The sequence below is a fragment of the Pseudoalteromonas sp. P1-25 genome (assembly GCF_001401805.1).
Lineage (GTDB): Bacteria > Pseudomonadota > Gammaproteobacteria > Enterobacterales > Alteromonadaceae > Pseudoalteromonas.
This window is the reverse complement of the sequence record NZ_LKDW01000014.1, coordinates 57,672-107,081: the sequence shown is the minus strand read 5'-3', so window position 1 is coordinate 107,081 and position 49,410 is coordinate 57,672. Positions and strand designations below refer to the sequence as shown.

At 40.5% G+C, this 49,410-nt stretch carries 45 protein-coding genes (1 of these 45 cut by a window edge); 24 read left to right on the top strand and 21 right to left on the bottom strand.

Annotation, left to right across the window (positions count from 1 at the left end; translation table 11 throughout):
• Window positions 1–282 precede the first annotated feature (282 nt).
• Complete coding sequence (locus AN393_RS10820; protein WP_055018044.1) at window positions 283–477, top strand: (2Fe-2S)-binding protein; 195 nt, start codon at window positions 283–285, stop codon at window positions 475–477.
• 71 nt (window positions 478–548) lie between these two features.
• Here AN393_RS10820 and bfr (AN393_RS10815) read toward each other — a convergent pair whose 3' ends face one another.
• Both bfr (AN393_RS10815) and bfr (AN393_RS10810) read right to left on the bottom strand, forming a co-directional pair.
• Window positions 549–1,013, bottom strand: coding sequence for a bacterioferritin (gene bfr, locus AN393_RS10815; protein ID WP_004588793.1), 465 nt, complete (start codon window positions 1,011–1,013; stop codon window positions 549–551).
• A gap of 12 nt (window positions 1,014–1,025) precedes the next feature.
• A complete protein-coding gene (gene bfr / locus AN393_RS10810) occupies window positions 1,026–1,499 on the bottom strand; it encodes a bacterioferritin (protein WP_055018043.1) in 474 nt (157 codons plus the stop codon).
• Between the two features lie 559 nt (window positions 1,500–2,058).
• On the opposite strand from bfr (AN393_RS10810), the gene AN393_RS10805 reads away from it, so the two are divergent.
• From AN393_RS10805 to AN393_RS10780, 6 genes are all read left to right on the top strand, one after another.
• Window positions 2,059–6,816: a PAS domain-containing protein gene (locus AN393_RS10805; protein WP_055018042.1), complete on the top strand. Its 4,758-nt coding sequence runs from the start codon at window positions 2,059–2,061 to the stop codon at window positions 6,814–6,816.
• 10 nt (window positions 6,817–6,826) lie between these two features.
• Window positions 6,827–7,312: a GNAT family N-acetyltransferase gene (locus AN393_RS10800; protein WP_029774246.1), complete on the top strand. Its 486-nt coding sequence runs from the start codon at window positions 6,827–6,829 to the stop codon at window positions 7,310–7,312.
• 130 nt (window positions 7,313–7,442) lie between these two features.
• The gene (locus AN393_RS10795) at window positions 7,443–8,798 is read left to right on the top strand and encodes a DNA-3-methyladenine glycosylase 2 family protein (RefSeq protein WP_055018041.1); all 1,356 of its coding nucleotides are present in this window, start codon (window positions 7,443–7,445) and stop codon (window positions 8,796–8,798) included.
• On the top strand, window positions 8,795–9,265 hold the full coding sequence (locus AN393_RS10790) for a methylated-DNA--[protein]-cysteine S-methyltransferase (RefSeq protein WP_055018040.1): 471 nt from the start codon (window positions 8,795–8,797) through the stop codon (window positions 9,263–9,265). Before AN393_RS10795 ends, AN393_RS10790 begins: the two co-directional genes overlap by 4 nt.
• A 74-nt stretch (window positions 9,266–9,339) precedes the next feature.
• Window positions 9,340–10,131 (top strand): hypothetical protein, encoded by a 792-nt coding sequence (locus AN393_RS10785; protein ID WP_055013841.1) that lies wholly within the window; start codon window positions 9,340–9,342, stop codon window positions 10,129–10,131.
• A 101-nt stretch (window positions 10,132–10,232) separates the two neighbouring features.
• Entirely contained in the window at window positions 10,233–10,817 is a 585-nt protein-coding gene (locus tag AN393_RS10780) for a thymidine kinase (RefSeq protein ID WP_055013840.1), read from the top strand.
• On the opposite strand, the gene ltaE is transcribed toward AN393_RS10780, so the two are convergent.
• Window positions 10,800–11,804, bottom strand: coding sequence for a low-specificity L-threonine aldolase (ltaE, locus tag AN393_RS10775; protein ID WP_055018039.1), 1,005 nt, complete (start codon window positions 11,802–11,804; stop codon window positions 10,800–10,802). The two genes, AN393_RS10780 and ltaE, sit on opposite strands and share 18 nt — an antisense overlap.
• 38 nt (window positions 11,805–11,842) lie before the next feature.
• Entirely contained in the window at window positions 11,843–12,775 is a 933-nt protein-coding gene (gene rlmF / locus AN393_RS10770) for a 23S rRNA (adenine(1618)-N(6))-methyltransferase RlmF (protein WP_055018038.1), read from the bottom strand.
• A gap of 128 nt (window positions 12,776–12,903) precedes the next feature.
• Between rlmF and AN393_RS10765 the strand changes: the two genes are divergently transcribed.
• Window positions 12,904–13,806: an alpha/beta fold hydrolase gene (locus AN393_RS10765; RefSeq protein WP_055018037.1), complete on the top strand. Its 903-nt coding sequence runs from the start codon at window positions 12,904–12,906 to the stop codon at window positions 13,804–13,806.
• A gap of 10 nt (window positions 13,807–13,816) precedes the next feature.
• Here the strand turns inward: AN393_RS10765 and AN393_RS10760 are convergent, their stop codons facing one another.
• The 3 genes from AN393_RS10760 to AN393_RS20065 form a co-directional block, all read right to left on the bottom strand.
• Window positions 13,817–15,244 carry a sulfotransferase gene (locus AN393_RS10760; protein WP_055018036.1) on the bottom strand — a complete coding sequence of 476 codons (1,428 nt, stop codon included), beginning with the start codon at window positions 15,242–15,244 and terminating at the stop codon, window positions 13,817–13,819.
• Window positions 15,245–15,331: 87 nt separating this feature from the next.
• Entirely contained in the window at window positions 15,332–17,911 is a 2,580-nt protein-coding gene (locus AN393_RS10755) for a TonB-dependent siderophore receptor (RefSeq protein WP_055013835.1), read from the bottom strand.
• Between the two features lie 343 nt (window positions 17,912–18,254).
• Window positions 18,255–18,404, bottom strand: coding sequence for an oxidoreductase-like domain-containing protein (locus AN393_RS20065; RefSeq protein WP_082422710.1), 150 nt, complete (start codon window positions 18,402–18,404; stop codon window positions 18,255–18,257).
• 104 nt (window positions 18,405–18,508) lie between these two features.
• Here AN393_RS20065 and AN393_RS10750 point away from each other — a divergent pair, with 104 nt between their 5' ends.
• Both AN393_RS10750 and AN393_RS10745 read left to right on the top strand, forming a co-directional pair.
• Window positions 18,509–18,931, top strand: coding sequence for a hypothetical protein (locus tag AN393_RS10750; RefSeq protein ID WP_055013859.1), 423 nt, complete (start codon window positions 18,509–18,511; stop codon window positions 18,929–18,931).
• An 81-nt stretch (window positions 18,932–19,012) separates the two neighbouring features.
• A complete protein-coding gene (locus AN393_RS10745; protein ID WP_055018035.1) occupies window positions 19,013–20,374 on the top strand; it encodes a M17 family metallopeptidase in 1,362 nt (453 codons plus the stop codon).
• Window positions 20,375–20,391: 17 nt separating this feature from the next.
• Here AN393_RS10745 and AN393_RS10740 read toward each other — a convergent pair whose 3' ends face one another.
• Complete coding sequence (locus tag AN393_RS10740) at window positions 20,392–20,778, bottom strand: VOC family protein (protein ID WP_055013833.1); 387 nt, start codon at window positions 20,776–20,778, stop codon at window positions 20,392–20,394.
• 80 nt (window positions 20,779–20,858) lie between these two features.
• On the bottom strand, window positions 20,859–21,938 hold the full coding sequence (locus AN393_RS10735) for a ketoacyl-ACP synthase III (protein WP_055018034.1): 1,080 nt from the start codon (window positions 21,936–21,938) through the stop codon (window positions 20,859–20,861).
• Window positions 21,939–22,156: 218 nt separating this feature from the next.
• Here AN393_RS10735 and AN393_RS10730 point away from each other — a divergent pair, with 218 nt between their 5' ends.
• From AN393_RS10730 to AN393_RS10710, 5 genes are all read left to right on the top strand, one after another.
• Entirely contained in the window at window positions 22,157–22,558 is a 402-nt protein-coding gene (locus AN393_RS10730) for a DUF4440 domain-containing protein (RefSeq protein ID WP_055013831.1), read from the top strand.
• Window positions 22,559–22,606: 48 nt separating this feature from the next.
• The gene (locus AN393_RS10725; RefSeq protein ID WP_200909036.1) at window positions 22,607–23,848 is read left to right on the top strand and encodes an ATP-binding protein; all 1,242 of its coding nucleotides are present in this window, start codon (window positions 22,607–22,609) and stop codon (window positions 23,846–23,848) included.
• A complete protein-coding gene (locus AN393_RS10720; RefSeq protein WP_055018032.1) occupies window positions 23,845–24,372 on the top strand; it encodes a response regulator transcription factor in 528 nt (175 codons plus the stop codon). Before AN393_RS10725 ends, AN393_RS10720 begins: the two co-directional genes overlap by 4 nt.
• Before the next feature lie 17 nt (window positions 24,373–24,389).
• A complete protein-coding gene (locus AN393_RS10715) occupies window positions 24,390–24,812 on the top strand; it encodes a thiol-disulfide oxidoreductase DCC family protein (RefSeq protein WP_055018031.1) in 423 nt (140 codons plus the stop codon).
• Window positions 24,813–24,902: 90 nt separating this feature from the next.
• The gene (locus tag AN393_RS10710; protein ID WP_004588770.1) at window positions 24,903–25,181 is read left to right on the top strand and encodes a peptidylprolyl isomerase; all 279 of its coding nucleotides are present in this window, start codon (window positions 24,903–24,905) and stop codon (window positions 25,179–25,181) included.
• 67 nt (window positions 25,182–25,248) lie between these two features.
• On the opposite strand, the gene AN393_RS20675 is transcribed toward AN393_RS10710, so the two are convergent.
• The 7 genes from AN393_RS20675 to AN393_RS10675 all read right to left on the bottom strand — a co-directional run bounded on the left by AN393_RS20675 (window position 25,249) and on the right by AN393_RS10675 (window position 30,567).
• Window positions 25,249–25,557 carry an energy transducer TonB gene (locus AN393_RS20675; RefSeq protein WP_268796321.1) on the bottom strand — a complete coding sequence of 103 codons (309 nt, stop codon included), beginning with the start codon at window positions 25,555–25,557 and terminating at the stop codon, window positions 25,249–25,251.
• Between the two features lie 142 nt (window positions 25,558–25,699).
• Window positions 25,700–26,431, bottom strand: a complete 732-nt coding sequence (locus tag AN393_RS10700; RefSeq protein WP_055018029.1) for a MauE/DoxX family redox-associated membrane protein — start codon at window positions 26,429–26,431, stop codon at window positions 25,700–25,702.
• A 334-nt stretch (window positions 26,432–26,765) separates the two neighbouring features.
• Window positions 26,766–27,425 carry a DsbA family oxidoreductase gene (locus AN393_RS10695; RefSeq protein WP_055018028.1) on the bottom strand — a complete coding sequence of 220 codons (660 nt, stop codon included), beginning with the start codon at window positions 27,423–27,425 and terminating at the stop codon, window positions 26,766–26,768.
• A gap of 109 nt (window positions 27,426–27,534) precedes the next feature.
• Window positions 27,535–28,755, bottom strand: a complete 1,221-nt coding sequence (locus tag AN393_RS10690; RefSeq protein WP_055018027.1) for a Xaa-Pro peptidase family protein — start codon at window positions 28,753–28,755, stop codon at window positions 27,535–27,537.
• 73 nt (window positions 28,756–28,828) lie between these two features.
• Entirely contained in the window at window positions 28,829–29,440 is a 612-nt protein-coding gene (locus AN393_RS10685; protein ID WP_055013823.1) for a flavin reductase family protein, read from the bottom strand.
• Window positions 29,441–29,449: 9 nt separating this feature from the next.
• Window positions 29,450–30,172: an SDR family NAD(P)-dependent oxidoreductase gene (locus tag AN393_RS10680; RefSeq protein WP_055018026.1), complete on the bottom strand. Its 723-nt coding sequence runs from the start codon at window positions 30,170–30,172 to the stop codon at window positions 29,450–29,452.
• Complete coding sequence (locus AN393_RS10675; RefSeq protein WP_055013821.1) at window positions 30,169–30,567, bottom strand: thiol-disulfide oxidoreductase DCC family protein; 399 nt, start codon at window positions 30,565–30,567, stop codon at window positions 30,169–30,171. The genes AN393_RS10680 and AN393_RS10675 overlap by 4 nt, the downstream gene beginning before the upstream one ends.
• Before the next feature lie 120 nt (window positions 30,568–30,687).
• Here AN393_RS10675 and ppc point away from each other — a divergent pair, with 120 nt between their 5' ends.
• Entirely contained in the window at window positions 30,688–33,333 is a 2,646-nt protein-coding gene (gene ppc / locus AN393_RS10670; protein ID WP_055018025.1) for a phosphoenolpyruvate carboxylase, read from the top strand.
• Window positions 33,334–33,669: 336 nt separating this feature from the next.
• A complete protein-coding gene (gene cdd, locus AN393_RS10665) occupies window positions 33,670–34,611 on the top strand; it encodes a cytidine deaminase (protein ID WP_055013819.1) in 942 nt (313 codons plus the stop codon).
• 64 nt (window positions 34,612–34,675) lie between these two features.
• Here the strand turns inward: cdd and udp are convergent, their stop codons facing one another.
• A complete protein-coding gene (udp, locus tag AN393_RS10660) occupies window positions 34,676–35,431 on the bottom strand; it encodes a uridine phosphorylase (RefSeq protein ID WP_055013818.1) in 756 nt (251 codons plus the stop codon).
• Between the two features lie 433 nt (window positions 35,432–35,864).
• Between udp and AN393_RS10655 the strand changes: the two genes are divergently transcribed.
• The 7 genes from AN393_RS10655 (at window position 35,865) to AN393_RS10625 (ending at window position 45,895) form a co-directional block, all read left to right on the top strand.
• Complete coding sequence (locus tag AN393_RS10655) at window positions 35,865–36,974, top strand: arginase family protein (protein WP_055013817.1); 1,110 nt, start codon at window positions 35,865–35,867, stop codon at window positions 36,972–36,974.
• A gap of 109 nt (window positions 36,975–37,083) precedes the next feature.
• Window positions 37,084–37,788, top strand: a complete 705-nt coding sequence (locus AN393_RS10650) for an ABC transporter substrate-binding protein (protein WP_055018024.1) — start codon at window positions 37,084–37,086, stop codon at window positions 37,786–37,788.
• Window positions 37,789–37,910: 122 nt separating this feature from the next.
• On the top strand, window positions 37,911–39,191 hold the full coding sequence (locus tag AN393_RS10645; RefSeq protein ID WP_055018023.1) for a hemolysin family protein: 1,281 nt from the start codon (window positions 37,911–37,913) through the stop codon (window positions 39,189–39,191).
• Window positions 39,192–39,464: 273 nt separating this feature from the next.
• Window positions 39,465–40,631, top strand: a complete 1,167-nt coding sequence (locus AN393_RS10640) for an efflux RND transporter periplasmic adaptor subunit (RefSeq protein WP_055013814.1) — start codon at window positions 39,465–39,467, stop codon at window positions 40,629–40,631.
• 15 nt (window positions 40,632–40,646) lie between these two features.
• Window positions 40,647–43,781 carry an efflux RND transporter permease subunit gene (locus tag AN393_RS10635; protein WP_055013813.1) on the top strand — a complete coding sequence of 1,045 codons (3,135 nt, stop codon included), beginning with the start codon at window positions 40,647–40,649 and terminating at the stop codon, window positions 43,779–43,781.
• The gene (locus AN393_RS10630) at window positions 43,778–45,193 is read left to right on the top strand and encodes an efflux transporter outer membrane subunit (RefSeq protein WP_055018022.1); all 1,416 of its coding nucleotides are present in this window, start codon (window positions 43,778–43,780) and stop codon (window positions 45,191–45,193) included. Before AN393_RS10635 ends, AN393_RS10630 begins: the two co-directional genes overlap by 4 nt.
• 75 nt (window positions 45,194–45,268) lie before the next feature.
• Window positions 45,269–45,895 (top strand): TetR/AcrR family transcriptional regulator, encoded by a 627-nt coding sequence (locus tag AN393_RS10625; protein ID WP_055018021.1) that lies wholly within the window; start codon window positions 45,269–45,271, stop codon window positions 45,893–45,895.
• Window positions 45,896–45,936: 41 nt separating this feature from the next.
• On the opposite strand, the gene AN393_RS10620 is transcribed toward AN393_RS10625, so the two are convergent.
• The 4 genes in view from AN393_RS10620 to AN393_RS10605 are tightly spaced (at most 56 nt apart) and all read right to left on the bottom strand, a layout consistent with a single transcriptional unit that may run on beyond the window.
• Entirely contained in the window at window positions 45,937–47,040 is a 1,104-nt protein-coding gene (locus tag AN393_RS10620) for a HupE/UreJ family protein (protein ID WP_055018020.1), read from the bottom strand.
• Window positions 47,037–48,065, bottom strand: a complete 1,029-nt coding sequence (locus tag AN393_RS10615; RefSeq protein ID WP_055018019.1) for a lipopolysaccharide assembly protein LapB — start codon at window positions 48,063–48,065, stop codon at window positions 47,037–47,039. The genes AN393_RS10620 and AN393_RS10615 overlap by 4 nt, the downstream gene beginning before the upstream one ends.
• A gap of 56 nt (window positions 48,066–48,121) precedes the next feature.
• Window positions 48,122–48,625, bottom strand: coding sequence for an Ig-like domain-containing protein (locus AN393_RS10610; protein ID WP_055013808.1), 504 nt, complete (start codon window positions 48,623–48,625; stop codon window positions 48,122–48,124).
• A 10-nt stretch (window positions 48,626–48,635) separates the two neighbouring features.
• Window positions 48,636–49,410, bottom strand: partial view of a DUF4331 domain-containing protein gene (locus AN393_RS10605; RefSeq protein ID WP_055018018.1) — the 3' end only. It continues 818 nt past the right edge of the window; 775 of the gene's 1,593 nt are visible here — the last part of the coding sequence; the start codon falls outside the window, past its right edge — the gene reads right to left on this strand; the stop codon is at window positions 48,636–48,638.

The following is a 49,410-nucleotide window of genomic DNA, read 5'->3' as shown; positions in this document are numbered from 1 at the left end:
CTTACTGTAATAGATGTTTTCAAGCGATTTCTCGTTGTTTAAGAAATTTACCTAATAAAAAACATAATTATTTTTAGAGTGTAATTTAGTTAATAAATCTCAATTTAAGTGCCATATTTCATTATAAATCAATAAGTTCTCAACGCGCCGTGAATTCTCGATTTAAGTGGCACTGATCAAAAAATTTTCGAAAAATAAGATTTTTACTGCGAAACAATTGATAACCATTATTGTTTAGATTAATATGCAGCTACTAAATGAAATTGAGAGTAGTTTTTATTCATGTATGTTTGTCTTTGTCACGGGGTGACTGATAAAAAAATTGAGCAAACAATTGACGATGGTGCAACTACCATGCGTGAATTAACTAAAGAGCTTAAAGTAGGCAGCCAATGCGGTAAGTGTTGTTGTTGTACTAAAAAGATCCTAAATCGCAAACTTATTGAGATTGCAGATAGTACCGATCAAGTCGCTTAATTCATTATTACAAAATTCTGATACAAAAAAAGCAGCTTATAAAGCTGCTTTTTTTATGGCCTAAACTTACCTTACAGTTGAGACTGTAAGTAATTTTCAAGCCCCGTGTTTTGAATAAGTAATTGCTGGGTTTCTAGCCAGTCAATTTGTTCTTCCTGCTCGTTCAAAATATTATCAAGCGCTTCACGGCTAATATAATCTTTTTTGTTTTCAGCTAACTTAATTGCACTGCGCAAGTCATCAATTGTATCTAGCTCAAAGCTCATATTTGCAGCAATCATTTCTTCGCTGTTTTCGCCAATGCGTAATCGGCCTAAGTCTTGTAGGTTAGGTAAGCCTTCTAAAAATAAAATACGCTCAATTAAACGGTCGGCATTTTTCATTTTTTGAATTGAAACTTTGTAGTCTGCTTTATCGAGCTGGCTAAAACCAAAATCTTTAAACATACGGGCATGCAAAAAGTATTGGTTAATACCCACAAGCTCATTAGCAAGTACTTTATTTAAAGCAGCTATAACGTCTTTATCGCCTTTCATACTTTATGCTCCTTACTCGCCCATTTGTGCTTGATGGTAGTTTTGTGTACCAATTTTATCAATTAGACCTAGTTGTTGCTCTAACCAATAAACATGGTCTTCTTCGGTATCAAATAATAGCTTTTCTAATACTTCGCGAGACTGATAATCCTGCTGTTCTTCACAAATAGCAATTACGTCTTTAACACATGCAACCACTTCAAGCTCAAGTGTTAAGTCGTTCTGCATCATGCTTTTTACATCGTTACCAATCAAAAGATCACGGCGTTTAGTCATATTAGGCACACCTTCTAAAAACAAGATGCGTTTTATAAGCCAATCGGCGTGATCTTTTTCTTCTTCCATTTCATGGTTAAGGCGTACATATAATTTATCTAAACCCCAGTCATCATACATGCGTGAATGAATAAAATACTGGTCAATTGCGGCTAACTCATTGGCTAGCAAAGTATTAAATGCATCGATTACTTTTTGATTACCTTTCATGATAAATCACCTTAACTGTTTTAATTGTGCACAGTGTAGTTGAAATTATGTGTTTTGCAAGTTTTTCTATAAAAATCATTGCTTTACAATTGGTTTTGATTCTTATTTAAGTTTGCGTTACTGCTTGGTTTATGAACAGTTTTGCATTTTTGTTTAACTATGAAATGTGATTTATTTGTAGTATTTTCACAAAAAATTTTCAAATGTGGCTTAGGGTTTATACGTGTAAACGCACAATTGTATATAAGCGCGAGCGGTGTTATACCAAAAAATTGAATAAATTTAAGCACATTTTAAGGTTCTAGATAAGTAAAAGTTCGTATAAATAGTGAGCTTTAGTTTTTAACAATAAAATATAAAAAAGAGAAAGGTTAAATTTGCCGTAATTTAAACGTTTAGTCTATTTGAGTAATTAATTTTTAATTGCAACTTACTGATGTTTAAACTGTAATTAAGTGGTGTATTTTTCCCACTTTGAGGGCTAAAACTTGCGTCTTTTAGGTTTTAGTGCATTAATGTAGGTAACAAATAATGCATTTACAGTTATTGGATATATAGCATGGTTGAAGGAAAAAAGTATGGGCTGCTAAATGGCACAGCTCAGTCTGTGCGTAGTAAGCTGATCATTACTTTTTTGTTTATGGCTATTGTTCCTCTTTGCTTACTGACCTGGTTCAGCTTACAGCATGTAAATAGTACCTTAAAAAAAAATGCAGATGCAGAGCTTCACGAATTAAGCTCTATTGCATCTGAGTTTACTAATTTATGGTTTGATGATCATCTTACTGATTTATATACCTTTAAATACCAGCTTGCTAATTACCCTCTTGAACAAAGCAAACTAATAAACCATTTTGTTACTCACTATGATTTTGTAAATAGTATTGAGGTTATAGCTGCATCTACATTCGGGCAGCCCATTATCTCGCCTTATGGGCAGATAGACAAAGGTGAACTGAGCCAGCTTATTAACTCTGTAAGTACCTCAGCGCAAGCCACTTTCGGCTCTGTTGAGTTTAAAGGTAAACAGTTTAATATTGTGGCTATACCTTGGCTTAGTGATGCGCAAAAACTAGGAGGGGTAATTTTAGCAGAAGTAAATATGCATGGTCTTTTAGAAGGCCTAAGCACCATTCATAGCACACATAATGATGTTAGTTTTTTTGTACTTCATAACAATAAAATAGAGCGTTCTTCAGTAACGAATGCAGAAGAGGCTCCCGTTCTTACGCAAACCACACTAACTAATAAACAAATGTTTGAGTACAGCAGTACTCAGGGTACCACTTATAATGCTCACGTTAGCGAGTTAGATTTTTTGGGCGTAGAAGGGTGGCAACTTTTAGCGGCAAAACCTTCACACATAATGCTCAAAGACTTTGGTTATTATAAACGTTTGGCAATTTTATCAAATGCAGTGTCTTTATTGCTTGTTTTATGTGCAGCTTGGTGGTTTAGTCGGCGCTTATCTAAACCTTTAATTCAGCTCACCTCAGTAATGACTAAAATTACCGATGGCGAGAAAGTAACTGTACCGACCTTAACTGATAGCCATGAGTTAAATAGGTTATCAGTCGATCTTCAAAAAATGGTGGCAGTGAAAGAAGAGCAGCAGAGTATACTGCAAAAGCAACGTTCAGCTTTGCAAACCGCGTTTAAACAATTAGATGAGCAAAAAAGTGCCCTTGATGAACATGCCATTGTTGCAGTAACCGATTTAGCGGGCACTATTACTTTTGTCAATAAGAAGTTTTGTGAAATAAGCGGCTATGAAGAACATGAGCTTATTGGCCAAAACCACCGCTTACTAAACTCAGGCAGGCACGACAAAGGTTTTTTTAAAAGCATGTATAAAACCCTTAAACGGGGTGAAGTATGGAACGGCCAAATATGTAATAAAGCAAAACATGGGGGGTTTTATTGGGTAGATACTACCATAGCGCCATTTTTTGATGAGCACGGTAAACCACAAAGCTACATTGCTATTCGCACCGATGTAACACCATTGAAACTACAAGAGCTTGAACTTGAACAGCATAAAACCCAGTTGCAGTTAGTTATAGATACCACCGCTGTAGGAATATGGGATTGGTTTATAGATACCAGCAAAGTGACGTTTAATAATCGCTGGGCAGAAATAATAGGCTATAAGCTCAGTGAGCTAGAGCCAACAACAATTGATACTTGGTATAAGTATGCACACCCTGATGATTTAGTTATTTCAGAGCAAAAATTAAAAGCGCATTTTAACGGTGATACAGACTACTATGTCAGCGAAGCGCGGATGAAACACAAAGATGGCCACTGGGTGTGGGTGCTTGATACTGCAAAAGTAGTCGACTGGAACTTAGATGGCTCGCCTCGGCGTATGATCGGAACACATTTAGACATTACCGAGCGTAAGCAGATTGAATCTGAACTACAGTACAGCCGCGACCGCTTTGCTTCGTTAGTAGATAATATTCCAGGCGTGATTTATCGGTGTAAGTTTGATAAAGCATGGACCATGTTATATATGAGCGATCAGGTAAAAGGTATAACAGGTTATACGCCAGATGCGTTTATAAATAATAAAATACTGAGCTTTGCTTCAATGATTCACAAAGACGACAAAGAGGTTGAGCTACAAGTAAGTACTTGTATTGCTCAAAAACTACCTTGGTCGATTGAATACAGAATAAAAAGAAGTGATGGCCATATTCGTTGGGTACACGAAAAAGGTCAGGCCATTTATGGTGATGACAACCAAGTACTGTATTTAGATGGTTTTATTTCAGATATTACTGAGCGCCACAATACTCAAGCAGAAATTACCCGCCAGCAAAATTTGCTTGAGGCAATGAGTAAACAAGGCCAAATTGGTGCATGGGAAATAAACCTTGAAAGCCAAACCATGTATTGGTCAGATGTAGTAAAAGTAATACACGAAGTACCAGAAGAGTTTGAGCCTAGCATCGAAACAGCTATAAATTTTTATAAGCCAGGAGAGCATCGAGAGAAAATCAGTACTTTATTTGAATGTGCAGTCACTTTAGGTGAAAGCTGGAGTGTTGAGCTGATCATTTTAACTTATACCGGTAAAGAGCGCTGGGTTAAGTCGATGGGGCAGGCGGAATTTAAAGACGGTAAATGTGTGCGTGTTTTTGGGTCATTCCAAAGTATTGATACACATAAACGCCTAGAGTTAGAAAGCGAAAAAGCAAACGCCTATAACAAAAATTTAGCGTCATTAACGGTTTCGCCTGAGGTACAAAATAGCGACGTTGCACAAGTCAAAAAGCTGGCGATAAAGTCGATGGTAGAGGTATTAAATGTTGAACGTGCCTCTATTTGGATACTTAACAAACAGTGCGACGAAATGGCATGCCATGGCTTATATACTCGGCAAAACGGATTTGTAGATTTTGACGGCGTGCTCAAAAAGGCTGATTTTCCAAGTTACTATGAGGCAATTTTTGATCAAAACCTAGTGGCAATTGACGATGTGTATTCGCACAAGGCAACGGTTGAATTTACCCAAAGCTATACTCAACCATTAAATATTGAGTCGATGCTGGATGCAGTTATTTCATCCGGAGATGGTAATTTAGGTATTTTATGTGCAGAGACCGTCGGAGAAAAGCACATTTGGACGCAAAGTGAGGAGACTTATTTGCGCTCTTTGGCTACGTTAGTGGGTAGCACATTGGTCTCGCAAAAGCGTAAAGAAACCGCTGAAAAGCTAAAAGTTGCTTTAGTACAAGCGCAAGAGGCTGCGGTGGCAAAAAGCCAATTTTTAGCCACAATGAGCCATGAAATACGCACACCGATGAATGGCGTATTAGGCATGTTAGAATTGGTTGAGTTAGAGTCATTAAGTAAACCGATAGAAAAAAAGGTCGCTATTGCTAAAAGTAGTGCTCATTCTTTACTTGGTGTTATTAACGATATACTCGACTTTTCAAAGGCGGAAGCAGGCAAAGTTGAGCTTGAGCATATACATTTTAATGCTCGCGACTTAATTGGCGAAATAGCTGAGGCGCAGGCCTTTACCGCACAAGAAAAAGGCATTGAGATTATTTTAGATTTAGTCGCGCTAGAGCCTTCACACTTAATGGGCGACCCTGGGCGCATACGCCAAGTGGTAACCAACTTAATTAGTAATGCGGTTAAATTTACCAGTCAGGGTGAGGTGGTGGTAAGTGCTTCTGTAGAAAAAACTGAGCAAGCTCTACTACTTAATATAAAAGTAAAAGACTCAGGAATTGGCATAACCGAGGCAAAACAACAGCAATTATTTACCCCTTTTTCGCAAGTGGATGCATCAACCACACGGGAGTACGGAGGCACGGGCTTAGGGCTTGCTATATGTAAACAGTTATGTGAGCTAATGAATGGCAAAATTTCACTGGTGAGCGCACCTGGCAAAGGCAGCGAATTTACTGCAACCATGCAAGTGGCTGAAGGGGAAGAAAAAGAACGCATTATCCCTAATATAAATATGAGTTCGTTAAATGTACTCGTAGTTGATGATAACGAGACTAACCGCTTAGTTATTTCTCAACAGTTAGGACATTGGGGGGCAAAAGTTACGCTTGCTAGTAGTGCTAAGCAGGCGCTTGAGCTATGTGCAAAGCGCATAGAAAACAAACAAACTATGTTTGATATTGCCGTGCTAGACATGCAAATGCCAGAAATGGATGGAATGGAGCTGTGTAAAGTACTTAAAGCACATGATGACTATAAAGCCATGCCACTGGTAATGATGACCAGTATTGCAGGTATGGAAGGCGCTCAGCGCTACTCAAAAATTGGTTTTCAAGCGTATTTTCCTAAACCAGTTACAACCGCCGATTTAATTTCTGCGTTATCGGTTATAACAAGTTCAGACAGCACCGACCCCCTTCCTCTGGTGACTCCAGGGTATATTTCGTCACTAAGAAAAGAAAAATCAGGCACACCTGCAAAAATTTTATTAGTTGAGGATAACCCCGTTAATCAACATGTTTCTACACTAATGCTTAAAAAGCTAAATTGCGAGGTGATACTAGCGCAAAACGGGCAAGAAGCCATAAACACCTTAAGCGAGCACAACGAGGGGTATTTTGACTTAGTATTAATGGATTGCCAAATGCCGGTAATGGATGGCTTTGACGCCACTGCTAATATACGAGACGGTATGGCAGGGGATGAGCACAAAGCAATAAAAATAATTGCCCTAACCGCTAATGCAATGAACTCAGATAAAGAACGTTGTATTAATGCCGGTATGGACGACTACTTAACTAAACCCATTCAGCTTGATATTTTAAAAGAAAAAATAGAGCAGTACTTTTAGGATTAATAACATGAGTAAGCAAATACAAATACGCGACGCTAAAAAAAGCGATGCGCCAACCATTTTACAGTTTATTACCGAACTGGCCATTTACGAAAAAGAACCTGATGCAGTAAAAACAGATGAGCAGGCAATTATAAAAACGCTGTTTAGTGAGGGGGCAACAGCACACAGTGTTATTTGCCTTGAAGATGATGAGCCTATTGGCTTTGCGGTGTATTTTTATAATTACTCTACGTGGTTGGGTAAAAATGGATTGTATTTAGAGGATTTATATGTAAGCCCTGATAGCCGTGGCAATGGCGCGGGCAAACTAATAATGAAGCACTTGGCTAATAAAGCCATAAAAAACGACTGTGGTCGCTTTGAGTGGGTAGTACTTGATTGGAACAAACCCGCTATCGATTTTTATAATAGCATTGGGGCAAAAGCCCAAAACGAATGGATAATCTATCGTCTCGCAGGCCAAGACTTGCTCGATTTTGCAGAGCAATAGTGATACTTACACGCTTAACTCACTAAGTGGGTTGGTATGATACTTTTAAAAGCAGATGAGTACCGAAAATGGCCAGTACTGGTTTAAAACATTGCTATGCTAAGGTACGTTTTATTGATTAAGACCCTTGATGAATAATCAGTATTGGCAAAAAGCGCGGCAAAGCCGTGATGCCCGATTTGACGGTTTATTTTACGTTGCCGTAAAAAGCACCGGCATTTATTGTCGGCCGATTTGTCCCGCACCTACTGCACATGAAAAAAACGTGTTGTACTATCAATACGCGCACAATGCCGCGCAAGCGGGCTTTAGGCCGTGTATACGCTGCCGGCCCGATAGTGCGCCAGGTAGCGCGGCTTGGCTGGGAGTAAAAACCACTGCACTAAGAGCTAAGCAATTAATTGACCTAGGTGAGAATGATAATTGCGAAATACTTGCTACTCGCTTGGGTATTACGAGCCGTTACTTGAGGCGTATATTTAACCAGCACTTTGGTGTGTCTATTACCCAATATCGTTTATTTAACCAATGTCAGTTTGCCAAAAAGCTTATTCAAGAAACCACATTACCAATAACCGATATTGCCTTTGCAGCTGGGTTTAAAAGTGTGCGCCGTTTTAATGATGCCTTTTTACAACAATTGCATTTAGCGCCATCAACGCTCAGAAAAACAAAAAAAGAGTCAAGCCCTGTGATTATATTAACGCTTCCCTTTAGGCCCCCCTACAATTGGCAAGCCTTACATAGCTTTTTATCAAAGCGACTAATATCGCCTATGGAGTGGATAACCCCGAATAGTTATGGGCGAACATTTAAGTTAAATGGGGCTGTAGGCCATTTTAACGCGCACTTTAAAGCGAAAAATAACCATTTTAAAGTTGAAATAGTGATAGACAATACCGAGCATTTACATAAAGTTATTAATAATATTCGTCGTGTGCTCGATGTAGATGCTGACATAAACCATATAGAAACTCACTTGAAGGGTAGTATAAATGGTGCATTTAATTTAAGTGAAGGATTAAGATTGCCTGGAATATGGTCGAGCTTTGAAGCGGGGATCCGCGCTGTGCTAGGTCAGCAAGTTAGTGTAGCAGCCGCACATACTTTAGTTACAAAGTTAGTCGCAGAACGTGGTGATCAACATGCTGATAAAATATATTTTCCACAGCCAGAAGACTTAGCTACCTGCGACTTTGAATTTTTTAAAATGCCGCAATCGCGCAAAAATGCATTAAAAAATTTATCTAAGTACTGCGCCGATAATCCTGAAAATAGCCTTTTAGATAATTGGCTTGAGATAAAAGGGATAGGCCCATGGACCGTTAACTACGCCAAACTGCGCGGGCAAAGTAACCCAGATATATTGTTAGCTGGCGATCTGGGCGTAAAAAAAGCGTTAGTAAATACGCAGCAATTTAACCCTGAACTGAGCGCCCCATTTCGCTCATACTTAACCTTTCAGCTATGGCAACAACTTTCATGATTATCCAAACCGCTATTTCGAGCCCAATTGACGACATTATCATTCAAGCAACCGAAAACGGCGTGAGCTATGTCGGTTTTTATCCAAAAACACACTACACACATACACCCATTGAGCAGGTGACGAATGAACCGGCTTTAATTTGCGCAAAGCAATTAAACGAATACTTTAATGGCAGGCGAATAACCTTTAATGTGCCATTAGATACGCATGGTACGCCTTTTCAAAACAGTGTGTGGCAAGCATTACTCAGTGTCCCTTTTGGTAAAACCAGTACTTATGGTGATATAGCCCGACTGTTAAACAATCCAAAGGCGGTAAGAGCTGTAGGGGCTGCAAACGGTAAAAACCCTATTAGTATTATTGTCCCGTGCCACCGGATCATAGGCGCAAACGCAAAGTTAACAGGCTACGCTGGTGGGCTTGCAAGAAAGCAATGGTTGTTAAAGCATGAAGGTTTAATATAGATTATAATCATTAACTTAGGCATTTATAAAACGACGCGCTACACTTTAGGTAACTCAGCTAAAATAAAAATATTATGAGAATATATAGACTTATCAGCTTGTTTTGTGCTTTTACATTTGCAGCCCCTGCGCTGGCTGACCCAACGAATTTAGTGTTTTGCTACGAAGACAAAGACGTAGCACCTATGTTTTTAGGGGTAGGGCAGGAAGTACCGATAGATAACCCTGGCGCTTCGATTGAAATTTTAAAGCAATTAGATGCCGGCATACCCAATGTGACTATTTCATTTGTTAGAAAACCATGGCGCAGGTGCCTAAACGATTTAGAACTTAACCGTGTTAATGCGGTTATTGCAAGTTATCGTGCTGGGCGTGAACGTTTTGCTGTGTACCCTACAAACGAAAAGGGCGTATTGCTAGAAAGATTTGCAGTGAGTCGATTTAGTAGCTGCTTAATAGGGCGAGCGCGTTTTCATAAACAATGGAAAACCCGCGAAGTATTCCAAAATAAAGCATTCACTATTGCCATTCCTAATGGCTATGGCTTGAACAGCGCGCTAAAAGAAGAGCCTTTTTACATTCATAATACGTTTTCTAAAGATAAAGCATTTGAATTACTTGATAAAGGCGTTGTGCAGGCAAGTGTTGACTTATGCCAAGTAGATGACTTAAAAGTGTCGAGCTATCAACATAAAGGGAGTGATGTAAAACCCCTTTACCCACCTTATGAAACAACGGACGGTTATTTAATTTTTTCAAAGCAGTTTTATCAGCAAAATAGCCAGCTTAGTAAAGAGATATGGCAATGGCTAGCGCACTTTGATAGTGCTGAAATTTACATAAAATACTTGCAAGCTGTTGAGTAATAAGAAAATCAAAGCGCTTATTAACTAAAATAGCGATATGAAATTGGTATTAATCGTATATTAAGGTAGCATAAGCGCACTTTTTATCTTAAGGCACGGCAATGGCTCAATTATACTTTTACTACTCTGCGATGAATGCGGGTAAATCAACCACCTTGTTACAATCTGCGTTTAACTATCGTGAGCGCGGCATGGAGCCCGTTATTTTAACGGCTGCCATTGATAACCGCTCTGGTGTAGGGAAAGTATCGTCTCGTATCGGTCTTCAAGCTGATGCACATATATTTGATGAATCTAAAAATGTATTTGATTTGATTCAAAACCTTCAAAACGAAAAAAAACGCCACTGTGTATTGGTCGACGAATGCCAGTTTTTATCTAAAGAGCAAGTTATGCAACTAACTGATGTGGTTGATGAACTTGGTATTCCAGTATTATGTTATGGCCTGCGAAGCGATTTTAGAGGCGAGTTATTTATAGGCTCTCAGTACTTGCTAGCATGGGCCGACAAGCTGGTTGAACTTAAAACAGTATGTCATTGCGGCCGTAAAGCCAATCATGTGTTGCGCACAGATGAAAACGGCAATGCGATTGCCGATGGTAACCAAGTAGAAATTGGCGGCAACGACCGATACGTTTCGGTGTGCCGCAAACATTATAAAGCAGAATTAAATATGGGCCGCTAAGGCATTTAAAAATGTATCAATATCTTCGCGCGTAATATCTAAATGCGTTACTAGCCTAAGCTGCTTGCTTGGGCTAAATAATATACCTTGCAGCTTAAGCGCTTGTGCAAGCTCTTCAATATTAATACTACTACTGTACGTTGCATACACCATGTTGGTGGTGTTACTCATATCTACAGTAAAACCGCTTAATTTATTTAACTTTTGAGCTAAATAACGCGCATTAGCGTGATCATCTTGCAAGCGATTTACATTGTGCTCAAGTGCATATTGACCAGCGGCTGCAAGCATTCCTGCTTGGCGCATGCCGCCACCGAGTACTTTTCTCCAGCGCCTAGCTTTGTCGATTAATGCTGGTGCGCCTAATAATAGCGAGCCGATTGGCGCACCTAAGCCTTTAGATAAACAAATTGAAACAGAATCAAAGTGCTTTGTAATTGCTGTTATATCTACATTTAGATCAACGGCTGCATTAAACGCGCGCGCACCATCTAAATGCAGTGCTAATTTATGCGTATTAACAAAGTCGTGAGCTTGGGCTAAGTACTCAAGCGGGAGCACTTTACCGCCAATGGTATTTTCAAGGCTAAGCAAGCGCGTGTTGGCAAAATGGCAGTCGTTAGGTTTTATAGCTTCGGCAATCTTGTTAAAACATAAGCTGCCGTCTTTTTCGTTTTCGATAGGTTGAGGTTGTATTGAGCCAAGCACGGCAGCGCCACCGCCTTCAAACTTATAGTTATGGGCATTTTGTCCACAAATATATTCGTCCCCGCGCTCACAATGCGCCATTAAAGCTAATAAATTGGCTTGCGTGCCAGAGCTACAATAAAGCGCAGCGTTAAAATTAAAGCGCTCACATGCATATGCCTCTAATTCGTTTACGCTAGGATCATCGCCGTATACATCATCGCCAACTGGGGCATTATGCATTGCATCGCGCATGGCTTTGGAAGGTCGAGTAACGGTGTCTGAGCGAAAATCTATCATTGTTGTTATTCCTTTATTAGCCTTATTATTTTATGGGTTTACATAAACTCTTCAAAAATGTGTTCTCGGGTAGCTTTATCAAAATAACTCCACGCAATAAAGCGACTTACTTTTTGCCCCTGCGCCATATCTATAATTTTATATTCAGCAATAGGGAGTGTACTGAGTTTTTTTTCTAACGTAGCAAGTGTTTCTTTTTTTGAAACAAGCGACGTAAACCATATTACCTGCTCCGCAAATTGCTCGCTTTCAGTAATCATATTACTGATAAACTGGGCTTCCCCCCCCTCGCACCATAGCTCATTATTTTGCCCGCTAAAATTAAGGGTGTTTTTAGGTGATTTTCCTAAGTTTTTCCACTTTCGCTCAGTGCCTTTGCTAGCCTCATCAGCACTTGCGTGAAACGGAGGGTTACACAGAGTTACGTGAAATAAATCTTTTTGATTAATAATGCCTTTAAAAATAGAAGAAGCATTTTTTTGATGTTTTAAAGTGATTTTTAAACCGTTAAACTGCGCTATTTGCTTTGCAATTTTTATTGAACTTGCATCTATATCACTCCCTGTAAAGTGCCAGTTATACTCGTGGCTACCTGTAAGAGGGTAAACTAAGTTAGCCCCTGTCCCAATATCAAGCGCTTTAATTTTACGTCCTGTCGGTATGTTTTGTTGGTTATCTGTGCTTAATAAATCGGCTAAGTGATGTATGTAATCTACTCGCCCTGGAATAGGGGGGCATAAGTTTTGATCGGGTATATCCCAAAATTCTATATTATAGTGCGCTTTTAATAGAGCTTGGTTAAGCGTTTTAACGGCTTTGTTATTGCTAAAATCGATGCTTTTACTGCCCGCAGGAGTTGTTATTATAAAAGGTGCTAACGCATTATGTTTTTCACATAACATGTCCAAATCGTAGCCATGTAAGTGTTGATTGCGAGGATGTAACTTGTTGCTGTTTGATTTTGATTTCATAGCTTAAATTTAGCAATTCAATAATAATGTAATTGTATCAAATGCCCCGCTAAAAAGTGCAACCATTTACTTTAGAATTAACCATGCTACTGGTAGGATGAGTAAGTAAAAATAACAAAGGAAAATTTGTGGCAATCACTCAGCAATCACATTTTGTTCAATTAAACAATCAACAAACTTTGCATCTACGCCGTATCGCGAACGATGATAAAGCAGGCCCCGTCGTGTTTTTAATGCATGGAGCAGTAGAAAACGGCAAAATTTTTTATACTCACAGTAATAAAGGTTTAGCGCCTTTTTTGGCGGAGCAAGGATATTGTTGTTATGTAGCAGACCTGCGTGGGCGTGGTGAAAGTAAGCCGCTGATTTCACGTCATGCTAAATATGGTCAAACGGAGGCGATAGTTGAAGATATTCCCGCCTTTATTAATTATATAGAGGAAGAGGAGGGCAAAAAGCCTGACTATTGGATCGCTCACTCTTGGGGAGGCGTTTTAATGAATAGCGTTTTTGCTCGTTTTCCTGAGTATGTAACAGACGTGAAGGCCTGTGCCTATTTTGGCTCAAAACGTTCATTATTTAATAACCACCCTAAAAAGTTACTGCAAGCGAATGTGATTTGGTACTTTATGGCGCCATTACTCGCTAAAAAGCATGGTTACTTAAATGCGAAAGGTTATAAGTGGGGCAGCGATAACGAATCGCAAAAGTCGCATTATCAAAGTATGCAATGGGCTAAAAAAAGGCCTTGGGTAGATAGCGATGATGGTTTTGATTACGCAAGTGCGTTAGCTAAGCTGCATGTCCCCCCTACACTTCATATTGGCGCAGTAAACGACAAAGCTCTGGCGCAGCCTATTGATATCAAAAAGTTTATGGCAGAGTCAGGGCCTGGAAAACAAACCCTCAAAATTTATGGCAAGCGCTATGGCCACAGTGTGGATTACGATCATATTAATATGCTTACGCACCCACAGGCACGAGATGAACAGTTTAAAGATGTTGTAAGCTGGTTTAACGAGCACAGTTAGGCAATTAGGCTCATTCAAATTGTTTTAAAAGCGGTGTTTTATAGCGCTCCCAATGCGCAAGTGCGTGTGTATTAATTGGCTGCCTAATGGCTTGCTTGCTTAATGTGCTAACAGCAGCCTTACGCTTATAAAATGCTAAGCATTGCGGTTCATACTCACACCCTAAAAACGAAAATAAAGCACTTAGCTGCGACTCAGGCTCGGCAACTATTTGCTCATAATGAATATCGTATAGCGGTAATGAGGGCAGGCTGCGCCAATGATCCATTAATTTTGCATACAACGCATGGTAAAGTTTAAATTCTTTTAAATCACAAAAGTACGGCTCATTTTCGGCAAAGTAGTTACTGAATACCGAAAAAGCAGTGGCGTTAAAATCCCTACTTAAATTAATAAATTTAGCATTAGGGAACAGCAAGTAAATTAAGCCAATAGACTGATAGTTACTCGGTAGCTTATTAATAATGAAAGGGCGTATAGGCTGTGCTTTTTTTAATTCTTCAATATAGATATTGCGAGCTTTTGCGATTAAATCGTTACTAAGTGCGCTTAAGCATTGCGGGTAAGGGGTTTGCGTTTGCTGCTCTATAAATGCCACCACTTGGTTAGCAACACTGGTGTTTTCACCTAATGTGGCAAACTGTGAGTGGCTGGCCATCATTTGCTCAAGTAAGGTAGAGCCACTTCGGGGCATGCCAATAATAAACACGGGCGTAATAGTGCCGGTAAAAGTCTGATCGGCAGATGCAATTAGCTGTTGTGTATTATACGTTATAATTGCTTCATAAAAAGGCACTAAGTCACTGGTTTTAAAATGAGTAAGCTTTTTTTGAAGTTTATTGGCAAGCACATAATAGTTAAATGCTTGCTCTGTGTCGTCTAGTTTGTCGTAGCTTTTGCCTAATGCGTAATAACACACCATTTTTAAGCGCAGGTTATTCGTTTGCGTTAAAAAGTGGTGTAGGTTGCTCACATAATTATGTTCTTTATTAAAACGGCCCAATTGAACTAATTCAAATAATATATAAGCCGTTACAGGATAAATCCCCATACTTAGTGCATGCGCAAATGTAGTGTGCGCCTTGTCTAATTCACCGTAGTTTAAATAATGCTGGGCTAAGTAGTAGTGAGGCTCCGGGTTATGGCTTGCAAGGCTTTTAGCATATTCGAGTACTTTAAGCGCATCGTCAGGGGATTGAACACCATTAAAAGCATCGGCAAGGGCGTGTAAAGGTTCTAGCATATGAGGTAAACGTTCGCATGCTTTTTGTAATAAGTATACCGCTGCATCAAAGCGCTCTAGCCTAAGCGCTATTCTACCTAATCCAAAAAATGCCTCGCCGCTTTGTGGGTCACTATTTAAAATTGCTTTAAAATGAAACTCAGCTTCTTTGAGTTTGTTTTGCTGTAATAATTGATTGGCTTTTTTAATTAGCATGACGCGGCATTATTGTTTTTTTAATTAATATAAAATAAAAAAGGCGAAATGTCTTACCATTTCGCCTTGGTTTATCATGAAAAAATATTAGAACGTATAGGTTGCTTTCGCGTAGTAGAAGCCACCGTTAATACCGTATGGAGACGTTTCGTAGTATTGCCCGCCCCAGTTATTGTTAGGAATACCGGTACGGTCTTCAAAATCAAGTTTTTCAGCGTCTTGGTCAAAGATGTTTTGTGCACCTACCGAGAAACTAATAGATTCGTTTAAGAAGTACGTTATTTCAGCGTCAATGGTCACCGCTGCGTCAGCTGTTTTTGCTGTTGCATCGTAATCTACGTGAACACCTTGGTATTCGCCGTAGTAATTAGCACGGGTAAACATTGAAAAAGATTCCCACTGCTGTGCCCAAGTAAGCGTTGCACGGTGGTTAGGTAAATCTTCTTCTAAGCGCTTAACTTTAAACTCTCCGGTAATGTCGCTGAACTTAGTTACTTCAGTTTCATTCCAGTTGTAAGCAAGGCTAAATGTAGAGCTTCCGCCTAGCATGTCAGCTGTGTAGTTAGCTACTAAGTCAATACCTTGCGTTGTAGTATCAAAGTCATTAGTGAAAAAGCTTACTTGCGCATAGCTTTGTGCATTAGGTACACCTGCTGCTTCTAACGTGTCTTTATCAGCTTGGCTTAATACGATTTTTTCTGATTGGCTGATGCGATCTTCTACGTCAATGTTGTAGTAATCAAGCGTTAAGAATAAATCACCAATTGTGTATACTGCACCTAATGTGTAGCTTTGCGATTCTTCAGGTGTTAGCTCTGTACCACCGAGTTGCACAGCAATTGGGTTTGTAGGTGGTAATAATGCAGAATCTTGTAACACACCGTCACTTAGGTTGGTTTGTACGTTACTTACGTTTGCTTGGCCAACAGTAGGCGCACGGAAACCTGTACTTACAGAACCACGAATATTTAAGTCTTCTGTAAGGTGGTACTGTGCCATTACTTTATAGTTGGTAGTTGAACCAAAGCTGTCGTAATCTTCAAAACGTACTGCAAGGCCCATTAAGAACTCTTCAGTAAAAGGTGCTTCTACATCAACATAGGCTGCGTAGTTACGGCGGGTGTATTCGCCGGCATCCGACGGTTTAAAACCAGGGAAGCCGTTAGAGCCAATGCCAAAACCTTGCTCGGTTAAAGGACCTGCTGTAAATGACGCTTCGTCACCAGAAATAACAGTAAATGTTTCTTCGTGCCATTCTAAACCACCGGCAATATTTACATCGTACGCTAGGTCAAAATCAAAGCCTTTTGAAAGGTCAAAGTTAAAGTTTTTCTCTAGTTGCTCGTATTTACCTGGGCTAAAATCACGCGGGCTGTCTGCCCCTAATGAGGCATTAACTGTATCGTAAATAAAGTAGCGTGATTCATTTAAGCCCACCGTACCACTTAAATCGTAAAAAGCATCTTTAAGGAAACCACCTGTAAACATACCTTTTGTACCAATAGTTAAAGAGGTATCTGTGATGTTGCCACCAAAATTAGGTGTAAAACCACCAGGAATGGTTTCGTTAAATGCAAAACAATCAGGGTTATTAGCAACACCGCTAATGTAATCTGGGTTATCTAAAACGTTATCGTCAATCGCGATAGTTGGACAGTTACCGCTCATGTCTTCTGTTAAATCGGCAACAAGCAGTGTTTCACCGCCATCGTTTGAGTAAACACCTGGGCGAGTATGTGGGTTACGGTAGTAAAAACCACCGCGTACGTCACGCTCAGAGTAGTTACCAAACATATAAAATTCAGAGTCGTTTGTTAGCTCTAATCCGACATTACCAAAAATTGAAATGTCGTCATCAACTTCAGGTGCACCCCAAACTTGGGCAAGCGAAGAAACGTCAGGCACACCTGCAGCAGCGAGTCCTGCGGCATCTGGGCGTTGTACTGAGCGGCTTGTTGCATCTGCTGTTTTATATTGAAAACTTAAGTTAGCAAAGCCGTTATCGGTAAATGGTAAGCCCACATTACCCGAAATCTGTGTTGTGTCACCATCGCCTTCATAGTATTGGCCATGACGTACTTCGAACTTACCCCCTTCAGAGGCATCTTTTAGTTGGAAGTTCATTACACCTGCGATTGCATCAGAGCCATATTGTGCTGCTGCGCCATCGCGTAGTACTTCTACTTGCTTAAGTGCAATACTTGGGATTACTGAAATATCAGCACCTTGTGCACCATCGTTAATACCACCACCTAAAAATGCAATAACTGAAGCACGGTGACGGCGTTTACCATTTAAAAGAATTAACGTGCTATCTGAGGGCAGACCACGTAAGTTAGCTGGGCGTACTAGTGATGCTGCATCACTAATAGGGTTTTGGTGAACATTAAAAGAAGGAACAGAGCCTTTTAGTAGTTCAAGCATGTCAGTGTTACCTGACTTTTCAAGCTCTTCACCGCCAATAATATCAATAGGAACTGGTGAATCACCAATAGAGCGTGGCGCTGAACGCGTACCCACTACGGCAATTTTTTCAACATTTTTGTTTACTTTGGTTTCAGTTTCTTCTGCTGCAATAGCAGACCCTGATATAAACAAACCAGCTGTGGTCGTTGTAGCTAAAGCAAATCTAATTGCTTGATTTAGCGTGTTGCTTTTAAGTTTCATTCTAATTTTCCCCAGTTAGAATATATTCTGTACGTAATGCAGTAATTAACACTACTTATTTATTATTTTGGACGTGTTCACATGGGGATAAAAAGTCAACCTACTCGACTTTTTAGAGCTAAAAGCTCACCTCATGTGAAGTCCTATGTACAGCCTATACATAAAAAACTTTGAGGGCAATTAATAATTAACGCTTTAATAACAAAAAGTTCAAAATAAAATATATTTGCAACAATGGTGCAGTATGTAACTAATTTGAACTAATAAAGTGCGGTTTTAGTGTTTTTTAGAAGATTTAATGCGTGAAGCAGGTAGGTAAATGTTATCAACTTGTTTATTTAAGTTAGTTTGAAGGTGGGTTTTGCGCTTGCCAGTCACGATACTTTTGCCTGTATTCGTCCCACACGCAAGGGCAGCAGGTACCTCCACCGCAACATTCATCAGGCTTAGGTTTTTGGGGTTTAGGGATGGCCACTTTTGGTTTGTTTTGCATAGAAATGAGTTTATAAGCACTGATATGGTGCAAAAGCATAAAGTATAGGGCGTATTAAGTAAATTATTCTTGTGTAAAACCCTTTATGTGTGAAAATACACGCTATGCGATTATATAAAGTTATTCACCGTGCGCCTTGGCGGGTAGTTAAAATTAGTAAAAAGCGCCAACAGCTTCGCTTTCGTCGTGCCATGGTGGCGCTTAAAATTGCGCTCGAGCAAGAAAAGCAAGAAACCATAGAAATGCTCACTATTTATAAGCGTTACACGCAAGGCCAAACCAGCAAAGAAGAGTTAAAACGTGCTAACGAGCAGTTTGTTGATATTTTAAAGGGGCTTGGTCTTGGTATATTTGCCGTACTGCCGTTTGCACCTATTACTATTCCTTTGGTGGTTAAGCTAGGCCAGTTAGTAGGTGTTGATGTGTTGCCAAGCTCATTTAACATTAATAAACCCGTCAAAGATCTCGACGCCGAAATTATTAAAGAGGATTTAAAACAACATACTAAAGCACCTAATAAAGAATAAACTAGGTTAAATTAGCTATACCTTTTGGTCACTCTTATTGATATGCTTTGAGATACCATTTTTTATTTTATGAGCTTTTCAATGAGTGCATTACTTCGTCATACTTCTTCTGGTATTCCTTTATCTTTTATTCTCAAAAACGAGTTCACTGACTGGCAATCTCAACAACCGACTTTTATACAAACATGGTTAACTAATAGTGGCTTTGAAAAGCAAGGTTTAGCGCTTGTGCCAGATGCGCAAACCGGTGAGTTAAGCCACGTATATTGTTTATTACAAAGCAAAGATGATTTTTGGGCCGCAGGCGAGCTTGCCAATAAATTACCGCTGGGCACGTATCAAATTCAGGGTGATGATACCTTTGTAGAACAAGTAGCACTAGGTTTTGTGTTAGGCGGCTATGAATTTAGCGAATATAAAGAAAAACCAACTGCCAAGGCACAACTGGCCATCGCCGATGAAGCATTGTATCAACGTATCAAGCAACAAGCCGATGCTATTTATTTGGCGCGTGATTTAGTAAATACACCGGCGGTCGATATGATGCCGCAGCACTTATCGCAAGTAATGGAAGATTTAGCCAACAATTATAATGGCGAGTTTACTCAGTGGATTGGCGATGAGCTACTTGAGCAAAACTACCCAACTATACACATGGTAGGGCGCGCCAGCGAAAACAAACCGCGTTTACTTGATTTAAAATGGGGCGACAAAAACGCACCGCTTATTACCTTAGTCGGTAAAGGGGTATGTTTTGACTCTGGCGGGCTTGATTTAAAACCAAGCACGGGCATGCGTAACATGAAAAAAGACATGGGCGGTGCAGCGCATGTTATTGCATTAGCTCAGTTAATTATGGCAGCTAATTTACCAATTAGATTACGCGTTTTAGTGCCTGCGGTTGAAAACGCGGTATCACGAAATGCATTTCGCCCAGGTGATGTAATTAAAACGCGTAAAGGCATTATGGTAGAAATAGATAATACCGACGCAGAAGGGCGTTTAGTATTGTGTGATGCACTTAGCGAGGCACAAAACGATAACCCTGAACTAATTATTGACTTTGCGACCTTAACAGGTGCTTGTCGTGTTGCTTTAGGGACTGAGTTACCGGGCTTTTTCTCAACAGAGCGCGATGTAGCAAATGGGATTATTGATGCAGGTATGGATGTAAATGATCCTGTATGGCAATTGCCTTTATTTGATCAGTACAAAAGCTTTTTAAAGAGCGATGTAGCCGATATGGCTAACTGTGCCAACACACCGTTTGGTGGGGCCATCACCGCAGCGCTTTATTTAAAAGAATTTGTAGAGCCAACCACTCCATGGGTACATTTTGATGTAATGGCGTGGAATTTACGTGCATTACCTGGTCGCCCAACAGGTGGTGAAGCGTTAGGGATTCGTGCGGTATTTAATTACCTGCAAAGTCGCTTTAAATAAACCTTGTTATACGAGGGTTATACCTCGTATAACTCAAGTGGCAGGTTATCTGGATCGGCAAAAAAGGTAAATTTTTTGCCGGTTATTTCATCCACTCTTATCGCTTCCACTGTTATATTTTGTGACTCTAAATACTGCTTTGCTTGGGCAACGTTTTTAACTTTAAATGCCAGATGCCTTAAGCCCTGCGCTTCTGGGTAGCTTGGTCTTGCAGGGGCTGCGTCAAACGAAAAGAGCTCTATTTGGCTGCCATCAGGCATGGCTAAATCTAACTTATACGAATTACGTGCCGCTCTAAAGTGCTCGTTAATAACGTCAAGTTTAAGTATGTTGCTATAAAAGTGTTTAGAACGAGCGTAGTCACTGCAAATAATAGCAGCATGATGAATACCTAATAGTTCCAAGTTAGTTCCTTAATTTTATTGTCCTTAAAAACAAAAACGCACCAAAAAGTGCGTTTATGTATAGCTTGTTACATGTGTTTTTAGTTTGGCTCAGCTTCTTGGCATGCTTTAACGGCTGGAGCTACAAGCTCAAGGCCTGTTAGCTCACAAGGTGGCAAGGTTGCATCGCTTACTTTGATAGGCGTTACACGCTCGCCCCATTTTATGTAGCTTGCGGCCCATGTTAAACCGGCCCCAAAGGCTGCCGACATAATATTTGAATGTGGCTTGATCAACCCTTGTTCTACGGCCTCACACAATGCAATAGCAATTGTAGCGGCTGAGGTATTACCGTAGTCAGCAATGTTAACCATGACTTTTTCATCCGGCACTTTCAAACGCTGCTGAATCGCTTGGATTATACGTAAGTTAGCTTGGTGCGGGACAAGTACGTTTATGTCATCAAGGCTTAAATTAGCTTGCGTTAATACATCATCACACGCTTCACTCATGCCTTTAACGGCACGTTTGAAAATTTCACGGCCTTCAAAGAGTAAGTCTGATGGACCAATTGGCTCATATTTATTTAAATCACTACCAAAGTTGGTGATGTGTAAAATGTCTCTGTCTTCACTGTCACAACCGGTTTTAGTGCCAAGTAGGCCTGCAGGTGTTTCTGCGGCTTCTAGTACTACGGCGCCAGCGCCATCCCCAAATAATACAGCACTGTCACGGCGTGCCCAGTTTACATACCAAGTCATACGCTCAGCAGCAATAACCACGGCCTTTTTTATCATTCCCGCTTGAATTTGTGCGGTAGCAGCCTGAAGGGCATATAAAAAACCAGAGCATGCAGCATTGGTATCTATCGCTGCAGCGCCGGTAGCGCCAATGTTTTTTTGTACTAAAGAGGCGGTATTGGCCACAACTGTTGAAGGGGTACACGTCGCTAAAATAACTAAATCGATATCTTTTGCGTCAACGCCTGCACAATCAATAGCATGCTTAGCTGCAACGGTTGCAAGCTCTGCGGTACTTACATGACTCACTCTACGCGACTTGATACCAGTGCGTGTGGTGATCCACTCATCGTTAGTATCAACTATTTCGCTAATTTCATCGTTGCTAATGCTTGCTGGTGGGATGCATTTACCCCAACCTGTGATATGTGCGTAGGCCATAATGTGTTCTCTTAAATGGTGGTCTGACGTGTATTGCTAAAGGATGAGTTATATCAAAAATTGCCCTTTAAGAGAAGTTATTACCCTGTTTTGTCTCTTAAAGTTTAAATTTACTGTAATTTTAAATGCCCGTTGCTGCATTTATAAATATAACCGTTCGAATTTAAAGCAAATAAAGGTATTATTATCTTAGGTCTGTACTGATAAAAGGGAAGTGTATGGGTAATAAAATTAAAGCATCACTATTTAATCACTTAATTGAGTCTGAACGGCAATTATTAGACCCAGAAGTACGCCAATCAAACGATGCATTAAATGCCTTGCTTGATGATGAATTTATTGAGATTTCAGCTAATGGCACCGTATTTGATAAGCAGCACGTACTGACTCGTTTACCTACTGAGGTTGTTCCACAGTTTTATAACCAGCACTTCAAGGGGCGAATGCTAAGCGAAGACATCGCGCAAATTAGTTACCAAGCAGCTTACAGGCGCTCAGCCCGAAGCGAGTTCAACTACTCCTTACGTATGTCGCTTTGGCGCAAAAGTAATGAACAATGGAAAATGGTGTTTCATCAAGGAACACCGTGCGCGCTTTTTACTATATCAATGGATGATTGACTGCTTTTATTAACGTATTAAATTTTATAGGTAAACCGTACCTTGTTTATGCAAACCGACCCGACCATTAGCCGCCTTTTAATGCTGCGAAGTGGTGCCATTGCCGTGCAGCTAATTGCTGTACTAAGCGTGTATTTTTTATTAGAGCATCAAATAGCGTTATTGCCTTTATTAGTGGTAATAGCGTTAGAGGCTATATTTCAATTAGTGAGCGTATTTGCTTATCGCAATGTAAGTCGAGCGCGCCCCGTTGGTATGTTGATGCAACTCACTGCAGATGTTCTGTTTTTAACTATTTTGCTTTCATTAAGTGGTGGCGCAACCAATGCATTTGTATCGCTATTATTGTTACCTATTATGATTGCAGCGGTAACACTTCGTGAAAAAGGACTCGCTTATATCGCTGTGCTAGCCATTGCCGCTTATAGCTTTTTATTAATTAGGATGCCCGATCACAGTATGCATCAAATGAACATGAGCGGGCACTTTATAGGCATGTGGGTAAATTTTGTTTTAAGCGCAAGCGTAATCGCTTTGGTTATTGGTGCTATGAGTAGAGCATTAAAAGAGCGCGAACGCACAATAGCTAAAGCTCGCGAGCAACAACTGCGTAACGAGCAACTGGTAACCCTAGATGGCGCAGCGGCGCAAATTACTCATCAACTAGCCAGTCCTATTGCTAACTTACAGTTACTATTTGAAGAGCTTTTAGAAGAGGAGCCAAATAACCCTGTCGTGGTGCAAATGCAAACGCCGCTTAAGCAGTGTGCTAGGCAATTAAATGACTTTAGAAAGCTCTCTGCACAGCTTCGTAATAAAAATACCATCGAGGACATTACAGTAAAGCAGCTGCAAACACAGATCACTGATACATTATTACTGCAATACCCAGATCAGCACATTAATTGGTTAAGTGAGCCAATTGCAGCGACCTTAAAAAGTGATGCAATGCTATTACCTGCTATTCTCAATTTGCTACAAAATGCATGCATTGCAAATCAAAAAAATAACCAAACCGAGTTAGAGCTAAGCTGGCAGCAAAATAATCAGCATAGTGAATGTGTATATTTGCTAATTCGTGATTTTGGCAGCGGTTTTAGCCAATCACAATTAGCAGAGCTTGGCGGACAACTTATGCCTAGTAGCCAAGGTATGGGGCTTGCGGTTTTGCTTTCTAATGTAACGTTTGAGCGCCTAAACGGCTCGTTAACTTTGTATAATCATGCTGGTGGTGGGGCGGTTGCTAAAGTAAAATTAGCCATAGTAAATAATGAGCAGTCACATACATGAAATTACTTATAATTGAAGACGATATAAACCTAGCCAGCACACTTGCTCGGCGTTTAACAAAACAAGGCTTTAGATGTGAAGTTGCGCATAATCAAAGTGATGCATTACTAAGTGCACATAAACATTTACCAGATTGTATTTTGCTCGATATGAAATTGGGTGACGATAACGGCCTTGCCTTAATTAAGCCACTTCGCAGCTTATTACCACAGGCGCATATTGTATTACTAACCGGATTTGCAAGCATAGCCACCGCAGTAGAGGCCATGCGTTTGGGCGCTGACGACTACCTTACTAAACCCGTTGATATGGCCACATTATTAAAGGCGCTAAACACCGATTTAAATATGCAAAATGTGAGCAGTATTGTAACACCAGTTATGTCGCCAGAGCGTTTAGAGTGGGAGCATATTCAGCAAGTATTGCACAGTAATAACGGTAATGTATCGGCCACTGCGAGGCAGTTAAACATGCATAGGCGCACATTACAGCGTAAGTTACAAAAAAAGCCGGTTCAGCAGTAACCGCTTAGGGGTATAAAATGAGTGATGATGCGGCTACATTAATGCGTAATCAAAAAATTATATTATTCGATGCGCAGTGTAAATTATGTAGTGCGTGGTGTAATTTTATTATTAGTAACGATGCCAATGTCATTTTTAAACTATGCAGCGTGCAATCTCCAAAAGGAGCACTGCTGTTAACTCACTTTGGTTTTTCAACCACACAATACGCCTCAATGGTTTACCTACAAAACGGCAAAGCGTACACGCAAAGTCATGCTTTTTTTGAAGTAGTAAAGCAGCTAGGTTACCCCTATAAATTAGCCACTGTATTTAGTATTTTACCTAACACCTTTAATAATTGGCTGTACGATAAAATTGCTTTAAACCGCTATACCTTATTTGGCAAATATCAATACTGCAGAGTACCCAACCCAGAGGACGCAAAACATTATTTATAAATTAGTCGTTCACACATTGCAGTATAAGTAGATGCCAGGTTTATGTGGCTGTGCTAAAATCGCCGCGTTTTAAATTATCAGGGCTTTGAAATGGCAAGTACAGCGCACGCACTCCACATATTGGTTAAACACAAAGAAATAGCAGAAGACATTATTAAGCAATTAGGTAAAGGTGCCAAGTTTCAAACCTTAGCTAAAAAATACTCGTCGTGCCCATCGGGTAAAAAAGGCGGTGACCTAGGCGAATTTAGACGCGGGCAAATGGTTCCGCAGTTTGACAAAATAGCCTTTAATGGCGCTATTTTAGAGCCGCATTTAGTTAAAACTAAATTTGGTTGGCATGTTATTAAAGTACTTTATCGTACTTAATAAGCTTGCAGATAAATACTAAAAAGGCTGCACACTGCAGCCTTTAAGATATAACCTTACCCGATTATTAATTATCCAAATTAAACTCAATTGTCATTTCTAAGTTTTTGTCAGGTACAGCAACACCATTAACAACTTTAGGTGAGTATTGCCATTTAGATAGTGCGCGTTTGGCTTCGCTATTAAACACTTGCTCAGGTTTAGCTTTAATAACGTTAATATTATTAGGGCGCCCATAACTATCTACATCATAAGACATGGTAACAAAACCTTCTGTTTTATTACGTACCTCTGCAATAGGGTATTTAGGTGGAACTGTTGATTTTACCGTTGCTGCAGGCCTGTCTTGAAGTGAAGTTGAAGTACAGCCAGTAATGATTAGAGCGGCAATGATAGACAGTAAGTATTTAATTTTAAATCCATTTATTATTTAGTTAGTCCCCTTTTTTACACTAAATGACCAGCAGTGTAAAATAAACCGTTTAGTTATTAAGCTCATGATTTAACCTTAATTAAGATTACTTAATAAACATCCAGACACCTGCGGCAATCATAAACAGGTTTTCAGTCAGAGAGATAAACCCCAGCGGTACATTACTATCTCCGCCAACGCAGGCACACTTAAGCTCTCGTTTGTCTATGTAAACAGCCTTAATCACCGACACGGCGCCAATACCCCCAATAAATAAAGAAATGGGTGCAACAATATAAGCAGAGAGACCCGCAATCATGCCAATACTTACAAATGCTTCTAAAAATGGGTACACATAAGCATATCTCACGACTTTCATTGCAAATAAATCATAGGTTATAAAAGAATTACTAAAGCTGTATAAGTCACGTAATTTTTGTATAGCCAGTACGCCCATTGTTAACGCGACAAACAGCATAATTGTATGCATAGAAAAAAGTGCAAAGCCAGTGGAGTAGCTAAATGCAAAGGCAAGTAATAAGGTAACAGCAAAAATGGCCGTTACGGGAGTGTAAGTAGTACCTTGTTGACCAGGCTCCGATTTATTAAAGTAAGCGCGCAGGTCGTCATACCCGCCAATGCGTTTGTTATCTATAAATGTTTGTGGTGTGGTATCAACATTGTGCTTTTGTTGAAATGCATCGGTTTCTTCGCGCGAAGTCAGCGGCTTATCATCTACCTTATAGCCTTTTCGCTTCAGTAAATCTTTTGATTTAAGACCAAATGGGCAAATGTGCTCATTGGTTACCATTCTGTATAACGTTGCTGACTTAGTCATGCTTGCTCCTTATGCGTATTTAATCGCTCGTTAGTCCTTAATAAATAGAGAGTGAATCGCGGTATGAAAGAAGTTAATGGCACCTTGTAATATTTACGTGGCATTTGAAATAAAATAGCGCGCAGCACACTCATTAAGAACACAAAATAGCTAATGCACGTATAGTGCCAGCACTTTTATAAAAGCGCAGAAGGTGAAGTTTGAGTAGCAGAGGGTTTTTGTTAAAAGCTTATAGAAATATCGGCTCACGTAGACAGCAAAGTCATGCTGCACCTTTAAAACCGTATAAGACTGCATTGCGCAGCCTTATATATGTTAAACAGCAGCTTACTTGCTAAGCGTCTTGCTTGGCTTCTTCTTCACTAATTTGTTTAAGTGCTTGTATAAATGAATCACTTGGTTGTCCGCCACTGATAGCATATTTATCGTTTATGATAAACGTAGGGACCGAGGTAATACCTAATTGCTTAAAGCGCTCTTGCTCTTGGCGCACTGTTTGTACGTATTTATCTGAGTGCAAAATACTACGCGCCTGTTCTTTATCAAGGCCAACACTTTCTACTACATCAAGCAGTGCGTCTTCTTGATTTAAGTATTTTAAATCGGTGAAGTGCGCTTCAAAAAAGGCGAGTTTTAACTGTGTTTGTTTGCCTTGTTCGCGCGCCCATGTAAGTAAGCGGTGCAAATCAAAGCTATTTATCATGATACGTTTGCCATCAAAATTAAACGTAAAGCCAGCACGCTTTCCAGCTTCAAACATGTTTTTACGATTTTCATCGCCTTGCTCTTCAGTCAGGTTGTACTTTTGCATTAAGTGTTCGTTTAAATCTTGACCCTCAAGTGGCATATCAGGGTTTAGCTCAAAAGGATGCCACGTAATATCTGCACTCATTTCGTCTTTAAGTTGGCCAAGCGCTGTCTCTAGGTTTTTATAACCTATTACGCACCATGGGCACATTACGTCTGACACGATATCAATTTTAAAGTTTTTCATATTCATCCTTTTGCGGATTGCTTGGTATAAAAGGGATATTGGGATGAAGTTTGTATTATCAATCCTTAAACTAAAAAGAGCAGCTAATGGCTGCTCTTTATTAAAGGGTTTAAGCGTTAAGCCCAAACGGGTCGTCAATACTATAACTTGGTTGTGTAAACCAATGTGGACCGTTGTCGGTCATATAAAAATGATCTTCTAAACGTACGCCAAACTCATCGGGTATAACTAGCATTGGCTCATTACTAAAACACATGCCAGGGGCAAGTGGGGTTTTATCACCACCAACTAAGTATGGCCATTCATGAATATCTAAGCCAATACCATGACCAGTACGATGTGGGCAGCCGGGTGTTTGATACTGTGGCCCCAATCCTTGAGCCGCTAAATAGTTACGAGCCCCTGCATCAACCTCTTCACACGTAACACCAATCTTGGCTGCATTAAACGCGGCGAGTTGCGCTGCTTTTTCGTGATCCCAAAACATTCGTTGGCGCATTGTTGGTTCGCCATATACATAAGTACGGGTAATATCCGATAGGTAATCGTGTACTTTACAGCCGGTATCGATTAATACCATATCGCCTTTTTTAAGTACTTGCGCGTCTTTAACACCGTGCGGAAAAGACGTTGCAACTCCAAATAAAACAATACAAAAATAGTTACCTGGTGCGCCTACCTTTTGATGCGCTTTTTTTATAAAAGCCTCTACTTCTGTGGTGGTAATACCTTCGTAAAGCATACTTGCGGTTGCTTGATGTACAGCTAAAGTCATGTCCATTGCACATTGCATAAGCGCTAATTCATTTACCGACTTATGCATTCTACAATGTGCAGTAACGCTTTGTGCATTGATTAGATTAAAGCCTTTTTGCGCTTTGTTAATACCGTCAAATATAAAAAACTGCGCGCTTTCATCAATGCCTATAGTGGCGGTGTCGCTTACGTTAAGCTGCTTTAATACATTTACAAAAAGCGAGTAGGGGCTCTCGTGCTCTTGCCAACCATAAATAGGCCCCTCAACCACTTTAAACCCATTTAGGGTGCCAATTTCAAAATACGGGGCAATGTATTGTACTTCACCAATAGCAGGTAAAATGGCACCAACCATGCGCTCACTTGCGTACCATTTCATACCTGTAAAGTAGGTGAGATTAGTGCCTGCATTTAAGTATATGGCATCAATATTATTAGCTTGCATGTATGCTTGTGCTTTAGCAATACGCTGCAAATATTCATCTACTTGTATGGGGGTCACTTTGCATGTCATATTACTTAAACTTGCCAGTGCTTGTTCACTTGTTTGCGTACCAACGCCTACTGTGGCCATAAATGTCTCCTTGGTTTTTAGGCATTGTGTTTAATCTAAAACAGTAATTCAACATTATGCGACGACATACATATTAAGGCTTTTTAGCATAAGGTAAACGAGATAGTTTGTTGCCTGTATGGTAGCTATCAAGCCCCGTCACAGCAACTGTTTCAATAGCCTGTAAATCTAAAAAGCCATCGCTTTGCAAGGCAACTTCATCTAAGTAAACATCGGTAATTTCACCTATAACCAGCTCAGTGCCATTTACGGCTAAGTGTTGGTGCTCAACATAATTTACCGCATATTTTAATCGTGACTCTTGCACAAATGGCGCTGTAAAGTCATTTAGGTATTCTGGCGTTAAACCGGTCGCATTGAACTCTGATTCGCCTTTAGGGTAACGGGCCGATGTTTGATGCGCTTGTTTATAAATAGCTTTGTTAACTTGGTTAATGGTGTAGCTACCCGTTTCGATTATGTTTTCGAATGTATGGCGTGGCACACTGTTTGGGCGCATTATCATGCCAACCAGCGGCGGGTGTGCACCAAGGTGAATGACAGAGCTAACAATGGCGAGGTTGGTATTGCCTTGCTTATCTTGGGTGCCAATTAAATTGGCGCTTTTATAACCCGAAAGCGAGTTAATTAAATGAGTACGGGTGTGTTTTTCAAGTGCGTTTATTCGCTCTTTAGTAAAATGCATTAAAGTTCCTTACCACGGTATGGTTTCACCTTGCCAGTCTAAATAGGCAGGCGCACCATTGAGTTCTAAATGAGGGTTATTAAATGTAAGTGTAAAAAGCTGTTTTGCCACAAATTCGGTACTAAAAAGCTTACCCGCAGGTACATTTTTTTGAAATGGCTTAGAAAGGGCTGTATCGGTAGTACCTGGATGGAATAATACTAATTTGGTATTTTTGGCGCGCCGTGCAAGCTCAATCGCAGCGGTTTTGAAAAGCATATTTAAAGCAGCTTTGGAGGCGCGATACGTATACCAACCGCCTAACTTGTTGTCGTTAATGCTGCCTACACGCGCACTAAGTGCGGTAATATTGCACTGCGTTTTGTGTGTTAAAAGTGGCAAAATACTTTGCAGGCAAAGCAGAGGGGTTAGCGTGTTTGAGTTTAGAAGTTGGCTGAAATACTCAGCGTCTATATCTTCAAGTTTTTTTTCGGGCATATGAGATGTGCTATGCAGCATACCGTTAAATATAACAACCTGTTCAATTTCAGCGCTTTGCTCTTTTAAGTAAGCACTAACGCGCGCTAGGCAAGGTGTTGTGTAATCAGTTTTAAAATGTACAACACTTCCCTCAAAATCAATACTCTTTGAGCTAACACAAACAATTTGATGAGTGGGTGTATTTATTTGTAGCTGCTCTATATAAGCTTTTGCAATGGCACTACTTGCGCCAAATAATACAATTGTTTTCATTTAGCACCTTTTGATTTAACACGGCATTGTCCGTTGGTGCACTGTGTATTTGGCATTAACAGTCGGCTTAGCGTTTGTCTGTATTTGGCAAAAAGTAAATAACCACAGTCAGCGAAAAAACTAATTATAGGCAAGCGAAAAATTTTCAACCAGGTGTGTTTTCCAACGGTTTTCCATGCGTGATAAGTCACATCTAACCCGTAAATCATTTCACCGGAAAATGTTTGTGCTTGTAAATGATTCATTGCTTTATTTTTATCAATATATGAATAGCGGTCACTAAAATCGGGCGCATTTAAATCTTCAAGCTGGATTTTATTGGCGGTGTCAGCCTGTTTTAATTTTGTCATCTCAGTGCTACATAATGGACAATTGCCGTCATAAAAAATGATCATAAAATAACTTAACGTTTATTTTTCATATACTTTTTTACGACATACCATTGCAAATGGATCTATTAAATATGCGCTCATAATGATATTAATAGCATTCCATGAAACAAAGGAGACTGAGAAATGAGTGAACAATATGCCGCCTTGCGAGGAAATGTTAATTTACTAGGGCAGTTATTAGGACAAACTATTAAGGATGCCCAAGGACAAGCGATTTTAGATAAGGTAGAAGAAATTCGTGCTTTATCAAAGTCATCTCGCAGTGGTAACGAAGACGACAGACAAGCGCTAATTGAGGTACTACATGCGCTTAGTGATGAAGAGCTTTTACCGGTTGCCCGTTCATTTAATCATTTTTTAAATTTAGCTAATGTAGCAGAGCAGTTCCACACTGTTTCGCGTTTTAATGATGTTGGCTTTTGCCAACTAAACCCTCTCACTCAAACATTAAAAACGTTAACTGCAAAAGCAAAAGAAGGCCAATTAGACAGTAATCACCTGGCCGAAACACTCTCAAAACTCCACATAAACTTAGTATTAACGGCTCACCCAACCGAGGTGACACGCCGAACAATGATCAACAAACAGGTTGAACTCAGTGAATGTTTAGCATCACTTGAACGCAAAGATAATTTAGAGCAAGAACGCACTGCTATTTTAAACCGTATTGCACAGCTTATTAGCCAAGCGTGGCACACGGACGACATTCGTCGTTCGCGCCCGACGCCAATTGATGAAGCTAAATGGGGCTATGCAGTCATTGAAAATAGCTTGTGGCACGCTGTGCCGCGTTTTTTACGTGAGTTTTCAGAACAAGTAAAAGAGCATTTAAGTTTAGAATTACCCATCGATTACAGCCCTATTGAGTTTACCTCTTGGATGGGGGGAGACCGCGATGGTAACCCATTTGTGACTGCGCAAGTGACTTCTGAAGTACTTGATCACGGTCGCTGGATGGCGCTTAATTTATATATTCAAGACTTAAAAACATTGTGCGCTGAGCTTTCTATGTCTGATGCAAGCGATGAGCTCATTGAACTTGCGGGGCAAGAGTTTGAACCATACCGTGCAGTAATTAAAAAACTTAAAACGCAAGTTGCTGAAACCGTCGCTCATTTAGGCGCTAAAATTAAAAACAAGCGCAGTGATTCACAAGACTTAATTACTGATATTAATCAAATTAAACACCCGATAGAAGTGTGTTACCGCTCATTATTAAAGTGCAACATGAAAGTAGTCGCCGATGGCTTATTACTTGATTTATTGCACCGTATTAATAGCTTTGGACTGCGTTTGGCAAAACTTGATGTACGCCAAGATTCAGACCGTCACAGCGACGTATTTTCAGAGCTAACACGCCACTTAGGCTTAGGTGATTACAACCAATGGCAAGAGCAAGACAAGCAAGCATTTTTGCTTACCGAGCTTAATTCTCGTCGCCCGCTAATCCCTAAAAATTGGCAACCTAGCCCAGAAGTGCAAGAGGTACTCGATACCTTTGATGTTATCGCACAGCAAGATGAAAATACATTTGGCTTATACATTATTTCAATGGCGCGTACTGCCTCTGATATTTTAGCGGTACAACTACTGTTAAAAGAAAGTGGCTGTCAGTTTGATTTACCTGTTGCACCATTGTTTGAAACACTTGACGATTTAAATGCAGGTAGCGATGTAATTACTACACTGCTTGATAACGTGTGGTACCGCGGGCATATTAAAAATACCCAAAATGTGATGATTGGTTATTCAGATTCTGCCAAAGATGCCGGCATGATGGCTGCAGGTTGGGCGCAGTACGAGGCAATGGATAAATTAGTACAGCTTGCCGATGAGCGTGGCATAGAGCTTGTTTTATTCCATGGTCGTGGTGGTACAGTCGGGCGCGGTGGCGCACCTGCCGCACAGGCACTGCATTCACAACCACCGGGTTCGTTAAAAGGCGGCTTGCGTGTAACTGAGCAGGGCGAGATGATCCGCTTTAAGTTTGGTTTACCCGATGTTGCACTGCAAAGCTTAAATATTTACGCAGGTGCAGTACTGCAAAGTAACTTATTACCACCGCCAGAGCCAAAACCGCAGTGGCGTGAAGTAATGAAGTTAATAAGTGAGCAATCGTGTGAGCACTACCGTAATGTGGTTCGTCATGATGAAAACTTTGTACCTTACTTTAGAATGGCCACTCCCGAGCTTGAGCTGTCTAAATTACCATTAGGCTCACGTCCTGCTAAGCGTAATCCAAATGGCGGCGTTGAAAGCTTACGTGCTATCCCTTGGATTTTTGCATGGAGTCAAAACCGTTTAATGTTACCTGCATGGCTAGGTGCATTAACAGGCTTAAAAGCAGCGCTTGATAAGTATGGCCTAGAAACACTTCATGAAATGAGCTTGCAATGGCCGTTTTTCAGAGCGCGTCTAGAAATGCTAGAAATGGTATTTAGTAAAGCTGATAGCTGGTTAAGTGAGCATTACGATAACGCGCTGGTGGAAGATATGTACAAACCACTGGGTGTGTCACTGCGTAAAGAGCTTGAAGAGGCAATTAGCCTTGTACAGTCTCTTAGTCCTCAAAATAGCTTACTAGCGGACCAACCATGGATAAAGGAATCGATTGCGCTTCGTAATCCGTACACGGATCCGCTTAATGTACTGCAAGTTGAGTTACTACGACGTGCGCGTTCAAGTGAAAAAGGCAGCGAAGGTGACATTGATAACGCCTTAATGATCACTATGACAGGTATTGCTGCAGGTATGCGTAATACAGGTTAATAAGTAATTTTATGACGTGATAGTAAATCACTAATTTAATGTAATCGGTATTTTAAAAGGGAACACGCTGTGTTCCCTTTTTTATTTAATAACCTAAGGATTAACTTTTACGGCTTATATGAGGCTTGATAAGGTGTGGATGCATTGTTTAGCTTTACTGAACGTAAGTCATTAAAATAGCACAGGAGCAGTTATCGAACACGCTAGGCATCAAAGTTTAAGACGCGCATAAAACACATCTAGTCTGAACAAATGTTAACCACAAAGGTCAATAGTCCTAGTAATTCTAACCTTAACCTTTTAAACTACTTGGCCATTAAATAATTATAATATGTTATGGCTTCAGCAACTTTTACTGTGCAACAAGACACAGCCCTTACAAATTCACATATCTCTTTAAGCGTAGCGCAAACTCACGCTTTACGTGGTCAGCTAAAAACCCAACGCGGCATATTAAATTCTAATAATATAAAACAGCTATGTACGCAATTTAATGTATCCGATGATGCGTTATTACAAGGTTTGGTACCGCTTGCCTCAGAATTTTCAGTGGCTCCCGTTTCACACTTTCATGTGGGTGCTATTGTTAAAGCGCTTGATGAGCAAGGCGATGTAAATTTTTATTTTGGTGCTAATGTAGAGTTTGATCATCAAGCACTTAGCTTAGTAGTTCATGCAGAGCAGTCGGCGATTAATAATGCGTGGTTAAATGGCGCTAAAAAAATAGTTAAAATCGCTATAAGTGATGCGCCATGCGGTTACTGTAGACAGTTTATGAATGAACTGGCCGATGCTAAAGAGTTTGATATTTTATTGCCAAAGCAACACTTTAAACTAGCCGATTTATTACCGCATTCATTTGGGCCTACCGATTTAGGTAACGAATTCAGTTTGTTTAATCCTAAGCCTCACCAGCAAACGTTTGCCAATACTGAGCTTGATGAAAAATTAGCATCAATTGCACTTAGTGCATATGTACCCTATAGCCAAAATTTTAGTGCGGTAAAGATTAGTACATTTGAGAATGGTGACTTTTATGGCAGTTACGCAGAAAATGCAGCATACAGCCCAAGCCTTTCGCCACTACAAAGTGCGCTTAGCCAGCTGTTTTTGGCGGGACTTAGTTTTAATGGTAATACGGTTAAATCAATCACCCTGTTAGAAACACAAGGCCGTGAAAACCAAGGGGGAGTAGCGCGTGCTGTACTTGCAAGCTTTGACAACCTACCTGAAATAAAATTGATTAGCGCACCGCTGGGTAACCAGAGTTTAGGTTAAGCTAAAAACAATAAAGCACAGCCATTGCTGTGCTTTATACGTTTAATTAAAGTGCTAAAAAGGATTAGCCTAATAGTACTTTTGCAGCTTCTAATACCACTGCTACAGATTTTTTCTCAATTTCACCGTGGTCAACATTTGGAATTTCTTGACGAGTACGGTTTACCAACACACCGGCAACACACGCAGCTTTAAGGCCAAGGGCTGCACACATGGTAAATAATGTAGCCGACTCCATTTCGTAGTTCATTACGCCTAGGTTTTGCCATTCTTCACAGCTACCTTGTAATGACTTTGGTACGTAGCCAGAGTGCGTATCGTAACGCTCTTGACCTGGGTAGAACGTATCGCTTGATGCTGTAATACCAATATGAAAATCAATGTTTAGGTTTTTACATGCTTGCACCATAGCTTGCGTAGCAAAAAAGTCTGATACCGCAGGGTAGCTAAGCGGCGCAAAGTGCTGGCTTGCACCATCTAAACGCACTGATGCTTGGCTTACTAAAATATCACCTTCGTTAATATGTGGCTGAATCGCACCTGTAGTACCAATACGTAAAAAAGTACGTACACCAAGTTGCGCTAATTCTTCTACTGCAATTGATGTAGACGGGCCGCCAATACCGGTTGAACAAATCACTACAGAGTGACCATTCAACTGACCTAAATAAACATGAAACTCACGTGTTTGAGCAAGGCAGGTTGGGTTGTCTAGGAATTGAGAAATGCGTGCAGCACGATCAGGATCGCCCGGGACAATAGCAAGTTGCGCCCCTTTTAAATCGTCAATACATAATCCTAAGTGAAATACCTTTTCCATAACTAAGCCTTTTTATAAAATTTGTTGTCAATCTAGCATCATTGCGACAAATGTAAACTATGTACAGGACGTATGTCCGATGTTGAAAAATACACGTATATGCTGGCTTTATTCATCCACATTGAATATTAAACCATAGACTTAAAGGGTGTTAAAACAAGAGGAGTTGACTTGTTAATTTAGAGTCTATATGTATTGGTTATGGTGATAATTTCAATTTATCAGTATGTGGTTTAAAACGTTTTTAATTGTTTTATAACAAATGGTTATGTATTGATTTTGGCTTTATTTAAACATCGATTTTTCAAGCGTGTATTAATTGCTAGTTCAATAAGTGAGCGCGCAGAGTGTTTTAGGTAATTAAGCCGATAATTTTAATATTTGCATAACTAATCAAAACCGCATGAATAAAAACACAAGTATAGGATTTATTATGAGCACACAATTTGACGCGTTTAAACGTAAAGTAGAGCACTGTTTATGTGCCCCAGGCGACGGTGTATTTACCGTGAATACCGCCAAAGAGCGTAAAGCGGCATTACGTAATAAATTATATGGGCAAAGCGAGAATGTTGATGTTTTGTGGCGAAACTCTTTAACACAGCTGCCTGAGTCTCCTCATAAAGCGGTTATGTTAGGTATTAGCTCAGATTGTGGCGGTGGCATTCTACGTGGAGCAAACTGGGGGCCATTATTTTTGCGCTCTGCGCTGATAGATCAACAACCGCAGTGTCACTCATTCGATTTAGGCGATGTGAGGGTAATTCCTCACTTATTGCACGATAAATACTTAAACGATGCAACCATTTCAAATTGTCAAAAAGCCCTTTACGGTGATGAAAATGATGACTATTACGTAAGCCCGCTTTCAATTACTGAAGACGTGTGCGATAGCTTTTATGCAACGTTTAAAGACAAGGGTATTTTTGGCATTGGTGGCGATCATTCAATTAGCTACCCACTAACTAAAGCGTATTTAAAAGCAAAGCGTGAGCAAGGTAAGCGTACTGCTATAATTCATTTTGACGCACATACTGACTTATTAGTAGAGCGTTTAGGTATAGATTTATGCTTTGGTTCGTGGTGTACACATATTTTAGAATTTTTACCAGCGCCGCATCATTTAATTCAATTTGGTATACGCTCAAGCGGTAAACCAAAAGCGCATTGGGAAAGCACCTTTGGCGTTAAACAGCATTGGGCTGCTGAAATAATAGAACGTGGTGCTAAAGCGGTTGCTGCTGAAACCATTGCACAGTTAAAAGCTGATAACGTAGATGAAGTGTATGTAAGCTTTGATATAGATGCACTTGATGCGGAGTTTGCCTCAGCAACGGGCACACCAGAAGACAATGGCTTAACGCCGCAACACGCTTTGGATATTTTACAAGCCATTGCTGATGAGTTTCCTATTACGGGCGCTGATATGATGGAAATTGCGCCGTTCACCGACAGCTCGTTGGTAGGGCAAGCAAGCTCGGAAACTACATTACGTGAAGGCGCAAAAATCTCAGCGTTTTTAATCGGCGCAATGAATAAATAGTTATAAAAAATCTAGTCCTTTCAGCGTATAGGGCTAGATTAAAAACTAGCGGTTCAGCTACTCTCAGCTATAGTTTGTTAATATCTGTTTAGTTTTGAGGCGAAGCTGAATGAAGTTGTATGTACTTTTGTTGTGCTTTGTATGCATAAGGCTCAATGCAGCTGAAATTACAATAGTGACCGAGGTATTCCCCGATTTTCAGTATATTGATGAGAACAATCGGCTAGCAGGGCGTTCTGTAGACAAAGTAAGAAACGCACTTGCCAACACAGATATAAAATACACTATGCTAGCGCAAAGTTGGGCTGTGTCTTATAACGCAGTGTTAAGAGACACAAATACCTGTATATTTTCTATTGTAAGGCTGCCTAAACGCGAAGATAAATTTAGCTGGGTGGCTGAACTTGAAAGTTTTGACTCTGCTATTTATGCGCTCAAATCGCGCAATATTCGTTTAAAAACGCTTAACGATGCTAAACAATATAAAACAGCGGTGCTTAGGGACAATTTTAGCCACCATTATTTGTTAGAGCGTGGCTTCAGTGAGTCTAAAAACTTACTTATAATTGATAGCTTAGACAAAATAGATAAATTAATAAGCACACGGCACGATATTCTCGACTTTGTTATTTTAAGTAAAAAACAATTTAACTACCGAGCACAATTTGAGCCAAAGCTAAAGTTATTAGAACCTATATTAACCCTCAATACACAAAATTCCCCTTTGTACTTTGCCTGTAATAAAAACATGCCACAAAGCCTACAAGATAGCCTCTCGCTCGCTTTTGATGAAGCTAAATATAAAAATAAGTAATTACTAATCAACGGCTTACTGGTTTTTGTTGTAAAGTCGCAAATATAAATTGCCGCGTTTAAAAAAGCGTCTATACTCAGCTGCTTTTTATTGAAAAAAGCGCTAACTTTTTGGAGCGTTAAATGGGTGATTTGATCGGGATTAGCTTATTGATCTTGATGAGTGCGTTATTTGCTATGTCGGAAATCGCCATTGCAGCGTCGCGTAAAATTAAGCTACGTGTGATGGCCGATGAAGGCAGTGATAACGCGCGTGCAGTATTAAAGTTGCAAGAAAATTCGGGGGCGTTTTTTGCAATGATTCAAATTTCCCTAAACGCCATTGCTATTTTAGGTGGGATTGTTGGTGAGCAAGCTTTATCACCCTATGTAAAAAATGTATTGATGCTTTTTTATCAAGGCGCTCACCTTGATAAAATCAGTTTTATATTTTCGTTTTTTACTATTACTTCTTTGTTTATCTTATTTGCTGATTTAATGCCGAAGCGCTTAGCTATGATCATGCCCGAAGCAGTTGCAGTGCGTGTGGTAATCATTATGCGTTGGGTTACGTTTGCACTTACACCATTAGTTATGTTTTTTAATGGTTTAACTAATTGTGTGCTGCGCCTATTTAAAGTACCTGCAGAGCGAGAAGATAGTGTGACTACAGAAGACATTGTGGCGATGATGGAGGCAGGTGCAGAATACGGTAGCTTACAACAGCAAGAGTACGAGCTAATTGGTAATGTGTTTGAACTAGAGGCGCGCTTTTTATCGAGTGTGATGACTCCGCGAGACCAAATAGTGTATTTTGATTTAGATGAAAGCAGCCACGATATAGCCACTAAAATTATTGAAAGCCCCCACAATCATTTTTTAGTGGTATCAGGGAATTTAGATAAATTACGCGGCTCTGTTGAGTCAAAAGATATATTACGGCAAGTGCTTAAAGGTGAGCTTGCAACCATTAAACAAGAGCTAGTAGAGACGGATATTTTTTACCTGCCCGAAACTTTGAGCCTATCTGAGGCGTTAAATGCATTCAAAAGTGCCGCTAAACCGTTTGCGGTAGTGGTAAATGAGTATGCGTTATTGGTTGGCATTGTAACTGTAAAAGATTTAATGAAAGGCTTTATGGGCGATTTAATTACCCACCAAGGCGATGAACTTATTGTAAAGCGTGATGATTGCTCATGGTTGGTAGATGGCTTAACCCCCATTACTGATTTAGCAAAAGTATTAGATATTGAAGAGTTTCCTGAGCAAATGCATTATGAAACGGTGGCGGGATTTTTAATATACACAATGAAGCGTATTCCTAAACGGGCTGAACATGTAAGCTTTAACGGGTTTAAGTTTGAAGTAGTTGATGTTGAGGGGATTAGAGTAGAGCAATTACTGGTGTCCCGAATTAAGAACTAGACCTAAATTTACGTTTAAAGCCAAGCTTAGCTTAGCTTGGCTTAGCTTGGCTTTTTTGTTGCGCGTAGGTAATTAGCGAATCGCTTTTAAGTTTATTTTTCATACTGTTTTATTTAGTTTTCATCTAATTAACACCAACTACAACCTATGGCGTAGTTTAATTATGCAACTGTAAGTTAGTGTAAATTTGAAGCTGTTTTAATTTATTATCCTTTAGATTTACTTTAGAATGATCGTTCACTCTAGACATAAATAGATTAAAAGGTATTTATCATGCAGCGTTCTCGCACCGCTTTATTTGTATTAACAGCTCTTATTGGGTCTGTTGCTTTAACAGGTTGCGATCAAGCAGCTGAGTCGCAACAAGCTTCAGCGCCACAAGCAGTACCTGTTGGTGTTATTACTTTAAAAAGCCAAGCGCTTACACTAAAAAAGGAGCTTCCTGGTCGCGTTAGTGCTTTTCAAATTGCACAGATTCGCCCGCAAGTAAGCGGCATTGTGCAGTCTCGGTTATTTAAAGAGGGGGCTCAAGTAGAAAAAGGCCAAGCGCTATACCAAATTGACCCCGCGACCTTTGAAGCAGATCTTGCAGCAAGCGAGGCGGCTGTAGCTCGCGCTGAGGCAAGTATTGCGAGCACTAAATCTAAAGCGTCACGTTATAGCGAGCTTTTAAAAATTAAAGCCGTAAGTCAACAAGACTATGACGAGGCCGATGCCGCGCAAAAACAAGCAAAAGCCGAACTATTAACAGCAAAGGCCCAGCTTAAGTCTGCACAAATTAATCTCGATTACAGCCACGTATCTTCACCAATCAGCGGTCAAATTAGTAAATCGAGTGTTACCGTTGGTGCACTTGTAAGTGCAAACCAATCGACAGCACTTGCAACAGTGACTCAGCTTGACCCTATTTATGTCGATTTAACGCAATCAAGTAACGAGCTAACCCAACTCAAAAAAGCCATTGCATCAGGCACTTTAAGTGTTGATTCACAATCACAAACTGATGTTGAGCTGCAAATGGAAGATGGTTCAGCTTACCCGCTCAAAGGCACATTACAGTTTTCAGAAGTGACTGTAGACCCAAGCACGGGATCCGTTACTTTACGGGCTAAATTCCCAAACCCTGACAAATTATTGTTACCTGGCATGTACGTGCGTGCCTCAGTGGTTGAAGGCGTTAAACAAAATGCTATTTTAGTGCCGCAACGTGGAGTTAGCCGTAATACAAAAGGCGAGCCAACAGCTATGGTGGTAAGCAAAGAAAACACCGTTGAAAGCCGCGTGTTAAAAGTAGATAGAACGATTGGCTCTAACTGGTTAGTAACCGACGGGTTAGCTGATGGCGATAAAGTAATTGTTGAAGGCTTACAAAAAATTCGCCCAGGTGCACCAGTTAGCCCTTCAGAAGTTTCACCGTCTGCAACAGCCGACAAAGCGTAATAACGGAGAGTTTTAATGTCACGATTTTTTATCGACAGACCCATCTTTGCGTGGGTACTTGCCATCGTGGTTATGCTTGCAGGTGTGTTGGCTATTCAAAGCTTACCCATAGCACAATACCCGTCAATTGCACCGCCAGCAATTAGTATTACCGCTACTTACCCTGGGGCATCAGCTCGTACTTTAGAAGATACGGTTACTCAGGTTATAGAGCAAAAAATGAAAGGACTTGATGGCTTGTTGTATATGTCATCTACGTCTGAGTCGAGCGGTTCAGCTACGCTTACGCTTTCATTTAGTGCCGACACAGACCCAGACATTGCACAGGTACAAGTGCAAAACAAGTTAGCCACAGCGACCCCTTTACTCCCTGAAGAAGTACAAAGACAGGGCGTATCGGTGGCAAAATCTGCACGTAACTTTTTAATGGTTTTAGGTTTTGTATCAAAAGACGGCAGTATGACGAATATCGACATTGGTGATTATGTCTCATCGAATGTCCAAGATATTGTCTCGCGTGTTGAAGGGGTAGGTGAAGTTCAGTTATTTGGCTCTCAATATGCTATGCGTATTTGGTTAGATCCAGCTAAGCTGCAAAATTATAAATTAACACCTGCAGATATTAGCACTTCAATTAGTGCCCAAAATGCGCAAGTATCTGCTGGTCAATTAGGCGGCATGCCAGCGGTTGAAGGCCAGCAGCTCAATGCAACGGTGACAGCGCAAAGCCGTTTGCAAACCGCAGCAGAGTTTGAACAAATTATAGTAAAAGCAAACGCTGATGGCTCGTTTGTACGCCTTGAAGATGTAGCGCGTGTAGAGCTCGGCGGCGAGAGCTACCGTGTTGTAGCACGTTACGATGGAAAACCTGCATCGGGCTTAGGTATTAAGCTTGCCAGTGGTGCAAATGCCCTTGATACAGCCGAAGGTGTAAAAGCTGCAATTGCAGAGCTTAAGGCGTTCTTCCCTGAAGGATTAGACGTTGTTGTACCATACGACACTACACCGTTTGTGTCGCTATCGATTGAAAAAGTGGTTCATACGTTAATAGAAGCAGTGGTACTGGTTTTTGTGGTTATGTATCTGTTTCTACAAAACTTCCGCGCTACGCTTATTCCAACGATTGCTGTGCCAGTGGTGTTGCTAGGTACTTTTGGTATTTTGTACACGTTTGGTTATTCAATAAATACATTAACCATGTTTGCTATGGTACTTGCCATAGGCCTACTGGTAGATGATGCCATTGTTGTAGTAGAAAACGTTGAACGTGTAATGAGCGAAGAAAAGCTTTCTGCGCTTGAGGCAACACGTAAATCGATGGATGAAATTAAAGGCGCGCTTGTAGGTATTGCCATGGTGCTGTCGGCGGTATTTATTCCGATGGCGTTTTTTAGTGGCTCAACCGGTGTTATTTATCGTCAGTTTTCTATTACGCTGGTATCAGCAATGGGGTTATCGGTATTGGTGGCGCTTATTTTAACACCAGCATTGTGTGCAACGCTTTTAAAACCAAGCCATGTTCATGATAACAGCTCGTTATTCGGTCGTTTTTTCAGTGGCTTTAATCGCGGGTTTGATAAAACTAATTCAGGCGCACAAAGCTTTGTGAGTCGCATGATCCGTTTATCTAAGCGCTATCTTTTATGTTATGGCCTTATTGTCGCAGGTATGGTGTATATCTTTTCAAGCTTACCAACGGCATTTTTACCAGATGAAGACCAAGGTATTTTGTTTAATCAGGTATCACTGCCAGCAGGCTCAACGACGGAAGAAACGCTAGAAGTTGTTAAAAAAGTAGAAAAGCACTTTTTGAACGATCAATCGGATGCTGTAAATGGTATTTTCACGGTAACTGGGTTTAGTTTTGCCGGTTCGGGTCAAAACTCAGCAATTGCTTTTGTGAACTTTAAGCACTGGGATGAGCGTCAAGGCGAAGGTTTATCTGTACAAGCAGTGGCAGGTAAAGCAATGGGCTATTTTTCTACCATTAAAGAAGCGTTTGTATTTGCTTTTCCGCCGCCAGCGATTGTGGAACTAGGTACGGCTAATGGCTTTAATATTTTCTTACAAGACCGTGTTGGACTTGGCCACGATGCACTACTGGCCGCGCGTAACCAGCTATTAGGATTAGCAAGCCAAAGCCCAATTCTTGCGGGCGTACGCCCTAATGGTCAAGAAGATATGCCAGAGCTACAACTTGATGTAGACCTTGCTAAAGCTCAGGCACTGGGCGTTTCGCAAGCTAATATTAACAGCACCCTAGCAACTGCGTGGGGTAGTAGTTATGTAAATGACTTTATTGACCGCGGCCGTGTTAAAAAGGTTTACCTACAAGGCGATGCCGATTCGCGTATGGTGCCAGAGGATTTAAATAAGTGGTATGTACGTAATGATAGCGGTGATATGGTGCCATTTTCGGCCTTTGCAAGTTCGCATTGGACCTATGGCTCGCCGCGTCTTGAGCGTTACAATGGTTTTTCAGCAATGGAAATTCAAGGTACTGCTGCGCCAGGTTACAGTACAGGCCAAGCAATGGATGAAATGGAGCGCTTAGTAAAGCAATTACCTAATGGTATTGCCTCTGAGTGGACCGGTATTTCGTTTCAAGAGCGCTCAAGTAGCGGCCAAGCGCCATTGCTATATGGTTTATCGCTGTTGTTTGTATTTTTATGTTTAGCAGCGCTTTATGAAAGTTGGTCGGTACCATTTGCTGTAATGCTTATTGTGCCACTGGGTATATTTGGCGCTATGGTTGCTGCACTAACGGCTGGATTATCTAACGATATATACTTACAGGTTGGTTTGTTAACCACCATAGGTCTTGCCTCTAAAAATGCAATATTAATTGTAGAGTTTGCGATTCATAAAATGCAAGAAGGCTTAAGCTTAGTCGATGCGGCTGTTGCTGCCGTACGCTTGCGTTTACGCCCCATACTTATGACATCTATGGCCTTTATTTGTGGTGTTATTCCACTTGCTATTGCCTCAAGTGCTGGCTCAGGCGCACAAAATGCACTGGGTATTTCAATTATTGGTGGTACGCTTGCCTCTTCTATTTTAGTCGTGGTATTTGTGCCGTTATTCTTTGTATTAGTTCGTCGTTTATTCCCTATGGCAAATAGCGAAGACAAAAAGGAGCGCGCGCAATGAGCAAAAAACGTCTAAGTTTAAGCGCTATTACGCTTGTTATTTTAAGTGGTTGCCAATTAGCGCCAGAGCAAAAAGAGCTTACTTTACCAGTGCCAGATGCATATGCATCTGACACTGAGCAAGCATCAGCACAGCAATTACATTGGCAGCAATTTTTTAACGATGAAAAATTAAAAACCCTGATTGGCTTAAGCCTTGAGCATAATAAGGATATGCAAATTGCAGCGCTTAATGTACAGCGCGTTCGTGGCTTATACCAAATTGAAGACTCGGCTTTATACCCATCGTTAGATTTTAACGCCAGTGGTACACGCCAGCGTTTGCCTGCTGAGTTGTCAGGTAGTGGCGAAGCCACAATTAGCTCACAATACAGTGCTACAGTGGGTATTACTTCTTATGAGTTGGATATTTGGGGCAAGGTACGTAATCAATCAGAGCAAGCCCTGCAAAACCTTTATAACACTGAGCTTACTCAGTACAGCACGCAAATTTCACTTATTGCTGAACTTGCTAATGCGTGGCTAAACTACGCCACCGACTTACAGTTATTAGAACTCGCTAAAGAAACATTAAGCTCGCAACAAGAGTCACTTTCGCTTACGCAAAAAAGCTTTGATTTAGGCGCTACATCGGCCATTACGCTTGAGCAGCTTAAAAGTACTGTCGCTACTGCAAAAGTGGATATAGCAACGTATAAACGCTTGTTAAAACGTGATAAAAGCGCATTAGATTTACTGGTAGGGCAGCCTGTATCGAGTGATTTATTGCCAACTAATTCGTTAACCAATTTATTGGATTTACCAGAAGTACCGGTTGGTTTACCCTCTGATTTACTAACGCAGCGCCCTGATATTAAAGCCGCTGAGCACGCTTTATTAGCCGCAAACGCGAATATTGGTATAGCACGTGCGGCTTTTTACCCTAGCATTAGCTTAACGGCAGCGGCGGGAAGTACGTCTAGTGATTTAAGTGGCTTGTTTGATTCAGGCTCAGGGACATGGAGCTTTGTACCGTCGATAAACTTACCGATTTTTACTATGGGCCGTAACCAAGCAAACCTAGATGTTGCTAAGGCTGATCAAGAAATTGCAGTGGCTACTTACCAACAAAAAATTCAAAATGCGTTTCGTGAAACCGCCGATGCATTAGCAGATAGAGAAGGCTATAAAGAGCAACTAGATGCCCTCGATATGCTAATAAGTTCGCGTCAGCTTACTTACGATTTATCAAAAATGCGTTACGAAAAAGGCGCTGATAGCTACCTACAAGTACTTGATGCTCAACGTACGTGGTACTCGGCTCAACAGCAGTTAATAACGGGTCAGCAGGCTTACCTTGCCAGCCAAATTAACTTGTATAAAGCCTTAGGTGGTGGCTGGAATATTGCTAAAACTCCTGTGCAAGAGCAGTAAAATGAAAGGTGTTATTAAATTAAGATCTGCAATGTTCTTACCTATTATGTATGCGTTTAATACTGGAGTTAGGTTATGAGCACTAAGGCCAAAAGACATGTAGACCCAGCCTTAGCCCAAGCCAGGCGCGAACAGGTGCTTAGTGCTGCCGCAGAGTGCTTTAGACGTAAGGGATACCATGGCGCAGGTATGGCCGAAATTTCCCGAACTGCAGGTATGAGCGCTGGGCATATATATAACTACTTTGAAAGCAAAGAGGCAATAATTGAAAGTATTATTGCTAAAGACATGGAAGAAATGTTCTCTATCTTTCAGGAGTTTGAAGATCACCCTGGTGATGTTTTGCAAGCGCTTATAGATGGCTTAAACATGGGTGTGCAAAGGCATATGGATACCGGTGCTTGTGTCATTGATTTAGACATGATGGCGGAAGCAGGTCGCAATAATAAAGTGGCCTTGCTTTTGCGCGATATGGACACTCAAGCACGCTCTCGAATGCGCCAACTGCTCACCAGTGAGCGGAGTGCGCTTAAAAACACGGATGAACAAGAGCTTGAAAGCCGCATTAACGTCATTTTTTCGATGATGGCGGGGTTACTGCTACGTAAAATGCTCTACCCTGAACTCACCGAAGAAACGGTTTTAATCGCACTAAGGCCTGCAATGAAAACCCTGTTATTGCCGTTCGATAAAGCCCAGTAATGGAAAATAAAAAAGCGAGTCATCGTACTCGCTTTTTAGCATTAAATTCGCTCTATACACCACATTAAAGCCATTGCGGCTATTGCAAGCGAACCTACGGGCATTACCCATTTTATGTAGGTAGGCTTATCTCGCACGATAAGTAATAGAGGTAGTGCTAGACACAAAATACTCAATTGTCCCAGTTCAACCCCTAAGTTAAATGCTAAAATACTCAATAGCTGATAATCACTCGATAACCCAAGCTCACCAAGCACACTGGCAAAGCCCATACCGTGTAATAAACCAAATGCAAACGTTAGCCAGCCAAGGCGCAATATAACTGGCCATACGTTATTTAAAGCTGCAAATAATACTGAAATTGCAATACCAAGCTCTACCCAGCGGCTATTTGGCGACACCATATTAAGTGCTGTCGCTGTTAAAGTAAGTGAATGGGCGAGGGTAAATGCCGTTACAATCCAGGCTGTGTGCTTAATTATTTGTTTTTTAGAGGCGATTGCCTGCCATTGTTTGTTAGTGCGATACAATACACAGGTTAAAAGTAAGGCAATTAAAAATAAAATATGGTCAACACCAATCCAAATATGTAATACACCTTGGTAAACATATTGGTTAAATGTACTTAGGTAACTTGCTTGCTGTGTAGAAAACGCCTGTTGTTGCTCAGCTTTGGTAAATACGCGCGATACTTGGTTTACGTTAACAATCACCTTGTGATTAGCATCGTACTCAAAAAAAGCACTGTAGTTAAGGGTGATATCGGCATTATTGGCGCAACTAAATAGCAGCGGTAAAACTAAATAAGCCTCATTAAAATGGTTATCTAATTGGTAGTTATCAGCAATTGTTAGCGGGCAAGTTTGCAAGTTTTGTAAAACAGTAAAATTAGATTTTGCATAGCGATTAATGGCTTCGCTTTGTGACTTAAGTTCGGCCCAGCTTATTTGTTGGTCTTGGTTTAAATCAAGCGCAACGCTTTGTTCTAAATCGTTAATATTTATTTGCCATGTACCGGTATATTGCTGTGGATTTTGCGCGTTATCTAAAGTGATGTAACTGGTACTTAGTTGGTGTGCATGGGCACTAAAAGTGCACATTAGTGTAACAAGTAAAGCGGTTAAAAAAGAGCTTAATGTTTTCATAAGGTGTCCCTAGCCATGGCATTAGCTTGGTGTAATAGGTGTTGATCTGTGCTCATTTTTGCTTGCTGCCAATTTATATTTGCCCAATATTGTGCCTTGGCTTTATCTACTTGTACATGAATATAATAGTTAGCTAAATCATTGGCATGAAAAGTATCTTGTCGTTGTTCTCGTAAGTTAACTCGTTGCTGCATACGTGTTTGCCACTGATCACTAACTTTATGTGTGCTGCGTTTTTCAGCTATGGCGAGCCGAAGTAAAACAGCATCTTCAAGTTGACTCTTTAAATTACTAAATTGACTCAAGGTATTAAGTACCTGCTCAGGGTTGTTTTGGCTTAGCTGTATATCAGCCCATAACACAATGAGGCTCACAGGTGCTTTGCTTAAATCAATACTGTTAATGTGCTCAAGCGCTTCATTGAGCTTGTTAAGCCTAAACGCCATCTCACTAAGTACCTGTTTGGTTGTTAAGCTTATGTTTTTATTTTGAGTAATATCAAGTAATGATTGATAGCTTTGCTGTAATTGACCTTGCTGACTTTGAATATCAAGCACACAGGTTGTTGCACTGATAACGCTTGCTGCACCAATAAGAGACACACAGTGTTGCTTGGCTTGTTCAAACTTACCTTGTGTCATCAACATATTTGCCAATAAAAGATGGGTATTAACATGGCTTGGGTGTTTTTCTATTACAGTATTTGCAACTTTAATAGCGCGTGTAAATTGATGCTCTTTTTGTAACACTCTTGCATATAAATAGCCTATTTTTGCTGTGGGTTCTTGTTTATAAAGTGCCGCTAAGCGGTTTTTAAGCACGCCTTGATAACGCTCGGTTTGCCCTATGTATTGGCTGTTTAAAACCAAAGTGTTGAGTTGCTCTAGTGTCAATTTAGCGCTAATTGATGAATTACTGGTTGCAATAATATCGTTATCTTCTGGAATTATGGGCTCTGCATCAGCATTACTTACATACAGTGCAGCGCAAAAAACAAAGAGCATTTTTTTATAATAACCGCGCATCGTTTTATCCTCTTAAAAAAGCCATCCATGGCCATCAGCTTAAATTATTTACTCTGTTAGTTACCTGATGAAATAGTACTTACATCGGTATCTGTATTGGTAAAAACACGTCCGTTGGTCGATAGTGGCTCATCGTTAGGGCTTTGATTAAATGCATCACTGGCAAATTGTGCAAAATCTACTTGCAAAGCCTCAATGGTAATATCAACCATAGCTGTCACTTGCTGGTTTACCCCATCAGATACGCCAAACATAAAGCTGTCACTGCCTGTTGCTTCTTTATTGGGTGTATAGGTAAAGCTGCCATCACTATTAACTACTACATTGCCCAGTGTAGGCTCTGTTGTGAGTTCATAGGTGAGTGAGTCGCCATCGGCATCACTCGCTACTAACGTGTCGTTAATTTCAACTTCTGTTTGTGTGGTTAACATTACATCGCTTGCACTGGGGGCTGTATTTACCACCGGTGTAGGCTGCTTATTGTCATCATCGTTGCTACATGCGCTAAGCGTTAGTGCGCCCAGTAGTACACCGATATGAGTAAGAGTTAAATTACGCATACGTTACTCCTTATTTAGACCCTGCAAGTGGGGTGGCTAAGTATGGGAAAGCGGCATCCATCATGCTTGCATCAACAGGCGCACCATCAGTAAATGGCACTGTACCTACATCAGCATCTTCTGGTGTACACAGCCCTAAGTCGGTGTCTTCACCATTTACTGGGATAGGGTGACACAAACGACCCATTACCACGCGAAGTGCAATATCTACTACATCATCACCTGGGCGACGGCCATTTGGAAAGCCCGCTAAATCATCACCAGCAACACCAAATGCAGATTGATCAGCCTGTGCTGTGGCTGCAATTGCGGTATTTAAGCGTAACATTTCTGAAGGCGTTACCGTTGCTTGTTGGTTTACTCCAGCAAAACCGGTTAAAAATGCGGTGATTAAATCGGTACGCGGAAAATTAGTGGGGGCGAGGGTTTCTAAGTTAGCGCCAAGTGTGGTATTTACTGCATCTTTAAATAAAATATTTAAAAGCTCAGGTAAAGAGGGGTGCGAAACATAATCTAAAAATTGCGCATCATCTTTAGGGTGAGCTGTTGAGAAGGTATCTTTGTCTTTAATACCAATAACAAGCTCGTTAACTAAAGGGTTACCTAAGCGTGAAACCTGTGTTAATGCACCGCCATTTACTGCGTTATCTGCAAACTTAGCGTTCGGGTTTAAAATGCGTGCTTGCGGTAGGCTTGCTGTTGTCCAAGAGCCAATTACGCCGTTGCCATCACCCACAATACAGCTTTTAGGCATTTCAATGGCAATTGATGTCACATTTTTATCA

Bases quoted from the DNA above. Each gene is read 5' to 3' on its own strand.
- AN393_RS10635 (WP_055013813.1), top strand. From the start codon at position 40,647: ATGTCACGATTTTTTATCGACAGACCCATCTTTGCGTGGGTACTTGCC.
- AN393_RS10710 (WP_004588770.1), top strand. From the start codon at position 24,903: ATGGCAAGTACAGCGCACGCACTCCACATATTGGTTAAACACAAAGAA.
- AN393_RS10750 (WP_055013859.1), top strand. From the start codon at position 18,509: ATGCGATTATATAAAGTTATTCACCGTGCGCCTTGGCGGGTAGTTAAA.
- AN393_RS10805 (WP_055018042.1), top strand. From the start codon at position 2,059: ATGGTTGAAGGAAAAAAGTATGGGCTGCTAAATGGCACAGCTCAGTCT.
- cdd (WP_055013819.1), top strand. From the start codon at position 33,670: ATGGCTTCAGCAACTTTTACTGTGCAACAAGACACAGCCCTTACAAAT.
- AN393_RS10760 (WP_055018036.1), bottom strand. From the start codon at position 15,244: ATGCTAATTAAAAAAGCCAATCAATTATTACAGCAAAACAAACTCAAA.
- AN393_RS10645 (WP_055018023.1), top strand. From the start codon at position 37,911: ATGGGTGATTTGATCGGGATTAGCTTATTGATCTTGATGAGTGCGTTA.
- AN393_RS10695 (WP_055018028.1), bottom strand. From the start codon at position 27,425: ATGAAAAACTTTAAAATTGATATCGTGTCAGACGTAATGTGCCCATGG.
- AN393_RS10800 (WP_029774246.1), top strand. From the start codon at position 6,827: ATGAGTAAGCAAATACAAATACGCGACGCTAAAAAAAGCGATGCGCCA.
- AN393_RS10680 (WP_055018026.1), bottom strand. From the start codon at position 30,172: ATGAAAACAATTGTATTATTTGGCGCAAGTAGTGCCATTGCAAAAGCT.
- AN393_RS10615 (WP_055018019.1), bottom strand. From the start codon at position 48,065: ATGCGCGGTTATTATAAAAAAATGCTCTTTGTTTTTTGCGCTGCACTG.
- AN393_RS10780 (WP_055013840.1), top strand. From the start codon at position 10,233: ATGGCTCAATTATACTTTTACTACTCTGCGATGAATGCGGGTAAATCA.
- AN393_RS10620 (WP_055018020.1), bottom strand. From the start codon at position 47,040: ATGAAAACATTAAGCTCTTTTTTAACCGCTTTACTTGTTACACTAATG.
- AN393_RS10625 (WP_055018021.1), top strand. From the start codon at position 45,269: ATGAGCACTAAGGCCAAAAGACATGTAGACCCAGCCTTAGCCCAAGCC.
- AN393_RS10745 (WP_055018035.1), top strand. From the start codon at position 19,013: ATGAGTGCATTACTTCGTCATACTTCTTCTGGTATTCCTTTATCTTTT.
- AN393_RS10725 (WP_200909036.1), top strand. From the start codon at position 22,607: ATGCAAACCGACCCGACCATTAGCCGCCTTTTAATGCTGCGAAGTGGT.
- ltaE (WP_055018039.1), bottom strand. From the start codon at position 11,804: ATGATAGATTTTCGCTCAGACACCGTTACTCGACCTTCCAAAGCCATG.
- AN393_RS10655 (WP_055013817.1), top strand. From the start codon at position 35,865: ATGAGCACACAATTTGACGCGTTTAAACGTAAAGTAGAGCACTGTTTA.
- AN393_RS10640 (WP_055013814.1), top strand. From the start codon at position 39,465: ATGCAGCGTTCTCGCACCGCTTTATTTGTATTAACAGCTCTTATTGGG.
- bfr (WP_004588793.1), bottom strand. From the start codon at position 1,013: ATGAAAGGCGATAAAGACGTTATAGCTGCTTTAAATAAAGTACTTGCT.
- AN393_RS10730 (WP_055013831.1), top strand. From the start codon at position 22,157: ATGGGTAATAAAATTAAAGCATCACTATTTAATCACTTAATTGAGTCT.
- rlmF (WP_055018038.1), bottom strand. From the start codon at position 12,775: ATGAAATCAAAATCAAACAGCAACAAGTTACATCCTCGCAATCAACAC.
- AN393_RS10795 (WP_055018041.1), top strand. From the start codon at position 7,443: ATGAATAATCAGTATTGGCAAAAAGCGCGGCAAAGCCGTGATGCCCGA.
- AN393_RS10715 (WP_055018031.1), top strand. From the start codon at position 24,390: ATGAGTGATGATGCGGCTACATTAATGCGTAATCAAAAAATTATATTA.
- AN393_RS10630 (WP_055018022.1), top strand. From the start codon at position 43,778: ATGAGCAAAAAACGTCTAAGTTTAAGCGCTATTACGCTTGTTATTTTA.
- AN393_RS10700 (WP_055018029.1), bottom strand. From the start codon at position 26,431: ATGACTAAGTCAGCAACGTTATACAGAATGGTAACCAATGAGCACATT.
- AN393_RS10675 (WP_055013821.1), bottom strand. From the start codon at position 30,567: ATGATCATTTTTTATGACGGCAATTGTCCATTATGTAGCACTGAGATG.
- AN393_RS10820 (WP_055018044.1), top strand. From the start codon at position 283: ATGTATGTTTGTCTTTGTCACGGGGTGACTGATAAAAAAATTGAGCAA.
- AN393_RS10720 (WP_055018032.1), top strand. From the start codon at position 23,845: ATGAAATTACTTATAATTGAAGACGATATAAACCTAGCCAGCACACTT.
- AN393_RS10790 (WP_055018040.1), top strand. From the start codon at position 8,795: ATGATTATCCAAACCGCTATTTCGAGCCCAATTGACGACATTATCATT.
- AN393_RS10735 (WP_055018034.1), bottom strand. From the start codon at position 21,938: ATGGCCTACGCACATATCACAGGTTGGGGTAAATGCATCCCACCAGCA.
- AN393_RS10650 (WP_055018024.1), top strand. From the start codon at position 37,084: ATGAAGTTGTATGTACTTTTGTTGTGCTTTGTATGCATAAGGCTCAAT.
- AN393_RS10785 (WP_055013841.1), top strand. From the start codon at position 9,340: ATGAGAATATATAGACTTATCAGCTTGTTTTGTGCTTTTACATTTGCA.
- AN393_RS10685 (WP_055013823.1), bottom strand. From the start codon at position 29,440: ATGCATTTTACTAAAGAGCGAATAAACGCACTTGAAAAACACACCCGT.
- ppc (WP_055018025.1), top strand. From the start codon at position 30,688: ATGAGTGAACAATATGCCGCCTTGCGAGGAAATGTTAATTTACTAGGG.
- AN393_RS20065 (WP_082422710.1), bottom strand. From the start codon at position 18,404: ATGCAAAACAAACCAAAAGTGGCCATCCCTAAACCCCAAAAACCTAAG.
- AN393_RS10610 (WP_055013808.1), bottom strand. From the start codon at position 48,625: ATGCGTAATTTAACTCTTACTCATATCGGTGTACTACTGGGCGCACTA.
- AN393_RS10755 (WP_055013835.1), bottom strand. From the start codon at position 17,911: ATGAAACTTAAAAGCAACACGCTAAATCAAGCAATTAGATTTGCTTTA.
- bfr (WP_055018043.1), bottom strand. From the start codon at position 1,499: ATGAAAGGTAATCAAAAAGTAATCGATGCATTTAATACTTTGCTAGCC.
- udp (WP_055013818.1), bottom strand. From the start codon at position 35,431: ATGGAAAAGGTATTTCACTTAGGATTATGTATTGACGATTTAAAAGGG.
- AN393_RS10690 (WP_055018027.1), bottom strand. From the start codon at position 28,755: ATGGCCACAGTAGGCGTTGGTACGCAAACAAGTGAACAAGCACTGGCA.